52 protein-coding genes are annotated in these 54,869 nt (G+C 46.2%); 36 read left to right on the forward strand and 16 right to left on the reverse strand.

Annotated elements, in window-relative coordinates; translation table 11 throughout:
- Positions 1-696: 696 nt before the first annotated feature.
- The gene (queG, locus tag R7Q38_RS20740) at positions 697-1,824 is read right to left on the reverse strand and encodes a tRNA epoxyqueuosine(34) reductase QueG (RefSeq protein ID WP_017633726.1); all 1,128 of its coding nucleotides are present in this window, start codon (positions 1,822-1,824) and stop codon (positions 697-699) included.
- A gap of 276 nt (positions 1,825-2,100) precedes the next feature.
- Between queG and tsaE the strand changes: the two genes are divergently transcribed.
- The 8 genes from tsaE (at position 2,101) to hflC (ending at position 11,247) form a co-directional block, all read left to right on the forward strand.
- The gene (gene tsaE, locus R7Q38_RS20745; protein WP_005381372.1) at positions 2,101-2,565 is read left to right on the forward strand and encodes a tRNA (adenosine(37)-N6)-threonylcarbamoyltransferase complex ATPase subunit type 1 TsaE; all 465 of its coding nucleotides are present in this window, start codon (positions 2,101-2,103) and stop codon (positions 2,563-2,565) included.
- Positions 2,559-4,268: an N-acetylmuramoyl-L-alanine amidase gene (locus tag R7Q38_RS20750; RefSeq protein ID WP_005381374.1), complete on the forward strand. Its 1,710-nt coding sequence runs from the start codon at positions 2,559-2,561 to the stop codon at positions 4,266-4,268. The genes tsaE and R7Q38_RS20750 overlap by 7 nt, the downstream gene beginning before the upstream one ends.
- Before the next feature lie 18 nt (positions 4,269-4,286).
- Entirely contained in the window at positions 4,287-6,299 is a 2,013-nt protein-coding gene (mutL, locus tag R7Q38_RS20755; RefSeq protein ID WP_213874975.1) for a DNA mismatch repair endonuclease MutL, read from the forward strand.
- Positions 6,296-7,228 (forward strand): tRNA (adenosine(37)-N6)-dimethylallyltransferase MiaA, encoded by a 933-nt coding sequence (gene miaA / locus R7Q38_RS20760; protein ID WP_005381378.1) that lies wholly within the window; start codon positions 6,296-6,298, stop codon positions 7,226-7,228. Before mutL ends, miaA begins: the two co-directional genes overlap by 4 nt.
- 193 nt (positions 7,229-7,421) lie before the next feature.
- Positions 7,422-7,685 (forward strand): RNA chaperone Hfq, encoded by a 264-nt coding sequence (hfq, locus tag R7Q38_RS20765; protein ID WP_005381379.1) that lies wholly within the window; start codon positions 7,422-7,424, stop codon positions 7,683-7,685.
- A gap of 38 nt (positions 7,686-7,723) precedes the next feature.
- Positions 7,724-9,013 (forward strand): ribosome rescue GTPase HflX, encoded by a 1,290-nt coding sequence (gene hflX, locus R7Q38_RS20770; RefSeq protein WP_005381380.1) that lies wholly within the window; start codon positions 7,724-7,726, stop codon positions 9,011-9,013.
- 45 nt (positions 9,014-9,058) lie between these two features.
- On the forward strand, positions 9,059-10,264 hold the full coding sequence (hflK, locus tag R7Q38_RS20775; RefSeq protein ID WP_017633728.1) for an FtsH protease activity modulator HflK: 1,206 nt from the start codon (positions 9,059-9,061) through the stop codon (positions 10,262-10,264).
- Positions 10,265-10,266: 2 nt separating this feature from the next.
- Complete coding sequence (hflC, locus tag R7Q38_RS20780) at positions 10,267-11,247, forward strand: protease modulator HflC (RefSeq protein ID WP_005381382.1); 981 nt, start codon at positions 10,267-10,269, stop codon at positions 11,245-11,247.
- Between the two features lie 63 nt (positions 11,248-11,310).
- Here the strand turns inward: hflC and R7Q38_RS20785 are convergent, their stop codons facing one another.
- The gene (locus R7Q38_RS20785; RefSeq protein ID WP_213969934.1) at positions 11,311-11,496 is read right to left on the reverse strand and encodes a DUF2065 domain-containing protein; all 186 of its coding nucleotides are present in this window, start codon (positions 11,494-11,496) and stop codon (positions 11,311-11,313) included.
- Between the two features lie 172 nt (positions 11,497-11,668).
- On the opposite strand from R7Q38_RS20785, the gene R7Q38_RS20790 reads away from it, so the two are divergent.
- Together R7Q38_RS20790 and motX are read left to right on the forward strand one after the other, a co-directional pair.
- Positions 11,669-12,985, forward strand: coding sequence for an adenylosuccinate synthase (locus tag R7Q38_RS20790; protein WP_005381385.1), 1,317 nt, complete (start codon positions 11,669-11,671; stop codon positions 12,983-12,985).
- Positions 12,986-13,201: 216 nt separating this feature from the next.
- Entirely contained in the window at positions 13,202-13,837 is a 636-nt protein-coding gene (gene motX, locus R7Q38_RS20795; protein ID WP_054575294.1) for a flagellar protein MotX, read from the forward strand.
- Positions 13,838-13,917: 80 nt separating this feature from the next.
- Here the strand turns inward: motX and hmpA are convergent, their stop codons facing one another.
- A complete protein-coding gene (gene hmpA / locus R7Q38_RS20800; RefSeq protein WP_239938450.1) occupies positions 13,918-15,102 on the reverse strand; it encodes an NO-inducible flavohemoprotein in 1,185 nt (394 codons plus the stop codon).
- Between the two features lie 157 nt (positions 15,103-15,259).
- Here hmpA and nsrR point away from each other — a divergent pair, with 157 nt between their 5' ends.
- The 5 genes from nsrR (at position 15,260) to trpS (ending at position 21,061) form a co-directional block, all read left to right on the forward strand.
- Positions 15,260-15,685 carry a nitric oxide-sensing transcriptional repressor NsrR gene (gene nsrR / locus R7Q38_RS20805; protein WP_005381392.1) on the forward strand — a complete coding sequence of 142 codons (426 nt, stop codon included), beginning with the start codon at positions 15,260-15,262 and terminating at the stop codon, positions 15,683-15,685.
- Positions 15,686-15,800: 115 nt separating this feature from the next.
- Positions 15,801-18,308 carry a ribonuclease R gene (gene rnr, locus R7Q38_RS20810; protein ID WP_017821742.1) on the forward strand — a complete coding sequence of 836 codons (2,508 nt, stop codon included), beginning with the start codon at positions 15,801-15,803 and terminating at the stop codon, positions 18,306-18,308.
- A gap of 67 nt (positions 18,309-18,375) precedes the next feature.
- Positions 18,376-19,119 carry a 23S rRNA (guanosine(2251)-2'-O)-methyltransferase RlmB gene (gene rlmB, locus R7Q38_RS20815; RefSeq protein WP_017633733.1) on the forward strand — a complete coding sequence of 248 codons (744 nt, stop codon included), beginning with the start codon at positions 18,376-18,378 and terminating at the stop codon, positions 19,117-19,119.
- Positions 19,120-19,241: 122 nt separating this feature from the next.
- Positions 19,242-19,928 (forward strand): phosphoglycolate phosphatase, encoded by a 687-nt coding sequence (locus tag R7Q38_RS20820; RefSeq protein WP_005382834.1) that lies wholly within the window; start codon positions 19,242-19,244, stop codon positions 19,926-19,928.
- Between the two features lie 116 nt (positions 19,929-20,044).
- A complete protein-coding gene (trpS, locus tag R7Q38_RS20825) occupies positions 20,045-21,061 on the forward strand; it encodes a tryptophan--tRNA ligase (protein WP_005381398.1) in 1,017 nt (338 codons plus the stop codon).
- A 57-nt stretch (positions 21,062-21,118) separates the two neighbouring features.
- On the opposite strand, the gene R7Q38_RS20830 is transcribed toward trpS, so the two are convergent.
- Positions 21,119-21,493, reverse strand: coding sequence for a hypothetical protein (locus R7Q38_RS20830; protein ID WP_005381401.1), 375 nt, complete (start codon positions 21,491-21,493; stop codon positions 21,119-21,121).
- Between the two features lie 543 nt (positions 21,494-22,036).
- Here R7Q38_RS20830 and R7Q38_RS20835 point away from each other — a divergent pair.
- Together R7Q38_RS20835 and R7Q38_RS20840 are read left to right on the forward strand one after the other, a co-directional pair.
- Complete coding sequence (locus tag R7Q38_RS20835) at positions 22,037-24,991, forward strand: ExeM/NucH family extracellular endonuclease (protein ID WP_239938449.1); 2,955 nt, start codon at positions 22,037-22,039, stop codon at positions 24,989-24,991.
- Between the two features lie 167 nt (positions 24,992-25,158).
- Positions 25,159-26,073 carry a LysR family transcriptional regulator gene (locus R7Q38_RS20840; protein WP_033907171.1) on the forward strand — a complete coding sequence of 305 codons (915 nt, stop codon included), beginning with the start codon at positions 25,159-25,161 and terminating at the stop codon, positions 26,071-26,073.
- 6 nt (positions 26,074-26,079) lie between these two features.
- Here the strand turns inward: R7Q38_RS20840 and R7Q38_RS20845 are convergent, their stop codons facing one another.
- The 4 genes from R7Q38_RS20845 to R7Q38_RS20860 all read right to left on the reverse strand — a co-directional run bounded on the left by R7Q38_RS20845 (position 26,080) and on the right by R7Q38_RS20860 (position 30,469).
- Entirely contained in the window at positions 26,080-27,591 is a 1,512-nt protein-coding gene (locus tag R7Q38_RS20845) for an AbgT family transporter (protein ID WP_213894178.1), read from the reverse strand.
- A gap of 52 nt (positions 27,592-27,643) precedes the next feature.
- Positions 27,644-28,816 (reverse strand): M20 aminoacylase family protein, encoded by a 1,173-nt coding sequence (locus R7Q38_RS20850; protein WP_149192263.1) that lies wholly within the window; start codon positions 28,814-28,816, stop codon positions 27,644-27,646.
- 147 nt (positions 28,817-28,963) lie between these two features.
- Positions 28,964-29,557 (reverse strand): NADPH-dependent FMN reductase, encoded by a 594-nt coding sequence (locus tag R7Q38_RS20855; RefSeq protein WP_033907167.1) that lies wholly within the window; start codon positions 29,555-29,557, stop codon positions 28,964-28,966.
- A 39-nt stretch (positions 29,558-29,596) separates the two neighbouring features.
- A complete protein-coding gene (locus tag R7Q38_RS20860; protein WP_033907166.1) occupies positions 29,597-30,469 on the reverse strand; it encodes an EamA family transporter in 873 nt (290 codons plus the stop codon).
- 122 nt (positions 30,470-30,591) lie between these two features.
- Here R7Q38_RS20860 and R7Q38_RS20865 point away from each other — a divergent pair, with 122 nt between their 5' ends.
- The 6 genes from R7Q38_RS20865 to R7Q38_RS20890 all read left to right on the forward strand — a co-directional run bounded on the left by R7Q38_RS20865 (position 30,592) and on the right by R7Q38_RS20890 (position 36,956).
- Positions 30,592-31,071, forward strand: a complete 480-nt coding sequence (locus R7Q38_RS20865; protein ID WP_130545400.1) for a MarR family winged helix-turn-helix transcriptional regulator — start codon at positions 30,592-30,594, stop codon at positions 31,069-31,071.
- Between the two features lie 69 nt (positions 31,072-31,140).
- Positions 31,141-31,728, forward strand: a complete 588-nt coding sequence (locus R7Q38_RS20870) for an aminodeoxychorismate/anthranilate synthase component II (protein ID WP_239938448.1) — start codon at positions 31,141-31,143, stop codon at positions 31,726-31,728.
- 361 nt (positions 31,729-32,089) lie between these two features.
- Positions 32,090-33,301, forward strand: a complete 1,212-nt coding sequence (locus R7Q38_RS20875; protein ID WP_005381420.1) for an aspartate aminotransferase family protein — start codon at positions 32,090-32,092, stop codon at positions 33,299-33,301.
- A 109-nt stretch (positions 33,302-33,410) separates the two neighbouring features.
- Positions 33,411-34,430, forward strand: a complete 1,020-nt coding sequence (gene astA, locus R7Q38_RS20880; protein ID WP_005381422.1) for an arginine N-succinyltransferase — start codon at positions 33,411-33,413, stop codon at positions 34,428-34,430.
- Between the two features lie 28 nt (positions 34,431-34,458).
- Entirely contained in the window at positions 34,459-35,916 is a 1,458-nt protein-coding gene (gene astD / locus R7Q38_RS20885; protein ID WP_239938447.1) for a succinylglutamate-semialdehyde dehydrogenase, read from the forward strand.
- 248 nt (positions 35,917-36,164) lie between these two features.
- A complete protein-coding gene (locus tag R7Q38_RS20890) occupies positions 36,165-36,956 on the forward strand; it encodes a DUF1338 domain-containing protein (protein WP_239938446.1) in 792 nt (263 codons plus the stop codon).
- A gap of 136 nt (positions 36,957-37,092) precedes the next feature.
- Here the strand turns inward: R7Q38_RS20890 and crp are convergent, their stop codons facing one another.
- The 6 genes from crp to R7Q38_RS20920 all read right to left on the reverse strand — a co-directional run bounded on the left by crp (position 37,093) and on the right by R7Q38_RS20920 (position 42,706).
- Positions 37,093-37,725, reverse strand: a complete 633-nt coding sequence (crp, locus tag R7Q38_RS20895; RefSeq protein WP_005381432.1) for a cAMP-activated global transcriptional regulator CRP — start codon at positions 37,723-37,725, stop codon at positions 37,093-37,095.
- A 240-nt stretch (positions 37,726-37,965) separates the two neighbouring features.
- Positions 37,966-38,835: a phosphoribulokinase gene (locus R7Q38_RS20900; RefSeq protein ID WP_005381434.1), complete on the reverse strand. Its 870-nt coding sequence runs from the start codon at positions 38,833-38,835 to the stop codon at positions 37,966-37,968.
- Between the two features lie 125 nt (positions 38,836-38,960).
- Positions 38,961-39,173, reverse strand: a complete 213-nt coding sequence (locus R7Q38_RS20905) for a YheU family protein (protein WP_005382815.1) — start codon at positions 39,171-39,173, stop codon at positions 38,961-38,963.
- Positions 39,174-39,206: 33 nt separating this feature from the next.
- On the reverse strand, positions 39,207-40,214 hold the full coding sequence (locus R7Q38_RS20910) for a hydrolase (protein ID WP_033907159.1): 1,008 nt from the start codon (positions 40,212-40,214) through the stop codon (positions 39,207-39,209).
- An 87-nt stretch (positions 40,215-40,301) separates the two neighbouring features.
- A complete protein-coding gene (locus R7Q38_RS20915; RefSeq protein WP_033907158.1) occupies positions 40,302-40,790 on the reverse strand; it encodes a TIGR02444 family protein in 489 nt (162 codons plus the stop codon).
- Entirely contained in the window at positions 40,787-42,706 is a 1,920-nt protein-coding gene (locus R7Q38_RS20920) for an ABC transporter ATP-binding protein (RefSeq protein WP_054579314.1), read from the reverse strand. Before R7Q38_RS20920 ends, R7Q38_RS20915 begins: the two co-directional genes overlap by 4 nt.
- A gap of 209 nt (positions 42,707-42,915) precedes the next feature.
- On the opposite strand from R7Q38_RS20920, the gene kefG reads away from it, so the two are divergent.
- The 5 genes from kefG to R7Q38_RS20945 all read left to right on the forward strand — a co-directional run bounded on the left by kefG (position 42,916) and on the right by R7Q38_RS20945 (position 47,240).
- Complete coding sequence (gene kefG / locus R7Q38_RS20925) at positions 42,916-43,509, forward strand: glutathione-regulated potassium-efflux system ancillary protein KefG (RefSeq protein ID WP_017821749.1); 594 nt, start codon at positions 42,916-42,918, stop codon at positions 43,507-43,509.
- Positions 43,493-45,289, forward strand: coding sequence for a glutathione-regulated potassium-efflux system protein KefB (gene kefB / locus R7Q38_RS20930; protein ID WP_017633740.1), 1,797 nt, complete (start codon positions 43,493-43,495; stop codon positions 45,287-45,289). Before kefG ends, kefB begins: the two co-directional genes overlap by 17 nt.
- 33 nt (positions 45,290-45,322) lie before the next feature.
- Complete coding sequence (locus R7Q38_RS20935; protein WP_005381449.1) at positions 45,323-45,523, forward strand: YheV family putative zinc ribbon protein; 201 nt, start codon at positions 45,323-45,325, stop codon at positions 45,521-45,523.
- Positions 45,524-45,615: 92 nt separating this feature from the next.
- Complete coding sequence (gene slyD / locus R7Q38_RS20940; protein ID WP_005381451.1) at positions 45,616-46,167, forward strand: peptidylprolyl isomerase; 552 nt, start codon at positions 45,616-45,618, stop codon at positions 46,165-46,167.
- Between the two features lie 131 nt (positions 46,168-46,298).
- Complete coding sequence (locus tag R7Q38_RS20945; protein ID WP_031812779.1) at positions 46,299-47,240, forward strand: isoaspartyl peptidase/L-asparaginase family protein; 942 nt, start codon at positions 46,299-46,301, stop codon at positions 47,238-47,240.
- Positions 47,241-47,323: 83 nt separating this feature from the next.
- Here R7Q38_RS20945 and R7Q38_RS20950 read toward each other — a convergent pair whose 3' ends face one another.
- Positions 47,324-47,551: a SlyX family protein gene (locus R7Q38_RS20950; RefSeq protein WP_005381455.1), complete on the reverse strand. Its 228-nt coding sequence runs from the start codon at positions 47,549-47,551 to the stop codon at positions 47,324-47,326.
- Positions 47,548-48,534, reverse strand: a complete 987-nt coding sequence (locus R7Q38_RS20955) for a WD40 repeat domain-containing protein (RefSeq protein WP_017633742.1) — start codon at positions 48,532-48,534, stop codon at positions 47,548-47,550. The genes R7Q38_RS20950 and R7Q38_RS20955 overlap by 4 nt, the downstream gene beginning before the upstream one ends.
- Positions 48,535-48,662: 128 nt before the next feature.
- Here R7Q38_RS20955 and fkpA point away from each other — a divergent pair, with 128 nt between their 5' ends.
- From fkpA to fusA, 8 genes are all read left to right on the forward strand, one after another.
- Complete coding sequence (gene fkpA, locus R7Q38_RS20960; RefSeq protein ID WP_017821751.1) at positions 48,663-49,445, forward strand: FKBP-type peptidyl-prolyl cis-trans isomerase; 783 nt, start codon at positions 48,663-48,665, stop codon at positions 49,443-49,445.
- Between the two features lie 143 nt (positions 49,446-49,588).
- The gene (locus R7Q38_RS20965) at positions 49,589-50,311 is read left to right on the forward strand and encodes a transcriptional regulator (protein WP_239938445.1); all 723 of its coding nucleotides are present in this window, start codon (positions 49,589-49,591) and stop codon (positions 50,309-50,311) included.
- Positions 50,308-50,703: a sulfurtransferase complex subunit TusD gene (gene tusD, locus R7Q38_RS20970; RefSeq protein WP_017633744.1), complete on the forward strand. Its 396-nt coding sequence runs from the start codon at positions 50,308-50,310 to the stop codon at positions 50,701-50,703. Before R7Q38_RS20965 ends, tusD begins: the two co-directional genes overlap by 4 nt.
- A complete protein-coding gene (gene tusC / locus R7Q38_RS20975) occupies positions 50,700-51,056 on the forward strand; it encodes a sulfurtransferase complex subunit TusC (RefSeq protein ID WP_005382801.1) in 357 nt (118 codons plus the stop codon). The genes tusD and tusC overlap by 4 nt, the downstream gene beginning before the upstream one ends.
- A 7-nt stretch (positions 51,057-51,063) precedes the next feature.
- On the forward strand, positions 51,064-51,339 hold the full coding sequence (gene tusB / locus R7Q38_RS20980; RefSeq protein ID WP_005382799.1) for a sulfurtransferase complex subunit TusB: 276 nt from the start codon (positions 51,064-51,066) through the stop codon (positions 51,337-51,339).
- 177 nt (positions 51,340-51,516) lie between these two features.
- On the forward strand, positions 51,517-51,891 hold the full coding sequence (gene rpsL, locus R7Q38_RS20985; RefSeq protein WP_004399892.1) for a 30S ribosomal protein S12: 375 nt from the start codon (positions 51,517-51,519) through the stop codon (positions 51,889-51,891).
- Positions 51,892-51,992: 101 nt separating this feature from the next.
- Positions 51,993-52,463 (forward strand): 30S ribosomal protein S7, encoded by a 471-nt coding sequence (rpsG, locus tag R7Q38_RS20990; protein WP_005382796.1) that lies wholly within the window; start codon positions 51,993-51,995, stop codon positions 52,461-52,463.
- Between the two features lie 75 nt (positions 52,464-52,538).
- Positions 52,539-54,638: an elongation factor G gene (gene fusA / locus R7Q38_RS20995; RefSeq protein WP_005382794.1), complete on the forward strand. Its 2,100-nt coding sequence runs from the start codon at positions 52,539-52,541 to the stop codon at positions 54,636-54,638.
- Positions 54,639-54,869: the final 231 nt, after the last annotated feature.

The raw sequence follows: 54,869 nt of genomic DNA on the forward strand, positions 1-54,869 counted from the left end.
GCGGGGTGGAGCAGCTTGGTAGCTCGTCGGGCTCATAACCCGAAGGTCGTCGGTTCAAATCCGGCCCCCGCAACCAAATACAAGACGATAGATTGAGTACTTATTTAGTATACAATTGTTAAGTCGTCTACGGATGCGCCGCTTGATTCAACGCCTGCTTCTCGCAACCAATCACATCGCTCTTTTCATAATGCTGCGAAGCATGAATCCCCAAAAGCTAAACTTTTATCCGCATCATATGATGTCGGACGATTTCGTTTGTGTTTAAAACACGATATGAATCGGCTGACGTACAAGTATGATGAGGCTTCGCGTGTTTTATCTACTTTAATTAACAGAGTTATCCACATACGTCGTTCTGTGGATAAGTTGGTTGATAAAGTGTTTTTAGCTTGACTTTTTATGATGGGGAAGAAAGATCTTTTCTCTAAAGTGAAGTGGAAACAACAAAGAAATATAAATTAACTCTTTGTTATATAAGGGAAAAATAAGTTTTTTGTCGGATCGAGTACGTTAAAATACGATCATTAACTGGTATTTTTTTGATCCTAGTCATTTCTCCGAGCTGTGTTTAACTTTTTTCTGCTAGCTTGTTTTTCTTGAATCTCAAATTTTTTTCCACATTACAAAATTGAGAACAAGGTCATGAATTGAACATGCAAAAGTACTTTCAATCTCTTGCATATAGACTACGCTCTATGCGTCTCTCGGCAGTCCCTTCTCGACTATCCTTATTAAGCGTTGCTTTTTCGTCTCTATAGATGAATTACTCTCAGTGGGGAGTTGATTCAGTTGCTCTGTCAAAGCCCATTTAATGTGCTCATCAAGTAATTTATTTTCACCTTGCCGACTTTCCAGCGCATCTATGATTCGCTGACTATATTCTGCATTACCAAGTGCGACAGCGATGTTACGTAGCCACTGTATATGACCAATACGGCGGATAGCGGAGCCTTCCATATTTTTTAGAAAAGTCGCTTCATCCCAGTTAAACATGTCGACGAGGTCAGGGTTTTTGAAACTGTCACGACGGTGGAAATCATCTTGTTCCGTTATGTCGGCGTAGCGGTTCCATGGGCAAACCAATTGACAGTCGTCACAACCATAAATGCGGTTACCCATTGGCTTTCGAAACTCTTCAGGAATCACGCCATCGAACTCGATGGTGAGATAAGAGATACAACGCCGGGCATCGACAACTTTGTCTTCAATGATGGCTTGTGTTGGGCATGATGTAATGCATGCTTTGCATTTACCGCACTGATCAACGCTTGGCTCATCAACGGGTAGTGGTAAGTCGATAAGTAGTTCACCTAAAAAGAACCACGATCCACAGTCTTGATCTAAAATCAGGGAATGTTTCCCGGTCCAACCTAAGCCCGCTTTTTGGGCGAGAGGTCGCTCTAATATTGGTGCGGAATCAACGAAAGGTCGGTAACCATATTGACCAACCTCTTGTTCAATAAGTTTGCCGAGCTTATTTAGCTGCTTTCTGACGAGCTTGTGATAATCGCGCCCTAGTGCGTAGCGGCTAATATAGGCATGACTTTTATTCGCGAGGTTCGAAGCGAATTGAGCCTCTGGTGGCAGATAGTCCATCCGGACGCTGATAACACGAACGGTTCCCGGGAGTAGCTCATGGGGTCTAGCACGCATCATACCGTGACGAGCCATCCAATCCATTGAGCCGTGATAGCCTGCATCAAGCCATTTTTGTAGTGCTGCTTCATGTTCACTCAGATCAACGTCGCAGATCCCAACTTTTTGGAAGCCGAGTTCTTTTCCCCAAACTTTGATTTGTTGTGCGAGTTGTTCGTAGTTCATATTAACCACCGGAATAAAGGGGGGCGGATCTTAACGGATCTCTGGCTTTGGTGCTACCCAGTTAGGTACGTTTTTGATGTTGTGAATACTGCTTATTGAAGTCATTTGCATATATTCTAAATCTAGGTCGATACTAAGATGATTAAGATACCGTTTATTGGATACTTTTTTCGCACATATGACATTTGAAAGCTTGTCTCTCAAAACCAACACGGTTTACTATTCCTGTTCTTTTGATTTTTATATAGTCAACGATCATTAGTTAGAGAAGCATCAATGAGCACGAAACAATTCAATTTAAAAGATGAGCATGAAACGGTTGCACTAGGCACCGCTTTGGCTCAGCTTTGTTCCCAGCAAACCACAATTTATCTGCATGGTGATTTGGGTGCAGGTAAAACAACCTTTAGTCGTGGTTTTGTCCGTGCTCTTGGTCACCAAGGTAACGTGAAAAGTCCAACTTATACTCTAGTCGAACCGTACCAGTTGGATCAGTGGCAAGTATATCACTTCGACCTTTATCGTCTTGCGGATCCTGAAGAGCTTGAGTTTATGGGGATTCGAGACTATTTCACAGACGATGCGATTTGCTTGGTTGAATGGCCTGAAAAAGGGCATGGCTTACTGCCACAACCGGATCTTGATGTAAACATTCGCTACCAAGGTGAGCAACGTGTAGCCGAACTAACAGCTAATAATGATTATGGTGTGCAGTTACTCAGTCGATTGGAGTTATGTTGAGTTTTTCTAATTTTAGAGTAGTGGCGACGTTTGTCGCCACTTTTCTCCTTCTCATCCCCAATTTAGCATTTGCTAACGTCGTTAAGAGTTTTCGAGTTTGGCCTTCACCTGATGAAACACGTGTTGTCATCGATTTAGGCTCGGAAGCTGACTATTCCTATTTCTCTTTATCAGGGCCGGATCGCCTTGTCGTGGATTTAAAAAGCACGACGATGCAGGCCAAACTGCCTGTTACTGTTACGGATAGCCCTGTTTTAAAACTGGTACGAAAAAGCTCGCCTCCAGAGAAGGGCACTTATCGTTTGGTGTTTGAACTAAAAAAGAGCGTTCAAGCGGAATTATTTAAATTAAGCCCAACACCAGGTGGGCAGTATGGTCACCGCTTGGTGATTGATTTACCGCACGGTAAGAAGGCATCGACCTCTAAACCGAGTAAGCCAGCGGCGGCCAGCAAAGACATGAGTTCAGTTCAACGAGCTCAAGAAGTGTTAATTGTTATCGACCCTGGTCACGGTGGGGAAGACCCTGGCTCTATTGGCCCTTCACGTCGTAAGTACGAGAAAGATGCGGTATTGAGTATCTCAAGAAAAATTGCTGCTCAGCTCGATGCGACTCCTGGTATTAAAACGCGCATGACTCGTACGGGAGATTACTTTGTAAACTTAAACCGTCGTGTCGCGATTGCTCGTGAAAATGATGCACACTTACTGATCTCCATTCACGCTGATGCGTTTACCTCACCGAAGCCTCGCGGTGGTTCGGTCTTCGTACTAAATACTCGTCGTGCAAATACCGAAATTGCTCGTTGGGTCGAGAACCATGAGAAACAGTCTGAGTTATTGGGCGGCTCGGGTAATGCGTTCTTCACGAAGACAAAAGATCGTAACGTGAACCAAACTTTGTTGGACTTGCAGTTTAGTCATTCACAAAAAGAAGGCTATAAACTGGCAACAGAAATCCTAGGTGAGATGGGACGTGTTGCGCACCTGCATAACACCAAACCGATCAACACCAGCCTTGCGGTTTTACGCTCTCCACAGATTCCGTCTGTGCTAGTGGAAACGGGCTTTATTTCTAACCCAACAGAAGAGCGTTTACTGTTTCAACGAGCGCACCAAGATAAGTTAGCTCAGGCTATCACTAAGGCGGTCGTCAAGTACTTAAAAGATAACCCACCAGAGGGTACGGTGTTCTCGCCTTCAGCGAAGCCAATGGTACATATTGTAAAGCGTGGCGAGTCATTATCGGTGATCGCGAACAAATATGGGCTTAGCTCTAAAGCGCTGATGTCGGCAAACAACTTGAAGTCGACAGGCTTGGCAATTGGTCAGAAGCTCAACATTCCTTCTGCTGGTACGATTAAAGTGCCAAGTAAACCGATTACTGTTGAGACAGAAACCATTACGCACAAGGTTAAGTCTGGTGAGTTCTTAGGTAAGATTGCGAATCACTATAAAGTGAAGGTTTCAGATATCCGCCGAGAGAATAACTTGAAGTCAGATACCTTGTGGGTAGGGCAAAAGTTGAAGATAACGGTCGCGGTAAAAGATAAACCGATTCGTAAGCACAAGGTTTCTCGGGGTGAGTTCCTTGGCAAAATAGCGTCCAAATACGGCGTTAGCGTATCGAGCATTCGTAAAGCGAATAACTTACGCTCTGATCAGCTAGCGGTTGGGCAAGTCCTGATCATTCCAAACAAGTAGGTGAGCTTCTAACTCATTATGACGATTAAAATTTTGCCAGCCAGACTTGCAAACCAAATCGCCGCAGGGGAAGTGGTCGAAAGACCTGCTTCTGTGATTAAAGAGCTGGTTGAAAATAGTCTTGATTCTGGCGCAACTCGAATCGATATCGATATCGAGAAAGGAGGCGCAAAGCTGATTCGTGTTCGTGATAACGGAAAAGGTATCGCGAAAGATGAACTCGGCTTAGCGCTCAGTCGTCATGCGACATCTAAGATACATACCTTAGATGATCTCGAAGCCATTATGAGTCTAGGTTTTCGCGGTGAAGCGTTAGCCAGTATTAGCTCAGTCTCGCGTTTGACGCTCACGTCGCGTCCTGCGGCACAAGAAGAAGCCTGGAGTGCCTACTCCGAAGGGCGTGATATGCAGGTGAAGCTTAAGCCAGCAGCGCACCCGATTGGCACTACCGTTGAGGTGTTGGACTTATTTTTTAATACTCCAGCGCGTCGCAAGTTTCTTCGTACGGAGAAAACCGAATTTGCTCATATTGATGAGTTATTGAAACGCATTGCGTTAAGCCGCTTTGATGTCACCATCAATGTGCGTCATAACGGCAAGATCATCCGTCAATATCGCGCGGCGAAAAATCAGCTTCAAACCGAAAAGCGTATTGCTGCTGTCTGCGGTAATGCGTTTGTGCGGCATATGCTCAGAATCGAGCTTGAGCATCAAGGGTTAAAGTTACATGGGTGGATTACCACACCAGAGGGAGCAAGGCAGCAAAGCGATTTACAATATTGCTATGTGAATGGCCGAATGATGCGTGACAAATTAATCAATCACGCGATTCGTCAAAGCTATGAAATGAGCTTAAAGCCAGATCAGTTTGCTGCGTATGTGCTCTTTATTGAGCTAGATCCGCACCAAGTAGATGTGAATGTTCACCCTGCTAAGCATGAAGTGCGTTTCCACCAAGCTCGTTTGGTGCATGATTTCATCTATCAAGCTTTGACGGATGCACTTTCACAAAGCGCCGTGATTGATAAACCACAGGTGAATGAATCGGCATTTCATCGCGTGGAACCGACTGAGTCTGAAGAGATTGAGCATTCGCCAGAGCCTGAAAAAGTACAAGAGCCAGCATCTTCACCAGTACCAGAACGGGTTTATCAAGCGATAGAGAGTACACCGGCTTATCCTGGACGCAGTGATTATGAAGTGAAGCCTCGTAATAGCGGTCCTAGTGAAACCTCCGTGCGAGAGGCGCGCGTAGTGGAGTCATTCAAACGTAATGATTGGGTGGAATCCAAACCTGCACCAAAGCCAAGTCACAGTAAAGAGCGCCACGTAGAACCAGCGCCAACTAAACAAGAAGTACGCGCTTATCACGAGCTGTTGAAAACGCCAGAGTTTGAGGCTCAGGCAGTCACTCCAATAGCGCCCCAAACGATAACTTCGCACACATCAATGCCATCGATTACTGCATTAGGCAAAGCGCTGATGGTGGTCGATGAACAATTTGTTTTGATGAGCAGTGACAGTGGGGCGGCGTTAGTCTCGTTACCTAGAGCAGAATTTTATCGTGTAAAAGGCCAGCTTTCTCCAAGCGATGGTGCACTCAAGGCACAACCTCTGCTTGTTCCTCTATCTATTAAGTTAGAGGCCGAATTAGTGAGACTGGCCCAAGATTATCAACAAGATTTGGCATTGCTTGGTATTCAATTGAAAGCGAGAAACGAGCACGCCTTAATGGTGATGGGCGTCCCAGCTCCGCTGCGTCAACAAAACTTACAAAATTTAGTACCAGATCTGTTATCTTACGCGCAATCTTGTGTGAACGAAGGTATAGCAGCGGCTCAGATGCTGTCTGAGTTGATAGATTGGCTCGCATTACAGGTCACGACAGTGAAGAGTCACTATACTTTTTCTGAAGCCATTCAAATTATTGCGGAACTTGAACAGCTAAGACATGGTCAATTGCCATTAGAAGATACAAAATTCGTATCCGCTGTTGATTTCTCTGCCACGATAGCCAAATTAAAACCATGACAGATAAACTACCTTTGGCGCTATTTTTAATGGGGCCAACTGCATCAGGCAAAACTGAGCTGGCGATTCGTCTTCGTCAAAAATTTCCGATTGAGATCATCAGTGTTGATTCTGCTTTGATCTACAAAGGGATGGATATCGGTACGGCGAAACCGGATGAAAAAGAGTTAAGTTTGGCGCCTCATCGCTTGATAGATATTTTGGATCCAAGTGAATCTTACTCTGTCGCCGACTTTCGTCGAGATGCATTGAAAGCGATGGATGATATTGTTGCAGAAGGAAAAATTCCACTTCTTGTGGGTGGAACAATGCTGTATTACAAGGCGTTACTTGAAGGTTTATCACCACTTCCTGCTGCAAATCCTGAAATTCGTCAGCAAATTGAACAAGAGGCATTGACTAAAGGTTGGTCAGTGTTGCACGATGAACTCAAAGAGGTTGATCCTGTGTCAGCCGCGAGAATCCATCCCAATGATCCCCAACGTTTATCTCGGGCATTGGAAGTTTTTCGCATTTCAGGTAAAACTTTGACTGAATTGACTCAAACGAAAGGTGAAAGCCTACCATACCGAGTCAAGCAGTTTGCAATAGCTCCCAAGGATAGGGCAGAACTTCACCGTCGGATTGAACTCCGTTTCGAGAAGATGATGGAAGCGGGCTTTGAAGAAGAAATGAAAGCGTTACATTCGCGAAAAGATCTTCACCCCGATCTTCCTTCCATACGATGCGTCGGTTACCGACAGATGTGGGAGTATTTAGATGGGGAGTGTACACGTGACGAAGCGGTATTTCGTGGCGTATGCGCGACTCGTCAATTGGCCAAGCGTCAAATCACCTGGTTACGCAGCTGGGATGATTTAACTTGGTTGGATAGCGAGAACATTGAACAGGCATTAGAAACGATGTCGGAAGCAATAGCATCTGATTGACATAGCTGTGTATAATGTGATCGTTTTTGCGTGAACGCACTCTCAAAGGATCTGTTGTTGGCGGTTTTTATACTATGCTGCTAATTACTTAGAGTGCATTTTTGATTCGTTTAGCTCAGATGCAAAAGCCGTATCTTTTGCATTGCACCACTAGCTAAATAATTACAACTACAAATTAAATAAGGAAAATAAAATGGCTAAGGGGCAATCTCTACAAGACCCATTTCTAAACGCGCTACGTCGTGAGCGTATCCCGGTATCTATCTACCTTGTGAATGGTATTAAGCTACAAGGTCAGATCGAATCATTCGATCAATTTGTGATCCTGCTGAAGAATACTGTTAACCAAATGGTGTACAAGCACGCGATCTCAACAGTTGTGCCGGCTCGTCCAGTGAGCCATCACAGCGGTGAACGTCCACAAGGTGAGCGTCCACAAGAGAAATCAGAAGATTAATTCTTCATCGAGTATTTTTAAAATAAGGAGTTGATTGCTTGTTTGACCGTTATGAATCCGGTGAGCGAGCCGTACTTGTTCATATCAACTTCACGCAAGAAGGTGAATGGGAAGATCTGGCTGAGTTCGAAATGCTGGTTTCTTCTGCTGGGGTAGAGGCGCTACAAGTGGTAACTGGTAGTCGTCAATCCCCACACCCGAAATACTATGTCGGAGAGGGTAAGGCCCAAGAGATTGCTACAGCGGTACAATCAACGGGTGCCGAAATTGTGATTTTTAATCACGCCCTCTCTCCTGCCCAAGAACGTAACCTCGAAGCACTGTGCCAATGTCGAGTTCTCGACCGCACTGGTCTTATTCTCGATATCTTTGCTCAACGAGCTCGAACACACGAAGGTAAGCTACAGGTAGAGCTGGCTCAACTTCGTCATATCTCTACTCGTTTGATTCGTGGTTGGACGCACCTTGAAAGGCAGAAAGGTGGTATCGGTTTACGTGGCCCGGGTGAAACCCAGCTGGAAACCGACCGTCGCTTATTGCGTGACAGAATCAAAGCCATCCTGCGACGCTTAGACAAAGTAGCGAAGCAGCGTGAACAAGGGCGCCGCGCCCGAAATCGAGCTGAAATCCCAACGGTTTCACTTGTGGGTTACACCAACGCGGGTAAGTCGACACTCTTCAACCGTATTACAGAAGCTGGCGTGTACGCGGCTGATCAATTATTTGCTACTTTGGACCCGACTTTACGTAAGATAGAGTTAGCAGATGTTGGTCCTGCCATCTTGGCAGACACGGTTGGTTTTATTCGACATTTGCCACACGACTTGGTTGCGGCCTTCAAGGCAACCTTGCAGGAAACGCAAGAAGCTGACATTTTGTTACATGTTGTTGATGCCAGTGATGAGCGTTTTCGTGAGAATATTCAAGCTGTTCATGAAGTACTAGAAGAGATCGACGCGCATGAAGTGCCGACTCTGGTTGTCATGAACAAAATCGACAATCTAGATTCGCAGAAACCACGTATAGAACGAGACGAGGAAGGCGTACCTCGCGCAGTTTGGGTTTCAGCAATGGATGGGTTGGGCATTGATGTCCTGTTTGAGGCGCTGACGGAACGTCTGGCGTCACAAATGGTCGAGCATCAGTTGCGAATTCCTCCACAGTATCAAGGACGATTCCGTAGTACCTTCTTCCAAATGAAGTGTATTCAACGTGAGGAATATGACCAGGATGGTAACTTGTTGATCGATATTCGAATGCAGCAAGTAGATTGGTCTAGACTTGAAAAAAGAGAAGGGGCAGTTTTGACTGGCTTTATAGTCACTTAAAGGACTGCTACAGTATAACGTCATATCAAATGATGGAGCTTTCTAATGGCGTGGAATGAGCCTGGAAATAACAACGGCAACAATGGCCGCGATAATGACCCTTGGGGTAATAATAATCGTGGTGGCCAGCGTCCTGGTGGCCGAGATCAAGGTCCGCCAGATTTAGATGAAGTGTTCAACAAACTGAGTCAAAAGCTGGGCGGCAAGTTTGGTAAAAAAGGCGGCGGTGGTTCTCCAATCGGCGGCGGTGGTGGTAGTGCAATTGGCTTTGGCGTGATTGCTCTGATTGCTGTTGCAGTTTGGTTCTTCGCTGGTTTTTACACCATCGGTGAAGCAGAGCGTGGTGTTGTACTGCGTTTAGGTAAATACGATCGTATCGTAGACCCAGGTCTTAACTGGCGTCCTCGCTTTATTGATGAGTACGAAGCGGTAAACGTACAAGCGATTCGTTCACTACGTGCATCTGGTCTAATGCTGACCAAAGATGAAAACGTTGTAACAGTTGCGATGGATGTTCAGTACCGAGTGACTGACCCATACAAATACTTGTACCGTGTAACCAATGCAGACGACAGCTTGCGTCAAGCAACGGATTCTGCACTACGTGCAGTAATTGGTGACTCATTGATGGATAGCATTCTAACCAGTGGTCGTCAGCAAATTCGTCAAACTACGCAAGAAACACTGAACCAAATCATTGATAGCTATGATATGGGTCTGGTACTTGTTGATGTGAACTTCCAGTCTGCTCGTCCACCAGAGCAAGTGAAAGATGCGTTTGATGATGCAATCGCAGCACGTGAGGATGAAGAGCGTTTCATTCGTGAAGCTGAAGCATACAAGAACGAAATCTTGCCTAAGGCAACGGGTCGTGCAGAGCGTTTGAAGAAAGAAGCACAAGGTTACAATGAGCGTGTCACTAACGAGGCTCTTGGTCAGGTAGCACAGTTCGAAAAACTACTACCAGAATACCAAGCAGCGCCTGGTGTAACGCGTGATCGTCTGTACATTGACGCAATGGAAGAGGTGTACTCAAGCACTTCGAAAGTGTTGATTGACTCGGAATCAAGCGGCAATCTTCTTTACCTTCCAATCGATAAGTTGGCGGGACAAGAGGGCAAAGCAGATACCAAACGTAAATCGAAGTCATCTTCAACTTATGATCAAATTCAACTTGAGTCTGATCGTACACAAGAAGACACTTCGAACACGCAGTCTCGTTCAACAGGTTCACGTCAAGGGAGATACTAAGAATGCGTAAGTTAATGATCCCTGTACTGGTAATCGCACTGGCATTAATGTTGATGTCTTTGTTTGTGATTCCTGAAGGTGAGCGCGGTATAGTGGTTCGATTTGGTCGTGTCTTGAAAGACAATAACGACATCACTCGAATTTACGAGCCTGGTCTGCATTTCAAGATGCCTTTGTTTGACCGTGTGAAACAACTTGATGCACGTATCCAAACAATGGATGGTCGTGCAGACCGTTTCGTAACGTCTGAGAAAAAAGACGTTATCATTGATACCTACGTGAAGTGGCGTATTGAAGATTTTGGTCGCTACTACCTCGCGACAGGCGGTGGTAACTCGCTAACGGCAGAGGCACTACTTGAGCGTAAAGTGACGGACGTGCTTCGTTCTGAAATCGGTGCTCGTGAAATCAAACAGATCGTATCTGGTCCACGTAACGATGATGTGCTACCAGAAGACGCAAGTGCCGATGTTGTCGCAACTGAAGCGGCTCGTGAGGCGCTTGAGATTGATGGTGAACGCGACCTAATCATGTCTGAAGTATTGAAAGACACGCGTGAAAGCGCAATGAAAGACTTGGGTGTTCGTGTCGTTGATTTCCGAATGAAGAAAATCAACCTGCCTGATGAAATCAGTGAGTCTATCTACCGTCGTATGCGTGCGGAGCGTGAGTCCGTTGCTCGTAAGCACCGTTCTCAAGGTCGTGAAAAGGCGGAAGTTATTCGTGCTCAAGCAGAACTAGAAGTAGCAACTATTCTAGCTGAAGCTGATAAAACTGCGCGTGTGACACGAGGTGAAGCGGATGCTGAGGCTGCGAAGATTTATGCTGAAGCGTACAACAAAGACCCTGAGTTCTTTAGCTTCCTACGCTCGCTACGTGCGTATGAGAAGTCCTTCAGCTCTAAGAGCGATATTCTGGTGCTTGATCCGAAGAGTGAGTTCTTCCAATACATGAACCAGTCGAAGGGCAGCATGGAGAAATAATCTCCGCGTCTCATTGAAATAAAAGGCTCCTTAGGGAGCCTTTTTTGTATCTGATGCTAAGTGCTAGCTCATCATGATAGCGATTACGGCTCCAGCAACTACTAGGCAGCCACCGATGCGTCGTAGCTGATTGTTGGGTTGTTCACTTAATTGAGCCACCATATTCCGCCAACCGTTAGGAGCAATCAGTGGCCCAATGCCTTCCACGATCAAGACGAACCCAATCGCCAACCATATGGATTCAGACATAGCGCTTTCCAGTCGAATAGAGAAAGCTAAATACTATCAGTGATATGCTGATTTCAAAATGAACAAAGCGGCAAGATGACATTCTGGTAGCAACTCTGTGAACAAAAAATGACTGCAAGAAGCGTGATTCGGTGCTAGAATCCATTTTTAACTAGCAATCAGACTTGGAAAGATGGGAAATAACGTAGTCGTTCTAGGCACCCAATGGGGTGACGAAGGTAAAGGTAAAATCGTAGACCTTTTAACTGAAGATGCAAAATACGTGGTACGCTACCAAGGCGGTCACAACGCAGGTCACACTCTCGTAATTGACGGTGAAAAAACCGTTCTTCACTTAATTCCATCAGGTATCCTTCGCGATAACGTAAAATGTGTTATCGGTAACGGTGTTGTACTATCACCTGAAGCTCTACTTAAAGAAATGAAGCCTCTTGAAGAGCGCGGTATTCCAGTACGCGAGCGTCTTTTCATTTCTGAAGCATGTCCGCTAATTCTTCCTTACCACGTTGCAATGGACCAAGCTCGCGAAATCGCTCGCGGTAAAAAAGCTATCGGTACTACTGGTCGTGGTATCGGTCCAGCATACGAAGATAAAGTTGCTCGTCGCGGTCTACGCGTTGGCGACCTATTCGATATGGCGACTTTCGCAGAGAAGCTAAAAGAAGTCATGGAGTTCCATAACTTCCAACTAGTTAACTTCTACAAAGCGGAACCAGTAAGCTACGAAGAAGTACTTGAGCAAGCTAAAGGCTACGCTGAACTACTAACGTCAATGGTTATCGACGTAACTGACGAACTAGACGCAGCACGTAAGCGCGGCGACAAGATCATGTTCGAAGGTGCACAAGGTACACTACTTGATATCGACCACGGTACTTACCCGTACGTAACGTCTTCTAACACGACTGCTGGTGGTGTTGCTGCAGGTTCTGGTTTTGGTCCTCGTCACATCGGTTACATCTTGGGTATCGCAAAAGCGTACTGTACTCGCGTTGGTGCTGGTCCATTCCCGACTGAACTATACGACGGTTTAGATAAGCAAGATCCAATTGGTAAGCACTTAGGTGAAGTTGGCCACGAGTTCGGTGCGACAACTGGTCGTCTACGTCGTACAGGTTGGTTCGATGCTGTTGCTATGCGTCGTGCAATCCAAATCAACTCTGTATCTGGTTTCTGTCTAACTAAACTAGACGTACTAGATGGTCTAGAAGAGCTAAAAATCTGTACTGGTTACAAGATGGAAGATGGCTCTGTGCTAGAAGTTTCTCCGATGGCTGCTGAAGCATTCGAAAAAGCAACGCCAATCTACGAAACAATGCCAGGTTGGTCTGAGAATACATTTGGTGCTAAGTCACTAGATGCTCTACCACAAGCCGCCCTTGACTACATCAAGCGTATTGAAGAGCTAACTGGCGTTCCAGTAGACATCATCTCTACAGGTCCTGACCGTAACGAAACTATCATCAAAGTTCACCCATTCGAAGCTTAATTGATAGCCGTTAAAGATTGCAAAAGCCGACCTTATGGTCGGCTTTTTTGTATCTGAACAAAAACAGCGTGACTCTCATATGGCAAGCTTTTGCCGCTGAGCCTAAATCAGAGGCAAAAATTGTCTAAAGCTTAGCTGTTTTTTGCCGATAAGGTTATCAAGCAGAGGAGATCCTTCACCGATCTTTGGTTTCTTAGATACCTTAAGGGTACGTTTATGAAGTTACGAACAGTGGCTGCTTCACTGTTGTTGACCTTGGTTGCTACCACAGGGAAAGCCAATGTTGCTGATGTGGGGGCACCAGTTCCGATCTATACCGAAGCAGAGCTGATAAAGCTTATTGAGCAAAATAAGCACTTACAACGTGTGCGCGCTGATAACTGCCAGCTGGTGGAGGATATCGTAGCTCGTGCGACTCGAATTAACTTACCCGCTTATGAATTTCTGTACGGAGATATGTTGGCTTGGGGGGTGTGTGTCGAGCAAGATGTCGAACTGGGTCTTTACTACATCGAAAATGCAGCGCATCAGGGGTTACCAGCTGCACTAGAGCAGATTGGCCGATACTATTCGCGTGGCACTTTAGTACAGCAAGATAAAGAACGTGCAATTCCATATTTGCGAGAAGCTGCGTCAATGGGAAACCTAAACGCGCGTATTCATCTGGCCGAGTTGCTTTTACGTGATTATGGCAGTCCACTCGATTACGAAGATGCGTATCGTTGGTTATATAACTCTGTCACAGCAGATAAGCGGCAGCATAAGCGCATAACTGTATTGAGAAACGGCCTTGAACAGCGCATGCCACAAAACGTTATTGCTCGAGCTAAACGGCGAGACACCTTTTGGTAACGCTTCAATATTGCAAACAACTTCATACAACAAAGCCCACGTCACGTGGGCTTTGTTGTTTTCCCGATAGTTGGTAGCGCTTAAACCACTTTGTGTGGACCGAAGCATTCGTAATGGAATTGCTCTTCTGGTACGCCAAGTTCTAATAGCTGTTTCGCTACGTGCTGCATAAATCCTACAGGACCACAGAAGTATACCTGCACGTTATCTTGCTTTAATGCAGCTTCAATTTCATACAGATTGACAAAGCCCGTGAAGTGGAAGTCTTCGCCTAGCTTGTCTTCTGCCGTTGGTTGGTTATACCAAACGAGCGCGTTCATATTTTCTTTTTCTGCAACGAGTTGGTTTACGTGTTGCTTGAAAGCATGCTGTTGGCCATTTTCTGTTGCATGAACCCAAGTTACAGGTGCTTGATGTGCTGAGAGACTTTCTAGCATTGACAGCGTTGGAGTAAGTCCCACACCAGCAGAAATTAGAACAACGGGTGTTTGTGGTTCGGCATCCATAAAGAAATCACCGGCAGGGGCCGCAAGCTGCACTTTTTCGCCAATGTTCAGGCTATCGTGCAGGTAGTTCGACACTTTTCCGCCTTCTTCACGTTTTACTGAGATACGGTAGGTGTTCTCTTGGACCGCAGAAGACAGGCTATATTGGCGAATTTCTTGGTTTTCTAACTGGTCACTGTTGATGTAGATGCCAAGGTATTGTCCCGGTTTATACGGCGCCACTTTTTGGCCATCGGTTGGCTTGAACACAAAGCTGCAAATGTGTTCGCTCTCAATCTTTTTATCGACTAATTCAAATTCGCGTAGACCGCGCCAGCCGCCTTCCAAAGCTTCATTTTGTTGGTAAATTTGTTCTTCGCGCTGAATAAATACATTCGCAAGTACGCCGTAAGCCTCAGCCCAAGCATCCAACACTTCTTGACCTGGATTAAAAAGCTCATCGATTGTCGCAAGTAAATGCTTACCAACGATTTGGTACTGATCTTCTGTGATCAAAAAGCTCGTGTGCTTATGCGCAATTTTCTCTACTGTGCCAAGCAGAGCTGGCAAATTTTCAATATTGGCAGCATAGGCACAGATAGCGTTGAATAATGCTTCACGCTGATCGCCGTTACGCTGGTTACTCATGTTAAAAATATCTTTCAACTCAGGGTTATGAGTAAACATACGCTCGTAAAAGTGCGCGGTCAGTTTTGGTCCTGTTTCGGCGATGAGTGGTGCGGTCGCTTTGACGATCTCGATAGTTTGATTGCTGAGCATAAGGGCTTCCTACTTTAAGTTGTATTTATAATGCATGTTTAAAGTTGTATCTCAAATGTATCTTTCGATCAAGAAAAGATTTACACTTTTATCGATAGCTCAAGTTTGGGGTTTTAGCATCACCAGCGGGTTATTGAGTCGCACTTTGGGAGAGAATATGCAGTTAACTAGTTTCACTGATTATGCGTTGAGAACCTTAATTTTCTTGGCTTCGTTGCCGGAAGATGAGTTAACCAGCATTACCGAAGTGACGGATTTATTTGGTGTGTCGCGCAACCATATGGTTAAAGTTATCAATCGGTTAGGACAGTTGGGTTATGTCCATACCGTGCGCGGAAAAAACGGTGGTATCCGGCTGATGAAGCCAGCATCTGAAATCACAGTCGGTGGTGTTGTGCGCGATTTAGAGCCGTTAGATTTAGTCAACTGTGGTGTGGATTTTTGCCATATTACCCCTGCTTGCCGCCTCAAAGATAAATTGGCGAAAGCAAAAAGTGCCTTTCTGGCGGAGTTGGATGATTGCACGATTGAATCCTTGCTCAGTGACAATTCTGAACTTTTGATCTTGCTGGCTCGTCCTTAACTCATTTGCATGCCTAGAGTCGATCTCGATCATTCTTTTTTCAAAGCAATTCTGTAGCTTATCGAGAGACTCAGATATACTAGCCATATACCTTCCTTGCTAGATAGGCGTGCCTATGTCAGACAATATTCCAAACGATCCTTTTGCAGATCGTGAATCCAAAAATTACGAAAATCCAATTCCAAGCCGAGAGTTTATCATCGAGTTTCTAGAGCAAGCGGGCGTTCCAATGAATCGTAACGACTTGTTTGAGGCACTAAAGCTTGAGGGCGAAGAGCAATACGAAGGGTTGCGTCGTCGGCTACGTGCGATGGAGCGAGATGGCCAACTGGTGTTTACCCGCCGTCAGTGCTATGCATTGCCTGAAAAACTTGAAATGGTGAAAGGTTACGTGATTGGTCATCGTGATGGCCATGGTTGGGTACGTCCAGAAGGCAGCGTCGGCAAGGATGATGATATTCTGTTACCGCACCATCAGATGAAGAACATCATCCACGGTGATTTTGTCTTAGTGCAACCGACAGACAACAGCAAGCGCGGCCGCCGTGAAGGACGTTTGGTGCGTGTGCTAGAGGAGCGCAATGATCAAATCGTTGGTCGTTTCTTCCTTGAATATGGATACTCCTATGTTGTCCCAGATGACTCGCGTATCAGCCAAGATATCCTGATCCCAAATGAGCACAAAGCGGGTGCACGCATGGGTAACGTAGTCGTAATTGAAATTACTGATCGTGGCTCACGCTCACGCGGCATGATGGGTAAAGTGGTTGAAGTCCTTGGTGAAAATATGGCACCAGGTATGGAAACACAAATTGCGATTCGTACACACCAAATTCCTCACGAGTGGCCAGAAGCCGTCGATAAACAAATCGAAAACTTGGGCGAAGAAGTACCAGAAGAAGCCAAAGTTGGTCGTGTGGATCTACGTGATTTGCCACTAGTGACCATTGACGGCGAAGACGCACGAGACTTTGATGATGCCGTTTACTGTGAAAAGAACAAAGAAGGTGGTTGGCGTTTATGGGTAGCGATTGCTGACGTCAGTTACTACGTTCGTCCTGACTCTGCGTTGGACAAAGAAGCGATCAATCGTGGTAACTCAGTATATTTCCCGTCGCAAGTTGTGCCGATGTTGCCAGAAGTACTATCGAACGGCCTATGTTCGCTTAACCCGCAAGTAGATCGCTTGTGTATGGTGTGCGAAATGACCATTTCCGATACAGGTAAGCTGTCTGGTTACAAGCATTACGAGGCGGTGATGAACTCGCACGCTCGTCTCACATATAGCAAAGTGAGCGCGATTCTAGAAGGGGATGAAGAACTACGTGAGCGCTACCAGCCGCTTGTTTCTCATCTAGAAGAGTTGCACAAGATGTACAAAGTGCTGAAAGAAGCACGAGATCAACGCGGTGCAATCGAATTTGAAACCGTTGAAACCAAATTTATTTTCAATGCGGAACGTAAAATCGAAAGTATTGAGCCAGTAATTCGTAATGACGCGCATAAGATCATCGAAGAATGTATGATTTTAGCCAACATTGCTTCGGCATCGCTGGTAGAAAAAGCGAAAGAGCCCGCGCTTTATCGTATCCACGAATCTCCAGGTGAATTACGCCTGCAAGGTTTCCGTGACTTCTTAAGTGAACTTGGTCTTGAGCTAAAAGGTGGTTTAGAGCCTTCACCAACGGACTATGCTGATCTCGCACGTCAAATCTCCGGGCGTCAAGATCAAGAGTTGATTCAGACCATGCTGCTACGCTCAATGAAGCAAGCGGTATACAACGCAGATAACGCGGGGCACTTTGGGTTGGCATTGAAACGCTATGCGCACTTTACGTCGCCAATTCGTCGTTACCCTGACTTGTTACTTCACCGTGCAATCAAGTATCTGATTGCTAAAGAAGAAGGTCGTAATCAAGATCGCTGGACACCAACAGGTGGCTATCATTACTCGTTTGACGACATGGATTTTTACGGCGAACAATGTTCGATGACAGAGCGCCGTGCTGATGATGCAACACGTGATGTTGCGGATTGGCTGAAGTGTGAATATATGCAAGACCACGTCGGTGACGAACTAGACGGTGTTATTGCTAATGTCACTAGCTTTGGCTTCTTTGTACGTTTAACGGATTTGCACATCGATGGTTTGGTACATATTTCTACCCTTGCGAACGACTACTATCAATTTGACCCGATTGGTCAACGACTTATTGGTGAAAGTTTCGGTAACATCTACCGCTTAGGTGATGCAGTAAAAGTAAAAGTACTGGCTGTTAACCTCGATGATAAGCAAATTGACTTTGAATTGGTCGAAACAAGTCGTAAGCTACGCGGCGAAGGTAAGACTGCGAAGAAACGCGCAGCGGAAGCAAAACGCAAAGCGAAAGATAAAAAACGCGCTGCGACTCGCTCTTCATCGAAAGAAGGTGGCGCGGCTCGTGCAGTTCCTGCGATAGAGCCAACTAAACGCCCAGAAGAAACGGGTGCAACGAGTAAGCGTAATGGCCCAAAACGTGGTGACGCCGAAGGCAACGAGAAGCCTAAAGTGAAAAAAGCACGTAAAAAGAAGCCGCACAGTAAGCCGAAGAAAACCAAGCGCACTAAAAAAGAAGCGCAGTAGGTTGAAGCGCCAACTTAGTTCAAACTCGGTTGGCGCAGGCAATACGACCAGAACAACAGGTTAAACAATGAGTAACGAATTTATCTACGGCATTCACGCAGTGAAGGCGGTATTGGAGCGCGAACCAGAGCGTTTTATCGAGGCGTACGTTTTAAAAGGTCGTCAAGATGATCGCCTAATGCCAATCCTAAATGATCTTCAGGTTTGTGGCGTTTCTATTCAGCAGATGACACGTAAAACCTTGGATGACAAAGCGCGCGGTGCAAATCACCAAGGCATCATCGCTCGTGTGAAACCAGCGAAGCAGCTGAATGAGAACGATATAGATGACATCCTGGCGCAGCACGAATCACCACTGCTATTAGTGTTAGACGGCGTGACCGATCCACACAATCTTGGTGCGTGTTTACGTAACGCAGATGCGGCAGGTGCTGCGGCGATCATCGTACCGAAAGATCGTTCTGCACCGATGAACGCAACCGTAAGCAAAGTGGCTTGTGGTGCAGCTGAAGTCGTGCCATTGATCCGAGTGACTAACTTGGCTCGTACTATGCGTACACTGCAAGAGCAAGGTATCTGGTTTGTTGGTACGGCGGGCGAAGCAACGCACGACATCTACCAAGCAAAACTGACTGGACCCCTTGCTATCGTAATGGGGGCAGAAGGTGACGGTATGCGTCGTCTGACTCGTGAAACCTGCGACGATTTGATTAAGATCCCAATGGCTGGTAGCGTTTCAAGCTTGAACGTATCTGTGGCATCCGGCATCTGTTTGTTTGAGGCAGTTCGTCAGCGTATTGCTGCAAAGTAATTGCTAAACAAGTTAATAAACAAACAGTTACTGCAAAGTCAGACATAATGATAAAAACAAAGGATGGGGTGCCATCCTTTGTCGTTTTCACCGATTTATAAATAAAAATCCTCAGGGAAGTTATGACTCAACAAGACATTAAATTCATCGCCTTCGATCTAGATGGCACTTTGCTTGATAGCGTGCCAGATCTAGCTGTCGCGGCAGACCAAGCAGTACAGGCGCTTGGCTTTCCATCGGTTTCAGAAGAACAAGTTCGTGATTACGTGGGTAACGGCGCAGACGTGCTTATTGGTCGCTCATTAAGCCAAAGCCTGACCATCAACCCAGAGCTGAGTGAAGAGCTTCGTGCTAAAGCGCGTGTATTGTTTGATGATTACTACGAGCAAAGCGGTCACAAGCTAAGTCATCTTTACCCAACGGTAAAAGAGACACTAGCAGAGCTGCACAAAGCGGGCTTTGTTATGGCGCTGGTGACCAACAAACCTTCAAAGTTTGTGCCTGACGTTTTGGAAAAGCACGACATCGCAAAATACTTCGTTGATGTCCTTGGCGGTGATGCATTCCCAGAGAAAAAACCAAACCCAGTAGCATTGAACTGGCTAATGGAAAAGCACCAAATCCAACCAAGTGAAATGCTGATGGTTGGCGACTCGAAAAACGACATTCTCGCAGCAAAGAATGCAGGCTGTGCCTCATTTGGTCTGACATATGGTTACAACCACGGTGAACCTATTTCAGCATCAAATCCAGATTTCGTCGCTGACAGTTTGGCAGAATTATTGGACGTTGTAGCGGTTTCTGCATAACGGCTACAAAAGAGCTTCCAAAATACTCGTTAATGAGTACACTGAGTAAACCGTGCACCTATTACTGCACGGTTTTTTTCATTTAATTAGATTAAGAAGTCAAAGGAATCATTCTAATGAGCAAACCCATTGTATTGAGTGGTGTTCAACCTTCAGGTGAACTAAGTATCGGTAACTACTTGGGTGCTCTACGTCAATGGCAGCAGATGCAAGACGATTATGATTGCCAATATTGTGTGGTAGACCTTCACGCGATTACGGTTCGTCAGGACCCTAAAGCGCTGCATGAAGCAACTCTAGACGCACTGGCAATTTGTCTGGCAGTTGGTGTTGACCCGAAGAAGAGCACGCTATTTGTTCAGTCACATGTACCAGAGCATGCTCAATTAGGTTGGCTTCTTAACTGCTACACTCAAATGGGTGAGCTGAGCCGTATGACTCAGTTTAAAGACAAATCGGCACGTTACGCGAATGACGTAAACGTCGGTCTATTTGACTACCCGGTGTTGATGGCGGCTGACATTTTGCTTTACGGTGCACACCAAGTACCTGTAGGCAGTGACCAGAAGCAACATCTAGAATTAGCGCGCGATATCGCAACGCGTTTCAACAATATTTACTCGCCAGAGCAGCCAATCTTCCAAGTTCCAGAGCCTTACATTCCGACAGTAAATGCGCGTGTAATGAGCCTTCAAGACGCAACGAAGAAGATGTCTAAATCTGATGACAACCGTAAGAACGTGATTACGCTGCTAGAAGAGCCTAAGTCGATCCTTAAGAAGATCAACAAAGCGCAAACCGATACCGAAACGCCACCAAGTATCCGCCATGATATCGAGAACAAGGCGGGCATTGCTAACCTAATGGGTCTGTACTCTGCGGCGACAGGCATGAGCTTCGAAGAGATTGAAGCGAAGTACCAAGGCGTAGAAATGTATGGCCCATTTAAGAAAGATGTTGGTGAGGCAGTTGTAGCAATGCTTGAGCCAATTCAAGCAGAATATCACCGTATTCGCGCTGATCGTGCTTACATGGACGAGGTAATGCAGCAAGGTGCTGAGAAAGCCTCGGCACGAGCGGCTGAAACGCTTAAGAAAGCATACGAAGCAGTAGGTTTTGTAGCTCGCCCATAGTCGCTAAGAACGAATACGAAAAAGCTCCACTTTGGTGGAGCTTTTTTTATGCCTGTATTACTGAAATGGCGTGTCTTTCATACAGCGTTCCATGTCGTAATATTCAACACGTCCTCGAGCCCCTAGAAAGGCAGACTTCACAACCATGCCTCTATCAATGAAGTAACTAAGCTGTACGCATGATATATCGTAGCTGAGTTCTTTAATTCTCGCTGGAATCCAGTAGGTTCCTGGCGTTCTTAGACGCTGAGTAAAGGTAATAACACCCTCGTCACTGACTTCTAGCTCTTCAATACCATCCAGTTCATTTTTGGCTGATTCGATGATGTCTTGATTCGCCGTAGGTTGAAGTGGCTCACTGGCGGTCAACTGACACCCCGCTATCAAGCCAAGTAGGGAGAGAGCTAGCACACTGCGTTGAATTTTTTTCATTTGTCGTTCCTGGGTTTACAGCTAATGAGATCTTATTGTCTCGCGCAGGTGTTATATCTTTTGTGTATGTTTTTGGCTAGTGAGTAATGAAAAGTTATTGAATAAATCATGAAAACTTTGAAGTATGAGGGGCCTATATAAGAGAGAACGAAGCGAGTAATAGATTCTTGGGCTTGAACAGTGATACAAGTGAAAATTAAAGCATTCTAAATTAGTGACTAATTATATTTTTATTTGTAACAGGAACGGTTGGATTAATAAGCAACTCAACAAGTGATGTATTTTCTACTCCTTAACATGAAGTGAAAAAGTAAACTGAGTAATCAATCTAAATTCTGACTTGTTTATCAATAGCGCTCTGTATTTATTACAAAAAATGTTTGAATGGGATGCTCTGGCATATTTTCTTATATTCACATGTGATTCATTTCACGGCTTTAATTACTCATTCTTATTTATTTCATAAATAAACCTGATAGTAGACGCAAATGGCAGGCTCTAACCAGAGCTAAGTTTGCATTTACATAAATATCAGGTATGACAATGGACACGTTAATCAAACCCTCAATACTCGCATTAACCATCGCCAGTGCACTTAGTGCAAACGCGAACGCAGAGATTATTATTTCCCAATACATAGAAGGCGGCGCTTATAATAAAGCGGTAGAGATCGCTAATACGGGTGATACTGCGGTGACACTCACTGGCTACGAGTTGGCGAAATCATCAAACGGTGGTGGTACTTGGGGTAGCACATTCGACCTTAGCCAAGTGACGCTACAAGCTAACCAAGTGTATGTACTGGCGCATGGTGACGCGAGCGATACCATCAAAGCTGTCTCGGATATCACAGATAAAAGCGTTGCGAACTTTAACGGTGACGACCCGATCGCACTGCTGAAAGATGGTGAAGTGCACGACATCATCGGTGTGATGGGTGACGTAGATTTTGGTAAAGACACCACATTAGTTCGTAACAGTGATGCACTAACCCCTTCTGCTACTTATGATGCATCTCAGTGGACGGCATTTGAGAAAGACAACATTGACGGCCTTGGTGAGCTAAATGCGACTGAGCCACCAGCACCATTCGCTTGTGAAGTCGACGGTCAGCAACCTAACTTCACTACCATCCAAGATATTCAAGGTGAAGGCGATACGTCTCCATTCATTGATGGTTACCCATACATTACTAACGAAGATCATTTCGTAACGGGTGTCGTGACTGCTGTTACCACTGGCCTAACCAAAGGTTTCTACCTACAAGCATTAGAAAGCGACAACAACGACAAGACCTCAGAAGGCTTGTTCATTCATACTGACGCGGCAGACACGGCGCTGAAAGCTGGTGACGTTGTTTGTGTGAAAGGTAAAGTTCAAGAGTATTACAGCAATACTCAGCTTGCTTCTGATGCTAACAGCTATGTGAAAACAGGCACCTCTGAAACCTCTCGAGTTACCGATCTTGTTATCAAAGAAGGTGAGACACTACGTGATGCGCTTGAGCGTCATGAAGGGATGCAAGTTGAGTTAACCTCGGCAAGTGACTTGTTTGTAACTCGAAACTTCTCTTACGACTACGATTCACGTCGTAACAATATGATGCTCTCTCATGAAGCGCCATTGTTAAAGCCGACTCAATTACACGCAGCAGAGAGCGATGCGGCCGTTGAGCTAGCAAAAGACAACGCAGCAAACCGCGTATACCTAGAATCAGATGGCAAAGCACCAAACGGCCAAATTCCTTACTACCCTGATTTTGCTAAAGATGCAGACCAAGATGGCTCTTCTGAGCAGCACATTCGTCTTGGTTCGCGAGTAGAAGGTCTGCAGGGCGTCGTGGCTTACAGCTACAACGAATACCGCCTGATTGCGACCAATGAAGTTGATAACACCAACTTCGTGACTTCAGGTGAAGGCTTCGACGTGGCTCGTAAAGATGCCCCAGCGATTGCGGACTCAGATTTGCGTATTGCAAGCTTCAACGTACTGAACTACTTCAACTCCGTGGCTGACAGTGGTCATGAAAACCCAACCGGACAAAACCGTGGTGCGACTAATCTAGACGAATTCCTGATCCAGCAAGCGAAAATCGTTGCGGCGATGAACAAGATGGACGCTGACATCATTGGTTTGATGGAAGTCGAGAACAATGGCTTTGGTGATGGCAGTGCTATCCAAAACTTAGTTGATGCCCTAAATGCTGAGATTGATGACGCTGAAGATCATTACACGTATGTCGAAATCGAAGAGCAAGACAAATACCAAGACGAATACTTTGGCAGTGATGCGATCATGGTGGCGATTTTATATCGTGCTAACGCAGTAACGCCAAAAGACGCTGCAAAAGTGATCATCACGCCAGAGCAGCACATTGCAGAAAACACAATTACTCGTAAAGAGGGCACAGAAAGTAACCCTGCTTACGATAAGTACCAACGACACAGTCTACTTCAGACCTTTACGGTGAAAGAGACGGGTGAAGATTTGTCTATTGTCGTAAACCACTTTAAGTCGAAAGGCTCTGAGTGTATTGAAGAGTGGATTGCTGGTGTAGAAGATTCTGAGCCAGCGGATCTGCAAGGCAACTGTAACAACTTCCGCGTTTCTGCTGCGCACGCAGTGGGTGAAGCGTTGAAAGAGGTGAAAGGCGATGTATTGCTCATGGGCGATCTCAATGCTTATGGCATGGAAGACCCACTTCTGACACTGACTGATTACTCGAAAGAGAAATACGGCCGTGACATTTATACTGCTGCTTACACAACCATTGGTGATGGTGAACTTCAAGTAGAGAAGACCAAAATTGAAAAAGGTTACGGTCTGCACAACTTAAACACGTTGCTGCACGGCGCTGATACGTTTTCTTACACCTATTCGGGCGAGCTGGGTAATTTGGACCACGCATTGGCAAGCAGTAGCCTAGCGCAAAAAGTGGTAGCAATTGAAGATTGGCACATCAACTCACTAGAGAGTAACTTGTTCGAATACAGCAGCAAGTACACAGGTGATATGCCGAAGTACAAAGATGCGTTCTCTGCCTCTGACCACGATCCAGTGATCATCGCGATTGATTTACCAGATGATGACATCGATTTACCGAAAGCAGGTGACAACTTAGCCGTCGATGTCCGTTTACCACCAACGGCGGTTGTGGGCGATATTGTTACGGTGAACTTAACGCCATCCACACAAGCGGCTGCGGCAAGCAGCGATACGAAAGCTTACTCGGCTAGCCAAACTTTAGTTCAAGCTGATATTGATGCGCGTAGCGTGAATATTGAGTTTGAACAAACGCCAGAGCAAGGTAATTATCAGTTAGAAGAGAAAGTGACTGACTCGACAGGTAATATCGTGAAGTTTAGCTCTGTTCGTGATGTTTCAATGACGCAAACTGAAGCTGGAACAGAAGTGTCGAAGGATTCAGATGGTGGTTCGTTTGGTTTTGGCGCGCTATTTGCGCTGCTAGGTCTCGGCTTATTCCGTCGTCGCCGCTAAGCGAATTTACTTCCTGACAAACAGTTCCTAAATAGCTGTAAAGACCAAAGGCCAGCCTATGCTGGCCTTTATGTTCAGAAAAAATATAGAAATGGATAATCATATTGACGTATTAGTTACCAAGTTTGGGTATACTTTTTCAGCAGAGCAAAGGGTGAGACTACTAAATGGACATTAGCTATCGTCAGCTCAAAGCTTTTATCGCCTTGGCTGAGGAACAAAATTTTACTTATGCCGCTGAAAAGGTGCACATCACCCAGTCTGCGTTGAGCCAGATGATGAAAAAGCTGACCCAGCAACTTGCCAGCGAACTCTATCAGCGCCAAGGCAGGAAAATCATCCTCACCGAAGCGGGCGAGCAGTTGTATCAGGAAGCGCGATTTATCGTTAATCGCTTGGATAAACTAGTTCAGCAAAACAAAGACCGCCAGCACGGCTACAACAAGTCGCTGGTGGTTTCGTCGCTATATACGTTGTGTGCATCCTTAGCGCCGAAAACCCTCAATGACCTGAAAAAGCGCTATCCAGATTTTACTTTTCGCTTAATTGAAGAACGGGTTGATGACATTACCCATTCAGTACTACAAGGGCAGGCAGACATCGGCATCAACACCAATCCGAATCACCCAGAATTGAACTTTGATTTACTGTTTCGCGATTACCTGTGCTTTGTTTGCCGGCAAGACCATCCGCTCGCCGAGCATAAGCAAGTCAGTTGGGAACAAGCGCATCAATACGCGTCGATTGGTGTCAGCCCCGGGAACAGTTTACGCACACTTGCCGACGAAGCGTTTCAACGCATTGGTTTAACCTATGATCCGGAGTTGAGCGCTTCGCATACCTCAACACTATTAGGGATGATTTCCAGCGGACTAGGTTCGACGATTCTGTCTTCCACTATCGGTGAGTTGAGCAACAACGTGGAAGTTCGCTTTATTCCGATTGTTCAACCGGTTCAGTACCGCTCAGTAGGGCTCATTACACGTAAAGAAACTCATCGAGAGTTAGTCGATGAGTTCAGTTTGATTTTGAAAAAGCATGTCAGCGACTGGGGCTTTGCTGAGTTTATCCCCAGTCGTTAAGCGACGTTACATTGGCCCGACGGGTAAACCTGTCAGCATGTAAATCAGGAATAGCCCGCCCCAAACACTAAATAGCACCAGAGCGTATGGCACCATCATCGCGAGGAAAGTACCAAATTTCACTTGCGGGTTATATTTGGCGATCAGCGCCAGTACCATCGGAATATATGGATTGGTCGGTGAAATGATGTTGGTGGTGGAGTCGGCAATACGGTAGCCCATTTGCGTAATTTGCGGGTCTACGCCAAGTAACATAAAGAGTGGGATAAATACCGGGGCCATGATCGCCCATTGCGCCGAACCACTAAACACAATCATGTTCATCACGCCAGCAAGCATCATAAACAGCGCCATCATCGCCAGCTTTGGCATCTCGACAGACGAAATCCATTCCGCACCATTCACCGCAATAAAGATAGCTAAATTAGACCACTTAAACCAAGCAATGAACTGGGCAATCACAAATACCAAGACAATGTAGCCGCCAACGCCCTTGAGCGCTTTGGACATCAAGTCAGGAATATCACTGGCTTGTTTGATCGTACCCGCTTTGACGCCGTAAACCACCGCATTCATAAAGAAGAATGCCATGATGATCGGGATAATCCCTTTTAGGAAAGGTGAAGGTACCAAATCGCCGTCTGCATTACGCAGAGGTGAATCGGCTGGCAGCAGGGCGGCCAAAAGCAAAGCGATAAACACCAAAGACGCTGCTCCAGCCCATTTCAACGCACTCTTTTGCTTAGTGGTAATTTCAAAAGACGGTTCACTATCGGCGTGGTTGGTTGTCATTTTATGCGCGAATTTAGGCTCGATGTATTTGTCGGTGATGAGCGTCCCTGTGACGACTAAAATCGGAACGGAAAGCAACATAAAGTACCAGTTTGCTGCCGGGCTAACTTCGACGTGTTCAACGATGGCAGACGCTTCGGTTGAAATACCGGAAAGTAATACATCGGTGCCAGCAATAAATAGGTTGGCGGTAAACCCAGCCGCGACCGCGACAAAACCTGCGGCGATGCCGACAATTGGGTTGCGGTTGGTTGCCGAAAAAATCAGACCTGCGAGAGGGGGAACCAAAATGAACGCAGCGTCTGAGGCGAGGTTACCGATGATACCAGTGACGAAAATCGACGCGGTGACAAACTGACGCGGCGCGTTGAGCAATGATTGCTTGATTGCACTGTCGGCCAAGCCCACTTCTTGCAATAGCCCCACCGCTAGCATCATACATAAGACCAATCCGAGTGGTTTGAACGAGACGAAGTTATTCACCGTCGATTGCAGGATGTAAACCAGACCTTCACCACTGATTAGGCTCTTAACGTGCACTACTTCACCCGTAGATGGATGGGTCACGCCGCCGCCAATAAACGAGAATAGGCAAGAGAGCAGCATGACGCTGAGGCACAGGAAGATAAACAGATAGAAGGGATGAGGGACTTTATCGCCCAGTCGCTCAATGCGGTCGATCATTGACGCGCCTGAACTCGATTTTTGCGTAATTGCAGTCGACATTGTTAGAACACTCCTTTGTGTAAAAAGGGGAGTCATTTCCCCTCATTTGTTGTTATTGCTGTTCAATCAAATTGATAAAGTAAGCGGCGCCAATCGGCAGCAGCCGGTCGTTAAAGTCGTAGGCTTTGTTGTGCAGGCCAACGCTGCATCCTTGCTCCTCAGTGCCGTTGCCGATAAAGCCGTAGCAACCCGGTACTTTGTTGAGGAAAAAGGCGAAGTCTTCGCTGGTTAGCATAGCTTCACAGCTTGGGTTAACGCGCTCAGCTCCAACGGTTTGAGCCGCTGCGTCGATCGCTCGCCGAGTTTCGTTTTCGGTGTTAACCGTCGGTGGGTGAGAAATTGGTCCGAGTTTAAATTCTGCTTGCATCCCGTGCGCCTTGGCGCTGTGAGCTACTAGTTGCTCGAGTCGTTCAACCAAGCTATCTCGTGTTTGTTGAGACAAAGTACGGAACGTACCGCTCATATGAGCTTGGTCGGCGATGGCGTTGGTTGTTTCTCCACAATGCAGTTGTGTGACCGAAACCACTAGTGGATCAAACGGGTCGTAGTTGCGGCTGACCATGCCTTGAATACCTTGGTAAATATGGGTCGCGACAAGTAATGGATCTTGGGTTGTGTGTGGTAAGCCAGCATGACCACTTTTTCCGTCGACAGTGACAAACAGACGGTCAGAGCTCGCCATTATTGGCCCCGTCTTAAATGCGAAATGCCCTTCAGGAATGCCCGGCATATTGTGCAGAGCGTAGCATTCGTCGATCGGGAAGCGCTCTAACACGCCGTCGGTGATCATGGTCTCGGCGCCACCGCGACCTTCTTCTGCCGGTTGGAATATCAGCACCGCTTTGCCTGCAAAGTTACGCGACTGGGCCAAGTAGCGCGCAGCGAGTAGCAACATAGTAGTGTGACCGTCATGGCCACAAGCGTGCATTTTACCGTCGTGGCACGAACGGTGGGCAAATGTGTTGGCTTCATGGATGGGTAGAGCGTCCATGTCGGCGCGAAGACCGATGCTCTTTCCGTCCCCGAGCGAGCCGTGAATCACACCCACCACGCCCGTTTTGGCGAAATCAGTACAGATTTCATCGACGCCGTACTTTTCGAGCTCGGCAACCACTAACGCTTGAGTGTTATTTTCTTCAAAACCTAATTCTGGTTGTTTATGAATGGCATGACGGATACTAATCGCGTCGGCTAACCAAGGTTCTAAGACTTCAATAATGTTCATACATCTCCCCTTTAATTGAGAATGATTTAACACTATTGAAACAATTCAAACAAACCGGATTACTACTGAAACTATTAGCGTTGCTAATAGTTGCTTGGAGAGAGGTTAAACTAAAAGCCGCCCAATACTGAGCGGCTTGAATGACGATTACATCCCATAGGTAAATGGTTTACCGATCGGCAGCATGTCCTGATGCACTGGTGCTAATGCGCTCGCGTAGCAGCTGAGCAGTTTCAAGGTGTATTGAGTGCGAGCAACAAAATCACTGTCATCGCTATTCGCATCTTGATCGATGAGTTTATCGCTGTTGCGCACAATGAGGTGGTCAGGCAAAAAGCACACGTGGTTATTTTTGCTGCCGGTCATGCGCAATTCGCTGATCGGGTAAACACCGTTGATACTCACGCTGACACTCACCAATAGTGCTGGTTTATGTGCCAGTTCGTTTGCGGTCGTCAGTAATAGGAAGTTTTTCAGCGCTGGGGTTGCCATCCCGTGCCATTCCGGTGTGATAAAGACAAACGCGTCAGACTCTTTCAGTTTTTGCGCGATTGGTGTCCAAACATCCCACTCTTGGCTACCTTGCCAAACGCCTTCATTCCAAAATGGCAGGTTCAGCTCATGCAGATCGAGGATCTCCACTTGGTCGAATTCTTGCAAACCGTGCTGTTTGAGAAAACGAGCCACTTTGAGACTTTGTGAATTTACCCTTTGGCTGCCAGATACAATCGTTAGTTTCATAATCATTTCCTTTTTAATTTAATATCTTGTTTATTGGTGTTATGCATTTGCAGTTTTAGGACTATGGGAGGCCAAAAAGATCGAAATCAGTATTGCTCCTGCACCTAACAATTGCAGTGGTGTGAGTATTTCATCTAAAAATATGTAGCCCAACACGCTCGCCGAGACGCTACTCAGAAATCCTAGAAACGCGACGTTTGTTGCAGGAAGACGCTCGATTCCTTTAAACCACAGTGCGTAAGCGAGTACGGCGCCCACTATGGTTAGGTAGCTGTATCCGGCCAAGTTTTTCAGTGAAATGGTGTCTGGTAGACCTTCAAACCATAGCGCTGCAGGTAATAAAAGGATGCCTCCGACAAGGAGTTGCCAGCCAGTGAACGCCAATGTCGACATATTCTCCGGACGTCCCCAGTATTTGGTGAGCACCACGCCACTTGCCATGCTTAATGTACCTAGTACCGCCAGAACAATTCCTTGCGCGCTGATCTGCACCGTTTCGTTGATGACGATAAGCGCTACACCAAGCACCCCGAAGATTGCTGCGATGCAGTGGCTCAAAGCGATCTTACTTTTTAATACCAGCCCACTGAGCAGCATCACTATGATCGGCTGGCTCGACATGACCAGTGCCGCGGTTCCTCCAGGTAGGTAACTTGCAGCAAAAAACAGGCAGTAAAAGAACAGTCCGATGTTGAGCACTCCAAGGCATGCGAGTTTTCCCCACCATTGCTGGTTCGGAAAGCACCGCGTATAAGCGATGAGTAATAATCCCGCCGGAAGTGCGCGTATCGCAGACGCGAGTAGGGGACTATCTGCGGGTAGCAACTCAGTAGTGACGATGTAGGTGCTGCCCCAAACGATGGGAGCAATCGCGGTGAGCAGTATTGCTTGAATCCTTTCTGCGTTGGTCATGATACCTCCTGCAAAAGTATCTTTTGTGAAAGATTGTTTTTTAAAAGTAATGGCGTTTTTTCTTTTGGTCAAGTATCTTTTTGAAAAGATTTTTAGTTAGTGATGATAATGGGGATGATGTAATGGACGGTGTAGATAAGATTCTTCAGCAGTGGCAGCAAGCACGACCTGACTTAGATTGTTCTTCGATGGGCGTGGTTGGGCGCATTCGTCGCGCGGCAAACTTCTGGGAACAGGTCCATGGCCAAGTGTGCGGTGATGCTGGGATCAGCGCGATTGAGTTCGATATTCTGGCGACGTTAAGACGTAGCGTCGAACCCGTCACTCCGACAACGTTGTACAAAACGTTGATGATTTCGTCTGGTGCGGTAAGTACCCGATTAGAAGGCTTGGTACAAAAAGGTTGGGTGCACCGTGTAGCGAGCGAAAGCGACCGCAGAAGTAATCGAGTGACATTGACGGAAGACGGTGTTGCCTTTTTAGATCAGGTGCTTGAAGCGCATGTCGCGAGCATGGAACAGCACTTAACTTGTCTCGACTCTGAAGAAAGAAATGCGTTGGAAAGCCTGCTGAGTAAGTTCCTGCAAGCCGAGGTGGAATAACTGATCGTACTTGCGTTTAGATAAAAAGGCGGCACAATACTCGCTTTCAGGTTTCCACGATGTAGTCCCATGCTGTTAATTATCGATAATTATGATTCGTTTACCTACAACCTTTACCAATACTTCTGCGAGCTTGGTGCAGACGTAAAGGTGGTGCGTAACGATGAAATCGATATCCAAGGCATTGAGGCGATCAACCCAACTCATTTGGTGATCTCGCCAGGGCCATGTACGCCGAACGAAGCAGGTATTTCACTGAAAGCGATAGAACACTTCGCTGGTAAGCTTCCAATATTGGGTGTTTGCCTTGGCCATCAAGCGATAGCGCAAGTGTTTGGGGGCGAAGTGGTACGTGCACGACAAGTGATGCACGGTAAGACCTCACCGATTCGTCATAACGGTCGTAGTGTGTTTAAATATCTGAATAACCCACTCACGGTAACCCGTTATCACTCTCTTGTGGTGAAAAACGGTACTTTACCCGACGTGTTTGAACTGACTGCATGGACAGAACTGCCTGACGGAAGCATGGATGAAATAATGGGTTACCAACATAAAACCTTGCCAATTGATGCGGTGCAGTTCCACCCAGAATCAATCAAAACTGAGCAAGGTCACGAGTTGCTTGCGAACTTTTTAGCGCGCAAAGCGATCTGATCGCGATCACTTTTCTTAACAAATCATTCATCTTTTTGCTGAGGTGAGCGGATTGCAAAACTATGCGGTTCTCTCGAGTCTCTTTGTCTATTCATGTCTTTTTAAACCTTCTACCCCCTGTATTACATAACATTTATAAAAAATCACTTCTCTATTTTACTTTCTTGATGCATAAATAGTCATAAGCAGTGATTAATGGAAGTTGCTTTCGAGAACGAAAAGAATAAATCACTATTGAAATGGTTAATTAAATGTAAATACAATGCCGCAATAGCTTAAATGCAAAACATTATTTGCTGGCAAAGAGAGCCGGTTAAATTCGCTTATCTGCTACGCATGCGGTATCAAGAAGGAATGTGCAATGACAACGGAAATTAAAGTAGAGCGCGGTTTATTCGATGAGGTAATGGTACCTTGCTATAACCCGATGGAAATGATCCCTGTTAAAGGTGAAGGTTCACGTGTTTGGGATCAGGAAGGTAATGAATACATCGACTTTGCTGGTGGTATTGCAGTGAGCTGTCTTGGCCATTGTCATCCAGTAATGGTAAACGCACTAACAGAGCAAGCTAACAAGCTTTGGCACTTAAGTAACGTTATGACGAACGAACCAGCCCTTCGTCTGGCGAAAAAGCTAACAGAAGTGAGTTTTGCTGAGCGAGTGTTCTTTGCTAACTCTGGCGCAGAAGCAAACGAAGCCGCTTTGAAGCTGGCACGTCGTTATGCAGCAGACGTTCATGGCACTGAGAAATCTGAAATCATTGCATTCAAACAAGGTTTCCACGGTCGTACATTCTTTACCGTAACGGTTGGTGGCCAAGCGGCATACTCTGACGGCTTCGGTCCTAAGCCAGGCGACGTGACACACCTTCCTTACAACGATATCGAAGCTTTACAAGCACACATGTCTGATCGTACTTGTGCGGTCATGATGGAGCCACTACAAGGTGAAGGCGGCATCGTGCCACCAACGCCTGAGTTCGCTCAAGCGGTTCGCGAGCTGTGTGACAAACACAACGCCTTACTGATCTTCGATGAAGTGCAAACTGGTAATGGCCGTACAGGTAACTTCTACGCTTACCAAGGTTTAGGTATCACGCCAGATATTCTAAGTACTGCGAAATCACTTGGTGGCGGTTTCCCGATCGGTGCAATGCTAACGACAGCAAAATTGGCAGAGCACATGAAAGTGGGCACTCACGGTTCTACATATGGCGGTAACCCACTAGCGTGTGCGGTTGCAGAAGCGGTTGTAAATGAAGTTACTAAGCCAGAGGTGTTGGCTGGTGTGCTAGAACGCGAAGCAATGTTCCGTGAAGGTCTAGAGAAGATCAACGCGAAGTACAACATCTTCTCAGAAGTGCGCGGTCAAGGCCTATTACTTGGCGCTGCACTAAATGAAGAATGGCAAGGCCGTGCGCGTGACGTGCTGGTTGCTGCAGGTAAACAAGGTCTCATGGTATTGGTTGCGGGTGCCAATGTCGTACGTTTCACACCATCACTCGTTATCACACAACAAGAAATTGAAGAAGGCTTGGCGAAACTGGATAAAGCGATCGCGACTTTAGTTTAAGCGCGATATCAGTTTAAACGTCAACGCAGACACCCCCGTCAAGGATCTCTGATGGGGGAATTGTTCCTACAATATAGTTAGGATCTTCTTGCATCTGGAGGGAGTATTGATGCTAGTAGTTCGCCCTATCGCGATGTCGGATTACGACGCACTGCACACTTGTGCGGTGGAGTCTGGTCACGGATTTACATCTCTACCGGTTAACGAAGAACTGTTAACCAATCGAATCAAACATTCAGAGTACAGCTTTGGTAAGCCAGATGTGGCAGAACCAGGCGATGAAGGCTACCTGATGGTTGGCTTTGACTCTGAAACGGGTGAGGTTGCGGGTACCACCGGAATCGAAGCATCTATCGGCTGGGATGTCCCATTTTACTCATATCACATTAGTAAAGTTGTGCACTCGTCGCCAAAGCTTGGCGTTAACAACGTCGTTAAACTGCTTACTTTTGGTAATAACTACACGGGTAACAGCGAAATTTGTACCTTGTTCTTGCGTGAGAAATTCCGCCAAGGTCTGAATGGTCGTCTAATGTCGAAGTGTCGTTTCCTAATGATGGCAGAGCACCCAGAGCGCTTCTCTGAAACGATCTTTGCGGAGATGCGTGGCGTTTCAGACGACGAGGGTAATTCACCATTCTGGCAATGGCTTCAAGAGCATTTCTTCTCTATCGATTTCACTCTTGCAGATTACCTGACAGGTATCGGCAAGAAAGGCTTTATCGCCGACTTGATGCCGAAACTGCCTATTTACATCAATCTGCTCAGCCCAGAAGCGCAAGCCGTGATTGGTCAAGTACATGACAACACGCGTCCAGCGCTGAAGCTGCTTGAGCGTGAAGGTTTTACCAACCGAGGCTACGTCGACATCTTCGACGGTGGCCCAACGGTTGAGTGTGATCTGCGTAATATTGAGTCGGTACGTCATTCATTCCGTGCGCAAGTCAAAATCTCTGAACATTCCAGCACACAAGACTTCTTGATGTGTAATTCATCTTTCGAGAACTTCCGTGCGACAGTCACTAAGGCGGCGTATGACGCAGAGACACAGAGCGTAATGATCGCACCAGACGTTGCGGATGCACTTTCGGTTGAAGAAGGGGATTTCGTTCGCCTTCTTCCGCAGTAACAGACGACAGAATTTAAGGATAGAAACAATGACACATTGGATTGCAGGTGAATGGGTACAAGGTCAGGGTGAAGCATTTACGTCTCTGTCGCCGTACAACCAAGAAGTGATCTGGCAAGGCAAAGGTGCAACGGCAGAGCAGGTGAACCAGGCGGTATCTGCAGCGCGTGAAGCGTTTATTGACTGGAAAAAGCGTCCATTTTCAGAGCGTGAGGCAATCGTGTTGGCTTTTGCGGAGAAAGTAAAAGAGAACAGCGAAAAAATCGCCGAAGTGATTGCCAAAGAAACCGGTAAGCCGATTTGGGAAACGCGCACTGAAGCAGCAGCCATGGCAGGTAAAATTGCCATTTCGATTCGCGCTTATCATGACCGCACTGGTGAGGCGAGCCGTGAAGCAGCAGGCAACCAAATCGTATTGCGCCACCGCCCATTGGGCGTGATGGCGGTGTTTGGTCCTTACAACTTCCCAGGCCACCTACCAAATGGTCACATTGTGCCTGCGCTACTGGCTGGTAACACGGTAGTCTTCAAACCGTCTGAGCAAACGCCATGGACGGGTGAATTGGCAATGAAGCTATGGGAAGAAGCCGGTCTGCCGAAAGGCGTGATTAACCTTGTTCAAGGCGCGAAAGAAACTGGTATCGCCCTAGCTGACGCAAAAGGCATTGATGGCGTACTGTTTACGGGTAGCGCGAATACGGGGCATGTATTACACCGTCAATTTGCGGGTCAACCGGGCAAGATGCTCGCACTAGAAATGGGTGGTAATAACCCTATGGTGATCTCTGATAAATATGGTGATTTGGATGCCACGGTTTACACCATCATCCAGTCAGCGTTTATCAGTGCTGGGCAGCGTTGTACGTGTGCTCGTCGTTTGTATGTGCCATTAGGTGAAAAAGGCGATGTGCTTATCACCAAGCTCGTTGAAGCGACACGCAATATTCGCGTAGACCAACCATTTGCAGAACCTGCGCCATTTATGGGACCGCAAATTTCGGTCGTGGCAGCCAAGTTTATTCTTGATGCACAAGCTAATCTACAGTCTCTTGGCGGTGAAAGCTTGATTGAAGCGAAAGCAGGAGAGGCGGCGTTTGTTTCTCCTGGAATCATTGATGTAACGAACATTGCTGAGTTACCAGATGAAGAATACTTCGGCCCACTTCTGCAAGTGGTGCGTTACGAAGGGTTAGACAAAGCCGTGGCGCTAGCAAACGATACGCGCTTTGGCTTATCTGCTGGTTTGGTCTCAACCGACGACCAAGAATGGGAATACTTCGTTGACCACATTCGTGCAGGTATCGTGAACCGTAACCGCCAGCTCACTGGTGCAAGCGGTGATGCGCCATTTGGTGGTCCGGGGGCGTCGGGTAACTTGCGTCCAAGCGCTTACTACGCAGCAGATTACTGCGCGTACCCAATGGCATCAATGGAAGGTCAAGAAACTGTCTTGCCTGCAACATTGAGTCCAGGTGTCGCGCTATAAGTTTTAATAATAGAGTCGCAACTATGCATTGCGGCTCACCTTGCCGGCGCATCATTTAGGTATGGGTTGTAGTGATCGTTGGCAGAACACGAAAAGTGAGCAAAGACTCGGAAAAGCGTGTTGACTGACTGGCATTTACCGTCACAGGTTGATGGTTGCTCGTTCATTATTCTGGACAACTTTTGTTGTGAACGAGCAGCCAACTTCCGCTTACCTTTAAACTCTACATCTCGTAACAAGGAGTCGTTATGACGCCCGATGTGTTATTTGAATCGCTATGGCAAGATTACATTCAACGTCTTTGCCCTTCGGCTGCTAAAGTGCATCAGCTGCTTCAAGAAGATGAGTCTCTGATTAATGATCATATAGCTTTACGTACCTTCAATATCGCGCCTCTTGGTATTGAAACTCTAGCTAAGCCATTTGTAGCTATTGGTTACAAGGCGTGTGGTGATTACGTTTTCGAAAGCAAAAAGCTAGTTGCTAAGCACTATGAGCACCCAGATCCGAAGCAACCTAAAGTATTTATTAGTGAGCTAAAAGTTGAAGAGTGCTCGCCTGAGCTACAAGAGATTGTGAAAAATTTGGTGGCACAAGTCGATGCTGACAAGCTGAACGATAGCGCATTCTTACATGGTGGACGCTTGTGGGATTTAAGCTTTGCTGATTACCAAACGTTGGCTAAAGAAAGTGAGTACGCATCTTGGCTTGCGGCGCATGGTTACGGAGCAAACCACTTCACGGTGAGCGTTAACCAGCTCAATGAATATGAAGAAGTGAAGCAGGTAAACGATCATCTGCGTACCGCTGGGTTTACCATTAATGAAAATGGTGGTGAAGTGAAGGGCACTCCTGAGGTGTTGCTAGAGCAGTCATCGACCATGGCAGATAAAGTAGCGGTTCGTTTTAGCGAAGGCACTGAAATTATCCCTGGCGGGTTTTATGAATTTGCTAAGCGCTATCCGATGGAAAATGGTGATTTGTACCCAGGTTTCGTGGCCGCTTCAGCTGACAAAATCTTTGAAAGTACGAATGGCTAAGTTTTAGGGTTAACCTGTTAAGCTTACTCATTAGTGTTCGCTGCACCCTATCTCATTTGGTCATGAGCAAATAAAAAGCCACCAATGTTGCCATTGGTGGCTTTTATAATTTTGTTCGTGTCACTCTAGTTCGAGATTAACGAGTACCGTAAACCACGATGGTTTTACCGTGAGCAGAGATTAGGTTCTGCTCTTCTAGCATCTTCAAGATACGACCTACTGTCTCACGAGAACAGCCAACAATTTGACCGATTTCTTGACGAGTGATCTTGATTTGCATGCCGTCTGGGTGAGTCATTGCGTCTGGTTGTTTTGCAAGGTTCAGAAGCGTCTGAGCGATACGACCAGTTACGTCTAGGAACGCCAGGTCACCCACTTTTTGGCTAGTTACTTGAAGACGACGAGCCATCTGCGCAGAAAGACGCATTAGGATGTCTGGGTTTACTTGGATAAGCTGACGGAACTTCTTGAAAGAAATTTCAGCAACTTCACAAGGAGATTTAGCACGAACCCAAGCTGTGCGCTCTTGGTCTTCCTCGAATAGACCAAGTTCACCAATAAAGTCTCCTTGGTTTAGGTAAGAAAGGATCATCTCCTTACCTTCTTCGTCTTTGATAAGAACCGCAACAGAACCTTTAACGATGTAGTACAAAGTTTCTGCCTTTTCGCCCGCGTGAATTAGCGTGCTCTTTGAAGGGTACTTATGAATATGACAGTGTGAAAGAAACCACTCTAATGTTGGGTCGGTTTGAGGTTTACCTAGAACCATAATATCTCACTTCCTCTGCAGGGTACGCTTGCGCTATCCATATTTTAGCTAAGCCTGAATTAGGCCTACTAGAATAAGAGCACTTTTTATATGCTGCAAGCTCTCTTGTGTTTCGGTAAGAAATAGTATCCTTTTTCGAAAACGATTTCTTGATTTTAATCGTGCCATGATTGAGATTTTGTAAGCAAAACTGTGCACATGATCACGGTATGAAAAGTAAACATCTTCGCAGGCAGGTTTTTAGCCAATTTTCCCTGTTTCGATGAGCTGTTGTAGGATAGGCCGAACTATGAGCTCCATTGCAAAGCTCATCTTACCGCCGGGTACGACAATCGTGTTGTGGCGTGACATGAATGAGCCATCAATCATGGCCAGCAGATATGGGAAGTCGACATTCTTGATACCGCGTAGGCGAATCACCACAAAACTCTCATCCAAACTAGGGATGCCTTTTGCATTAAGTGGGTTGGAAGTATCAACGGTCGGTACGCGCTGGAAGTTGATGTGAGTACGAGAAAACTGCGGAGTGATATAGTTGAGGTAATCGTCCATGGATCGCACGATTGAGTCCATTACCGCTTCACGCGAATGGCCGCGATCGCGAGTGTCACGTACGAATTTTTGGATCCACTCTAAGTTCACAATCGGCACCATGCCAATTAAGAAATCCACATGTTGAGCAACATTAACATCGCCATCGACAACGCCACCATGTAACCCTTCATAAAACAGCACGTCGCTGTTTTCGGGTAAGTCTTGCCAAGGTGTAAACGTGCCTGGCATTTGATTGTAGGGAACCGCTTCGTCAAACGTGTGCAGATAACGGCGCACGCTGCCAGTGCCGTCATGCCCGAACTTACGGAAAAACTCTTCTAATCCCGGGAAGTCATTAGCTTGTGGGCCAAAGTAGCTAATGTGTCGACCTTGCTCGCGGGCTTTGCGAATTTCGATGTCCATTTCTGGGCGAGTAAAGCGATGGAAGCTATCGCCTTCAACCCATGCGGGTTTAACGTTCATCATATTGAACATTTTACGGAAGGCTTCAGATGTAGTGGTCGTGCCGGCACCGGACGAACCAGTAACCGCAATAATTGGGTGTTTAGCTGACATGACAAACCTTGTCGAAAATTACTTACCTGTAATGTGCAGTAGAGTTACTACTGCACGGTCGATACCCCACTATAGCACGTAACAATACCTTGTCATCGAGTGGGATACGGTAAAATGTGAAGGGTCTAAAATTTTGTTTTATGTTGAATATCGACGGTTTCGTGTAGCTCAGAGAACACGATAACCGCTTCACCTTTTTCCAATTGAGCTTTAACTTGATCAATTTTGTCTTGCAAAGAAACCTCGACGGTTCCGTAATCCGTTCCTTCGCGTAAGACGAATTCACGAATTAAGTTTTCCAATGTTTCCGGCGCAATGTCTTGCCATGGAATGATCATAAATACCTCTAACTTTTATGATGAGCGGCTAGTTTACTGCGTTCGTTGTTTGGATACAGCAGAAAGGTAATCTGCGGCGATACTTTCGTAATACGCAGGCAGCGCTTCCTCCAACCAAAACTTAGGTTTTAACGCCGTTCCTGTCAGGAAGCCAACATGGCCACCGTGTTCAAAGAGACGGTAATCAATGTTATCTGGCAGAACAAACTTCGGGATCACATCGTCGGTCATGAACGGATCGTCTTTGGCGTGAATGATCAGTGTCGGTAGCGTGATCTGTTGTAATTTACTTAAGCCAGAACATTGATCGTAATAATCTTGTGCGTCTTTAAAACCGTGCAGTGGTGCCGTGATCAAATCATCGAATTCATACAGCCGTGTGACACGTTTTATTGAGTTGTAGGACAGCGCAAGCTCACCATGCAGTAGATGATGCTTTTGTAACGCGTTACGTTTCAGTGAAGAAAGCAGGTAACGGCGATACACTTTTGAAAAGCCTTGTTCTATACGGTTCGCACACGCCGCTAGGTCTAAAGGCGCTGAGATAATAGTCGCTGCATTCAAAATAGGGTGGTCTTTATATTGGGCTAAATAATTCGCCAACATGTTACCGCCAAGAGAAATACCAACTGCAACTTTGGGATTATCAGGAAAACGTTGTTCAAGGTGCTCTAGGAAGTAACGAGCATCCGTCACTTCTCCCGAGTGATAAGCTCGTGCTTTTTTGTTTGGTTTACCGCTGCAGCCACGAAAATGCATCATCACCGACAGCCATCCAGATTGAGCAAATGCATTCATTAGCCCATTGGCATAAGGGCTATAGAAGCACCCCTCTAACCCATGAAATAAAACAAAAATCGGCTTTTTTTGTGCAGGCTCTTGGGTTGGGTCCTCGCTCCACGCGAGATCGAGAAAGTCGCCATCGGATGTATCGAGGGTTTGCCAAATCGGCGTAAATAACGCTTTTTTGCGAATAAAACGCGGCAAAAGCGTTTGGAGATGCGGGTTTTTGATCCCGGCGGCTGCGAAAAATTGTGTCATACCTAACTGCTCTTATGCGGTCCTTCGGTGTCCGTTGAAGAACTTATTAATATAATCCTTTATAAAGATTATAGGTATTCTACAGATTTATGGGCGTTTTGGTGGTTGAATGTTTGGCACCGGAATAGCAAAGGCCTGTTGCAAATGCTCCCCACCGAGTTGACGACAGTATCTCAACGTCAGTGGGTCACCATCATTTTTGAGTAGTGCAAGTGAGTTAATGCAGTCCACCAAATCCGCTTGTTGCTGCTTTTCTAGTTGCAGCTCAAACTGCAAGGTCTCACGATACAAAGCGTCATTGACTTGAGACTTAAGATGGCGACGAAGGTCGCGAAAGGAGTGAAGTAAAGTTTCGCTTCTACCTAGACAGTCTTGCACCAAGGGCCAGTCTTTTTCTTGGAAAATGAGTTGCTGCTCATCGAGCCATCTGAGCAGCAGGAGTAGGTTCACGTTACCGTGGTAGTTGTTTTGCAATGATAAGCACGCCTCTTTCACTTCTCGCACACCATAAAATTGCAGACTGAACTGCCAAAGGTGTTCTAGGGTGAGTGTGTATTCAGCGTGTTGATTACTCATTGATTAAACTCTAGCTCCATCTGCTCCAATGTTTCTTGAGCAGACATCCATTCCATTTCAATTTCTTCGAGCTCAGCCTTACTAGAAGCTTGAAGTGCCAGCACTTGGTTAAGTTTAGCTTTATTTTCGGCCGCATACAGTGAGTTGTCCGCCAATTGTTCTTCAGCTTCGGCCAGTGCAGCACCTAACTTATCCATTTTATTTTCTAGTTGTGTCAGCGTTTTGCGAATTGGCGCTGTCTGTTTTCGAAACTCTGCATCGCGACGTTTTTGCTCTTTTTTCGCTGCCGCGCTGTTGGCGCTATCTTTGGCTGGCTGTGCGGCTTGTGCTTCTTTGCGTTCCGCTCTTTGTTGTTCGGTTAACCATTTATAATAGTCATTTAAATCACCGTCGAACGGAGCAACTTGTCGATCATGCACTAAATACAAGTCATCGGTCGTAGCACGCAATAGGTAACGGTCGTGCGAAACAATCACCATCGCACCTTCGAATGTTTGCAGTGCCATCGTCAATGCCTGACGCATGTCCAAATCCAAGTGGTTGGTCGGTTCATCAAGTAGCAACAGGTTTGGCTTTTGCCACACAATTAAAGCCAATACCAAACGGGCTTTTTCGCCACCAGAAAACGGCGCAACTCTTTCTAGTGCTTTGTCACCTTGGAAGCCAAAGCTACCTAGGTAATCACGTAGCTGCTGTTCGGTTTGATCGGGTGCGATTTGCATCATGTGTTGCAGCGGCGTTTCTTCAGGATGAAGCGTTTCTAACTGGTGCTGAGCGAAGTAACCAATTTTCACGCCTTGTGAGTAAGTTAGGTCACCACCTTGCGCGTTAAGTTCACCAGAGAGCAGCTTGATTAAGGTCGATTTACCCGCACCATTACGGCCGAGTAGACCAATACGACTGCCAGGAACCAAGTTCAAGCGGATCTTCTCTAAGATGAGGTTGTCACCGTAACCTGCAGATACTTCATCCATCATCATGATTGGGTTTGGCAGCGCAGCTGGCTCACGGAATTGAAAGCTAAATGGGTTATCGAATTGAGCTGGCAGTACTTTTTCCATGCGCTCCAAAGCTTTGATACGGCTTTGGGCTTGGCGCGCTTTTGATGCTTTGTAACGGAAGCGGTCGATGTAGCTTTGCATGTGCGACATCTGCTTCTGTTGCTTTTCAAACATCGCTTGTTGTAACACCATTTTTTGCGCACGTTGGTTTTCGAATGACGAGTAGTTACCCGTGTATTCGTTCAGCTGCTGATTCTCGATGTGAATGATGCGACCAACAATTGGATCAAGGAAGTCTCGGTCGTGCGAGATCAGAATCAGCGTGCCAGGGTAGTTTTGTAGCCAACGCTCTAACCACATTACCGCATCCAAATCCAAGTGGTTGGTTGGTTCGTCGAGTAGCAGTAGATCAGAACGACACAATAGCGCTTGAGCCAAGTTAAGACGCATACGCCAACCACCCGAGAATTGGGTCAAACTCCAACTCATTTGCTCTTGGCTGAACCCTAAACCATCGAGCAGTTCTGCCGCGCGAGCGCGAATGCTGTAACCACCAATGGTTTCAATTTTACCGTGTATCTCGGCAACTAGGGTTCCGTTGTCTTGTGTTTCTGCTTCAGCTAACTGCTTTTCGAGAGCGCGGTATTCGCGATCACCATCAATGACGTATTCCAGTGCAGTGCGCTCTAGCGCAGGCGTTTCCTGTGCGACCCAGGCCAACTCCCAATGTTGAGGTTGGCTAAATGAGCCTGCATCAATTGACAGTTCATCTTTCAGTAGGGCAAACAGCGTTGATTTACCGCAGCCGTTTTTGCCCACAAGACCGACTTTATCGCCAGGGTGAATAGTCGCAGAAGCTTGGTCTAAAAGAGGTTTACCGCCACGCAGTAACTGAATATCAGAGAAGGTAATCATAAAGTTTTCATTCACTTTGCGCAGTGCGCGTTGCTTGGTTACATAGCGAAGTGGTTTCAATCGTTTTTAAAGCCACTTGGGTATATATCTAGCGGTGAATAGTAGGGGTATTGACCGGAAAAGTCGATTGATTCGCTTTAATTGCATTATGCTGTACAAAAAAGTATAACAATTTGATAACGGATAAAAATAACCACAAGGACGACCATTTGGCTGTTGCACCGTCTATTCTCCCAAAAGTTCTGGTCATTTATGCTCATCCAGAGCCACATAACTCGATTGCCAATCAAGTGATGATAAAAAAAGCTCAGTCGCTTGATCACGTCACTGTGCACGATCTTTACGGTGTTTACCCCGATTTCTTTATTGATGTGAATTACGAACATGAGTTGTTGCTCGCTCACGATGTGATTGTATTTCACCACCCACTTTATATGTATTCATGTCCAGCCCTATTAAAAGAGTGGCTAGACCGAGTGTTAGGTAAAGGCTTTGCGTTTGGCGGAGGTGCGGCGCTAGAAGGAAAATACTGGCGCAGTGTCATTACAACAGGTGGTAAAGAAGAAGCCTTCAGCGCGAAGGGGTACAACAAATACCCACTTGAGCAAATCTTGCAACCGTTTGAACTGACGGCAGCCCTATGTCAAATGCACTGGATTGAACCACTGGTGTTGTATTGGTCAAGAAATGTTTCAGATATTGAACGCTACGAACATGCCGAGTTATACCGTGGATGGCTGAGTAACCCACTTGAAAACTGGCAAGCGGCAGAGCGAGGAGGTCAGTATGGCGATCACCAGTGAGTTTCTTCAAAGCAGTGTGGTCTTTCTTTCGGCTGCGGTTATTGCGGTGCCGATTGCTCAGCGCCTTGGGCTTGGCTCGGTTTTAGGTTATTTACTCGCTGGTGTGTTGATTGGCCCATGGGGGCTTGGCTTAATTAGCGACGTTGATGCCATTTTGCATTTTGCCGAGCTTGGGGTTGTGTTGTTACTGTTTTTGATAGGGCTGGAATTAAACCCTAAAAAATTGTGGCAGATGCGAGGGCCGATTTTAGGTTTAGGCGGTGCGCAGGTTGTGGTCACGACCGCCGTGATTGGTAGTGTCGTCAGTATGTTTGGCGTAAGCATGCAAGTGAGTTTGGTGATCGGGATGGGGTTGGCGCTGTCCTCGACGGCGATTGCGCTTAAAGTCATTGAAGAGCAAGGGCTTAATGGTACCGAAACGGGGCAATCTGGTTTTGCGGTGCTGCTCTTTCAAGATATTGCAGTGATCCCGATGCTGGCGATGTTGCCCTTGCTAGCAGGCGGGCATAGTGGTGGAAGTTGGTTGGATGTCTTCACTATTTTAGGCAGTGTGGTAGCACTGTTGATTGGAGGTCACTTTTTACTACGTCCGCTATTTCGTTTTGTCGTGATGAGCGGCGTTCGTGAGCTCTTTACCGTTGCTGCACTTTTAGTCGTGCTTGGCATTTCGGTCGTGATGCAAAAGCTCGGCCTTTCGATGGCATTGGGGACTTTTTTAGCAGGCGTTTTGCTGGCAGAGAGTGAGTATCGCCATGAGTTGGAAATCGCTATCGAGCCATTTAAAGGTCTGTTGTTGGGGTTATTCTTTATTGCGGTGGGCATGGCGGTAAACTTGGGGTTATTGGCATTACATCCTTTAGAGATTCTCGGTGCGGTGGTGGCTTTGGTCGTGGTTAAGGGTTTGGTTTTGTATGCATTGGCGAGAGCTGCCCGTGTCGGAGCCAAAGCGAGAAGCCGTATGGCTGCAATTTTGAGCCAAGGCGGTGAGTTTGCCTTTGTCATATTTACCGCGGCGAGCCAAGAGGGCATTTTGTCCAAAGAGCAAGTGGCGTTTCTGTTGGTGGTGGTCAGTCTATCCATGGTGACGACTCCTCTTTTGCTGATGGGACAAAAGAAGTGGTTTGCTCATACCCTGAATCAAGAAGAAGAGGGCATGACCACGAAAGTCGTGGATCGCCGACCACGCGTTATCATTGCAGGCTTTGGACGTTTCGGTCAGATCGTCGGACGTTTAATGTATGCCAATAAAATCAAAGTGACAGTATTAGAAAGTGATGCCAGCCAAATCCACCTATTACGTAAGTATGGTTACAAAGTGTTTTATGGCGATGCTACACAAATTGACCTATTGAGGGCTGCTGGCGCTGATAAAGCGGAAGCATTGATTATTTGTACTGATTCACCTGATGAGGTGATGGCCATCGTGGACATTTGTCGCGTGCACTTCCCGAAACTTAAGTTGTTAGCCCGAGCAAGAAGCCGTGTCGAGGCTTACCAGTTAATGAGTCATGGTGTAGAGAATTACTCTCGTGAAACATTTTTAGGGGCGCTAGATCTCGGTCGCCAAGCGCTCGTAGAACTGGGTATGCATCCTTATCAAGCAAAGCGGGCAGAAGCACATTTTCGCAAGTTAGATAATGCTATGCTTAAGGACTTATTGCCTCAACACAATGAAGATAAGAAATTAGCTCAAAGAGCGAAAGAGGCCCGCAAAGAGCTAGAAGAAATATTTGGTCGTGAAATGGAGAGCGACCATCAGTCACCTAATCATTGGAAGTAGTACTTGAGCCAAGACTCAAGCTAAGGAAATAGCGTGAAAATCAAGAAACGTTTTATTGCCGGCGCTAGCTGCCCAAATTGCAGCCAGCAAGATACCCTGCGCTGGTGGATTGAAAATAACATCGAATTAGTTGAGTGTGTCGAGTGTGAGTTTACAGAGCAGCGTAAACCACAATCTGTAGAGAAAAATAAACACTCAGATCAGGAAATGATCGGAATTTTTAAGCCGGAGTAATTGAACTTCGATAATTGATCCCCATAATACACCCAGATATCTCAGTACTTAACCCCATTCAGGTTAAGTCAATTAATCTCCCTGGAGTTAGTATGAAAATTGAAAAGAACGTTGTTGCAAGCCTTGCATACAAAGTAATGATGGAAGACGGTGTCGTTGTTGATCAATCAACAGCAGAAGCACCTCTAGATTACCTTCACGGTCACAACAACCTAATCACAGGTCTTGAAAAAGAACTTGAAGGTAAAGTGGCTGGCGACAAGTTCTCAGTAACGGTAGCTCCTGAAGAAGCTTACGGTGAGCACAACGATGCGCTAGTACAGCGCGTTCCTGCGGACGTGTTCCAAGGCGTTGAGCAAATCGAAGTGGGCATGCGCTTCCTAGCTGACACTGACCAAGGTCCAATCCCTGTTGAAGTAACAGAAGTTGACGGCAACGAAGTGGTTGTTGACGGTAACCATATGTTAGCTGGTCAAACACTAACTTTCGAAGTAGAAGTTATGTCTACACGTGAAGCAACAGCAGAAGAGATCGAACACGGTCACATCCACCAAGGTGGTGGCTGTTGTGGTGGTCACGATCATGACCACGATCACGAAGAAGAAGGCGGCTGCTGTGGCGGCGGTAGCTGTGGTTCTCACTAATCATAAGCTCCTTCACTAGATAATCTTATCTAGCAAAGCTTTGAAAAGCGCAAGTTGAGTTTTCAACTTGCGCTTTTTGTTTATCTAAGGTGTAGTGCCAACCATACAAGGAATAACAGTTGGACAAAGTGATGACGAAACCTTTCTCGATTGCCATTCATGGTGGTGCGGGCACCATCTTGCGTGAACAGATGAGCGATGAGCTGCAACAATCCATCTTGGCGGATTTAGAAGCTGCGGTAAAAGCGGGACATCAAATTCTAGACACGGGCGGTGAAGCCTTAGATGCCGTCGTAGCGGCAGTGAAAGTATTGGAAGACTCTCCTAACTTTAATGCGGGTAAAGGCTCAGTGCTGACCAACAACGAAATGGTTGAAATGGACGCTTCTGTGATGGATGGGCGAAACCTTGCAGCAGGCGCGGTCGCTGGGGTTCGTCATATCAGAAACCCAATTGAGCTCGCTCGTGACGTGATGCGAAACAGCAATCATGTGCTGTTGGTGGGTGAGGGCGCAGAGAAGTTTGCTTTTGAGCAAGGCCATGAGTATACCGAGCAAGATTACTTCTTTACTGATCGCCGTTATGAGCAGTTGCTGTCTATGCGTGAGAAAGGACTGTTTGCTTTGTCGGAATCTCGTTACCCAGATGACCGTAAGCACGGTACGGTTGGTGCGGTAGCGTTAGATCAACAAGGCAACTTAGCCGCTGCCACCAGTACGGGTGGCGTGACGAATAAGAAATACAACCGAGTCGGAGATTCGGCTCTTATTGGTTGTGGTACGGTGGCCGAAAATGGCGTCGTGGCAGTTTCCACTACGGGTGTCGGCGAGTTCTTTATTCGTAAACGTGTTGCGGAAGACGTTGCAGCACGTATGCGTTACTTACAAGAAGATATTCATACGGCTTGTGAACACATTATCCAAGGTGATCTCAAACAGATGGGCGGAGAGGGCGGTTTGATTGCCATTGATGCTAAAGGTGAGATGCACTTTGCGATGAACAGTTCTGGCATGTACCGAGCAGGCATTAATACGCAAGGCGAGCTGAGCGTTAAAATCTACGCCGACGAATAGCTTCCTCTTGAGTACCTTCTTAAGTAATTAATACAACAAAGCCCAGAACATGTTCTGGGCTTTATGCTATTTGAGCCTGCATTTTAATAATGCGGTGGTGGGGTTTCTTCTGACGGATCGGCTAAATTCGACGAGTCCATATTTTTTACTTTACCTACCACATATTTCATCTGATCGAGCATCTTGGTAATTTGCAGTTGTTGCTGCGATAAAGCGCCGTTCAGATCTTCAATAGTCTGTTCTTGGAACGCAAGCTGACATTCTAAGTCATTAATGCGTGCTTCCAATTGCTGAATGATTTTTTCTGTCATGATCCGTTCTCTAACTGCCAAGCTTGGGCAATACCTGCTGAAGTAGCAGTAATTACGCGTTGTTTTGAATCAAAGGCTGCATCATACACGACCGCACGGGGAGGGCGAGTGTCTTTTTTGGGCTCCACTTCAAATCCACTCATTCGTTTTCCGGTTTGAGTATCCCATATCGACACACGGCCAGAAGGGCTTCCTGTGACTAGTTGAGTCCCGTCGTCAGAAAATCGTGCGGTAGAGAAAATTAATTGGCGTGACCAACTGCTCAACTGTGTGACTTCTTGTCCAGTTTTTAAATTCCAAACAATCGCTTGGTTTCCGCCATCAGATGTCATTGCTAATTTTCCATCTCTTTGCAGGGCCACGCGAACAATTCGTTGTTCATGTTCGAAGGTTCGTAGTACTTGTCCGGTTTCGGTATCCCACAGATACGCTTTATAGTCATTACCTCCGGTTAGGGCGAAGCGCCCATTAGGAGAAATGGCCACGGAATTGACTTTTTCACGATGCGCAAGGAACTCCATGCGACGCCCGGTGACTAAGTTGACATAAATTGCTTTACCGTTGGATAACCCAAGCAGAACTTGTTCACCATTACTGGTGATATCAACGTCGCGAATGAGCGCATCAGAAATAGACCAAAGGCCTTCGGATTGCGTCCAGCCTAGGTCCCAAACTGCGAAGTTCATTTGGCTTGCTGTAATTGCGTAGCGACCATTGTCAGATATGCGGATATGGGAAACCACATTGGCATCGGCATCGAGTTCACCCAGGTTGGCTAGTTGTTCATTTTGCTCTAGGTCCCACAACATCAAATGACGTTGTTGAGAATAGAGCAGAGCAAACCGTCCATCTCTGCTAAGTGCGAAGCTCGTCGCACCTTGAGGTTCTATCGGCCAACGCTGCACTTCACGCTCGGCGAAAAAGCAACCATTTAACGTGGTGATGACAATTAAATATAGGAATAAATGAAAAATTCTTTGCATCACATCTAATAATCCGGTTTGTGTCTTAAGACATATAGCTAGTATATTGGTATAACGATTGTCTTCACTAGTCTCATAGAAGATTTGTGCACAACAACCAATGGCAGAGCCATTATTGGGAGAATTTAATGAAATCAGTTTTAAAAGTGTCGCTACTTGCTGCAACAGTTATGCTAGCGGTAGGTTGTCAGAAAGAAGAAACTAAAACAGAAACCGCACCTCAAGCAGAACAAGTTCAAGCAGAAACCGGTAAAGCGGTTCACTTTAAAACCGACGACGACAAAGCGGCATACGCAATCGGTGTTTCATTTGCTAACTACCTAAGCACAAGCATCGACAAGCCAAGCGAAATCGGCATTAATCTTAACAAAGATTTGGTACTAAAAGGTATCGAAGACGTCTTCAAAGGCAATGCTGAATTGAATGAAGAAGAAACACGTGCAGCACTAGAATCTCTAGACAAGCGTGTTGCAGAAAAGATGCAAGCACAAGCGGCTGAGAAAGCAGCTGAAGCGAAAAAAGCTGGCGATGATTTCCGTGCTGAGTTTGAGAAGCAAGAAGGCGTAGTGAAGACAGATACAGGTCTTCTATACCAAGTAATGACACCAGCTGAAGGTGAGAAGCCAAAAGACACTGATACGGTTCAAGTACACTACAAAGGTACTCTGATCGACGGTACTCAGTTCGACAGCTCATACGATCGTGGTGAACCTGCAACGTTCCCACTTAACCGTGTAATCCCAGGTTGGACAGAGGGTGTTCAGCTAATGCCTGTGGGTTCTAAATTCAAATTCGTTATCCCGCCAGAGCTAGCATACGGTGACCAAGACACACCAAGCATTCCTGCTAACTCAACGCTAGTATTTGAAGTTGAGCTGCTAAAAGTTGAGAACGACAACGCAGAGCAATAACAATAAGCTGCGATAAGTTATTGAAAAAGGTCCGTTTAACGGGCCTTTTTTGTTCTAGGTCACTAGTTGGTGAGTTTGCTAGGTTGCTTTTCAAATTTTCTGATAAACTTACACCAATTTGTTGATTTTTCGCTCGAAGGCTTATGACAATTACAGAAACAATAAACGCGGAGATGTTGCTCGAAATGGAATCCGTTAACGTGATGCCGTTTACCGAGCACGACAAAATCATTTTAAGATCTTATGAGGCGGTCGTGGATGGTATCGCCAGCCTGATAGGTCCATTTTGTGAAATCGTTCTTCACTCTCTAGAAGACTTAAATACCTCTGCAATTAAAATCGCTAACGGTGAAAACACGGGGCGCCAAGTCGGCTCACCAATCACTGATTTAGCGCTTAAGATGCTAAAAGACATCGAAGGCTCGGAGCGCAACTTCTCACGTTCGTACTTTACCCGTGCAAAAGGTGGCGTGTTGATGAAGTCGATTACTGTCGCTATTCGTAATGGCGAAAATCGCGTGATTGGTTTGTTGTGTATCAACGTCAACTTGGATGCGCCTTTCTCGCAAGTCCTTCAGTCTTTCATGCCGACGCAAGAAGCGAAAGAAGCGGCTTCCTCGGTCAACTTTGCTAGTGACGTAGAAGAGCTGGTGGACCAAACTGTTGAACGCACCATCGAAGAGATCAATGCGGATAAATCCGTGTCTAACAACACCAAAAATCGCCAGATCGTGATGGAGTTGTACGACAAAGGTATCTTCGATATTAAAGATGCCATCAACCGTGTCGCGGATCGCCTTAATATTTCAAAACACACCGTTTACTTGTACATTCGTCAACGTAAAACCGAGGATGATGAAAGGTGAGTAAACTGACTTACACGTTAGTGGTGAATGGTCCCGTTTATGGCAGTCAGTCAGCGCGCAGTGCTTATCAGTTCGCCAAAGCGTTGATAGAGCAAGGCCATCAGCTAGTGAGCGTCTTCTTTTATCAAGATGGTGTGACTAATGGTACTGCTTTGAGTGTGCCAGCTAACGATGAATTTGATCTCAATAAGGCGTGGCAGTCTTTGGCTAAAGAGCATGGTGTTCGCCTAGAAACTTGTGTCGCGGCCGCTTTGCGTCGCGGCATTGTAAGTGAAGAAGAAGCGAATCAACATGGTTTGGTACAGAACAATCTAGCCGATGGTTTTGAACAAGCAGGCTTAGGTAGCCTAGCTGAAGCGATGTTAACCCAAGACAGAGTGGTACAGTTTTGAGTCAGTTAACTTATCTATTTCGTAGCGCGCCACATGGCAGTGCAGCTGGTCGTGAAGGTGTGGATGCACTGTTAGCCGCGTCGGCTTACTGTGAAGATATCAGCGTCATTTTCATGGGTGACGGGGTATACCAGCTTCTACTCGGGCAAGACCCCAACAATATTTTGAGTAAAGATTACGCGCCGATGTTAAAGCTTTTCGATTTATACGACATCGAACAAGTCTTTGTGTGTTCAGAGTCGTTAACCCAGCGAGGTTTAGCGCAAGCGGATTTAGTCATTGAAGCCCAAGCGTTAAGCTCAGAACAGCTCAAAGATAAGTTACAACACGCTGGCAAGCTACTGTCTTTTTGAGGAAGTTATGTTACACATCATAAAAACAGTCTCTGCTCTAGAAGACGCCATGCCCTTATGCAGTGAACAGGATGACATCTTACTTATAGAAGATGCAGTGTACGCTGCTAACTCGCAACATAAAGCATTTTCCCATCTAAAAAACCGCAGCGTATTTGTGTTAGAGAGCGATGCGCAAGCTCGCGGTATTGCAAATCGTATCAGTCCATCGCTGACGATTGTGAATTACTCAGGCTTCGTTGAACTAACAGCAAAACAGGATAAATCCCTAACTTGGGATTGAACAAGATTTGCTGTCGACAAAGCTTTACGGATGAATTGTTCTAATTGAACAAAAAAGATCCGTATATTTCTTGACACACCTCTCACTGCTGCATAGAATTTTGCGTCCCTAACTGCATTGGCAGTTGGGGATAGATTTTTCACAAAGCTTACTTTCAAGTAAATCAGGAGCTAGTTAATGGCAACTATTAACCAGTTGGTACGTAAGCCACGTGCAAAGCAAGTTGTTAAAAGCAACGTGCCTGCACTAGAAGCGTGCCCACAAAAACGTGGTGTATGTACTCGTGTTTACACTACTACACCTAAAAAACCTAACTCAGCACTTCGTAAAGTTTGTCGTGTACGTCTGACAAACGGCTTCGAAGTTACATCGTACATCGGCGGTGAAGGTCACAACCTTCAAGAGCACTCAGTTGTTCTAATCCGTGGTGGTCGTGTTAAAGACCTTCCAGGTGTGCGTTACCACACTGTTCGCGGCGCACTAGACTGTGCTGGCGTAAATGACCGTAAACAAGGTCGTTCTAAGTACGGTGTGAAGCGTCCTAAGTCTTAATGGATTCCGTTAAGTAAGGCCAAACACTAAATTATTTTTAATTTTTTGAAAAAACTGAAAAGTTTTGGATAAAACCTGAAGAAGACAACGGAGATAAATCCATGCCACGTCGTCGCGTCATTGGTCAGCGTAAGATCCTTCCAGATCCAAAATTCAAATCTGAATTGCTGGCAAAATTCGTTAACATCCTAATGGTTGACGGTAAAAAATCTACTGCAGAGAAAATCGTTTACACTGCACTAGATGCTATGGCTGAAAAGTCTGGTAAAGACCACTTAGCTATTTTTGAAGAAGCTCTTGAAAACGTTCGCCCAGCGGTAGAGGTTAAATCTCGCCGTGTTGGTGGTTCAACTTACCAAGTACCTGTAGAAGTACGTCCGGTTCGCCGTAACGCACTTGCTATGCGTTGGTTGGTTGAAGCTGCGCGCAAGCGTGGTGAAAAATCTATGGCTCAACGCCTAGCTGCTGAAATGCTAGACGCGTCTGAGAACAAAGGTACTGCGGTTAAGAAACGTGAAGACGTTCACCGCATGGCTGACGCAAACAAAGCGTTCGCTCATTACCGTTGGTAATGCCTTCTGTGCTGCGAGGTTCTCTCGCAGCACTTTTCTATACTCTAAGGTACACCTTAGTAAGAGGATACAATCGTGGCTCGTAAAACTCCTATTGAGCTATACCGTAATATCGGTATCTGTGCTCACGTAGATGCAGGAAAAACAACCACAACTGAGCGTATTCTGTTCTACACTGGCCTTTCTCACAAAATCGGCGAAGTTCACGATGGTGCAGCAACCATGGACTGGATGGAGCAGGAGCAGGAGCGTGGTATCACTATCACATCCGCTGCGACTACTACATTCTGGCGTGGTATGGAAGCACAGTTCCCTGAGCATCGCGTAAACATCATTGATACCCCTGGACACGTTGACTTTACTATCGAAGTAGAGCGTTCTCTTCGTGTACTTGATGGTGCTGTGGTTGTGTTCTGTGGCTCATCTGGTGTTGAACCTCAGTCTGAAACTGTATGGCGTCAAGCAGACAAATACCACGTTCCACGTTTGGTATTTGTAAACAAGATGGACCGTGCGGGCGCAGACTTCCTACGCGTTGTGAACCAAATTAAGAATCGTCTTGGTGCGACTCCTGTTCCAATCCAGCTGAACGTTGGTGCGGAAGATGAGTTCAGAGGTGTCATCGACCTTATCAAGATGAAAATGATCAACTGGAATGATGCCGATCAAGGCACTTCGTTTACTTACGAAGACATCCCAGCTGACATGATTGAACTTGCTGAAGAGTGGCGCAACCACATGGTTGAATCCGCTGCTGAAGCTAGCGAAGAGCTGATGGACAAGTACCTTGAAGAAGGTGAATTGACTGAAGCTGAGCTCAAACAAGCTCTACGTACTCGCACACTAAATAACGAAATCGTACTGGCTACTTGTGGTAGTGCGTTTAAGAACAAAGGTGTTCAAGCGGTACTGGATGCAGTCGTTGAGTTCTTGCCATCGCCTGTTGACGTACCTGCAATTAAAGGTGTCGACGAAAGAGAAAATGAAGTTGAGCGTCATGCTGACGACAACGAACCTTTCTCAGCGCTAGCGTTTAAGATTGCGACTGACCCATTCGTGGGCACGCTAACTTTCATGCGTGTTTACTCCGGTGTTGTAAACTCGGGTGACGCTGTTTACAACTCAGTAAAAGAGAAGAAAGAGCGTTTCGGTCGTATCGTTCAGATGCATGCGAATAAGCGTGAAGAAGTGAAAGAAGTTCGCGCTGGTGATATTGCAGCTGCTATCGGTCTGAAAGACGTAACAACAGGTGACACACTGTGTGATCAGAACCACAAAGTGATTCTAGAACGCATGGAGTTCCCTGAACCAGTTATTCAGATTGCTGTAGAGCCTCGTTCTAAGGCAGACCAAGAGAAAATGGCTATCGCGCTAGGTAAACTAGCCGCGGAAGATCCATCATTCCGCGTGGAAACGGATGACGAATCAGGTCAGACTCTGATCTCAGGTATGGGTGAACTTCACCTAGACATTATCGTTGATCGTATGAAGCGTGAATTCAGCGTTGATTGTAACGTTGGTAAACCTCAGGTTGCTTATCGTGAAACCATTCGTGGTAAAGCGGAAGTTGAAGGTAAGTTTGTTCGTCAATCAGGTGGTCGTGGTCAATACGGTCATGTTTGGGTCAAACTTGAGCCTTCTGAGCCTGGTGAAGGTTTCGTATTCGTAGACGAAATCGTGGGCGGTGTGATTCCTAAGGAATACATCAGTTCGGTATCGAAAGGTATCGAAGAGCAAATGAATAGTGGTGTTCTAGCGGGTTACCCTGTACTAGATATTAAAGCTACACTATTTGATGGTTCTTACCACGATGTAGACTCAAGCGAGATGGCGTTTAAGATCGCTGGCTCGATGGCATTCAAGAAAGGTGCACTAGAAGCACAACCTGTGATTCTAGAACCTATGATGAATGTCGAAGTAACCACTCCGGAAGACTGGATGGGTGACGTTGTTGGTGACCTAAACCGTCGTCGCGGTATCATTGAAGGCATGGACGAAGGTGTGGCTGGTCTTAAGATCATCCGTGCTCAAGTACCACTATCCGAAATGTTCGGTTACGCAACTGATCTACGTTCTGCAACTCAAGGCCGTGCGTCTTACTCTATGGAGTTTCACGAGTACGCTGAAGTGCCGAAAAACTTCGCAGATAAAATTATTGCAGAGCGTGGTTACTAATTGACGATTGAACTGCAAAAAGTTTACGACTTTTTGCGAGATCAGGGCGTCCAAATATTGCGCTAACGGGCGTTGGCGCATAAAATAACAATTTCTGGCGCGTCGTCGATCAATAATGATCACGACGAATCATAACTAGGAAGGAACACGATCGTGTCTAAAGAAAAATTTGAACGTACGAAACCGCACGTTAACGTTGGTACTATCGGCCACGTTGACCACGGTAAAACA

It is taken from the genome of Vibrio sp. Vb0598 (assembly GCF_033338935.1).
Taxonomy (GTDB): Bacteria; Pseudomonadota; Gammaproteobacteria; order Enterobacterales; family Vibrionaceae; genus Vibrio; species Vibrio alginolyticus.

What these genes read in the sequence shown, in the direction of transcription:
- hflC (WP_005381382.1), top strand. Translation starts at nt 10,267, where the DNA reads ATGCGTAAGTTAATGATCCCTGTACTGGTAATCGCACTGGCATTAATG.
- hfq (WP_005381379.1), top strand. Translation starts at nt 7,422, where the DNA reads ATGGCTAAGGGGCAATCTCTACAAGACCCATTTCTAAACGCGCTACGT.
- queG (WP_017633726.1), bottom strand. Translation starts at nt 1,824, where the DNA reads ATGAACTACGAACAACTCGCACAACAAATCAAAGTTTGGGGAAAAGAA.
- R7Q38_RS20920 (WP_054579314.1), bottom strand. Translation starts at nt 42,706, where the DNA reads ATGATTACCTTCTCTGATATTCAGTTACTGCGTGGCGGTAAACCTCTT.
- R7Q38_RS20870 (WP_239938448.1), top strand. Translation starts at nt 31,141, where the DNA reads ATGCTGTTAATTATCGATAATTATGATTCGTTTACCTACAACCTTTAC.
- R7Q38_RS20840 (WP_033907171.1), top strand. Translation starts at nt 25,159, where the DNA reads ATGGACATTAGCTATCGTCAGCTCAAAGCTTTTATCGCCTTGGCTGAG.
- astD (WP_239938447.1), top strand. Translation starts at nt 34,459, where the DNA reads ATGACACATTGGATTGCAGGTGAATGGGTACAAGGTCAGGGTGAAGCA.
- R7Q38_RS20750 (WP_005381374.1), top strand. Translation starts at nt 2,559, where the DNA reads ATGTTGAGTTTTTCTAATTTTAGAGTAGTGGCGACGTTTGTCGCCACT.
- kefB (WP_017633740.1), top strand. Translation starts at nt 43,493, where the DNA reads ATGGCGATCACCAGTGAGTTTCTTCAAAGCAGTGTGGTCTTTCTTTCG.
- R7Q38_RS20955 (WP_017633742.1), bottom strand. Translation starts at nt 48,534, where the DNA reads ATGCAAAGAATTTTTCATTTATTCCTATATTTAATTGTCATCACCACG.
- R7Q38_RS20875 (WP_005381420.1), top strand. Translation starts at nt 32,090, where the DNA reads ATGACAACGGAAATTAAAGTAGAGCGCGGTTTATTCGATGAGGTAATG.
- R7Q38_RS20905 (WP_005382815.1), bottom strand. Translation starts at nt 39,173, where the DNA reads ATGATCATTCCATGGCAAGACATTGCGCCGGAAACATTGGAAAACTTA.
- rpsL (WP_004399892.1), top strand. Translation starts at nt 51,517, where the DNA reads ATGGCAACTATTAACCAGTTGGTACGTAAGCCACGTGCAAAGCAAGTT.
- R7Q38_RS20860 (WP_033907166.1), bottom strand. Translation starts at nt 30,469, where the DNA reads ATGACCAACGCAGAAAGGATTCAAGCAATACTGCTCACCGCGATTGCT.
- rlmB (WP_017633733.1), top strand. Translation starts at nt 18,376, where the DNA reads ATGAGTAACGAATTTATCTACGGCATTCACGCAGTGAAGGCGGTATTG.
- R7Q38_RS20855 (WP_033907167.1), bottom strand. Translation starts at nt 29,557, where the DNA reads ATGAAACTAACGATTGTATCTGGCAGCCAAAGGGTAAATTCACAAAGT.
- nsrR (WP_005381392.1), top strand. Translation starts at nt 15,260, where the DNA reads ATGCAGTTAACTAGTTTCACTGATTATGCGTTGAGAACCTTAATTTTC.
- R7Q38_RS20915 (WP_033907158.1), bottom strand. Translation starts at nt 40,790, where the DNA reads ATGAGTAATCAACACGCTGAATACACACTCACCCTAGAACACCTTTGG.
- R7Q38_RS20945 (WP_031812779.1), top strand. Translation starts at nt 46,299, where the DNA reads ATGACGAAACCTTTCTCGATTGCCATTCATGGTGGTGCGGGCACCATC.
- slyD (WP_005381451.1), top strand. Translation starts at nt 45,616, where the DNA reads ATGAAAATTGAAAAGAACGTTGTTGCAAGCCTTGCATACAAAGTAATG.
- R7Q38_RS20830 (WP_005381401.1), bottom strand. Translation starts at nt 21,493, where the DNA reads ATGAAAAAAATTCAACGCAGTGTGCTAGCTCTCTCCCTACTTGGCTTG.
- rnr (WP_017821742.1), top strand. Translation starts at nt 15,801, where the DNA reads ATGTCAGACAATATTCCAAACGATCCTTTTGCAGATCGTGAATCCAAA.
- fkpA (WP_017821751.1), top strand. Translation starts at nt 48,663, where the DNA reads ATGAAATCAGTTTTAAAAGTGTCGCTACTTGCTGCAACAGTTATGCTA.
- R7Q38_RS20900 (WP_005381434.1), bottom strand. Translation starts at nt 38,835, where the DNA reads ATGTCAGCTAAACACCCAATTATTGCGGTTACTGGTTCGTCCGGTGCC.
- R7Q38_RS20820 (WP_005382834.1), top strand. Translation starts at nt 19,242, where the DNA reads ATGACTCAACAAGACATTAAATTCATCGCCTTCGATCTAGATGGCACT.
- tsaE (WP_005381372.1), top strand. Translation starts at nt 2,101, where the DNA reads ATGAGCACGAAACAATTCAATTTAAAAGATGAGCATGAAACGGTTGCA.
- R7Q38_RS20965 (WP_239938445.1), top strand. Translation starts at nt 49,589, where the DNA reads ATGACAATTACAGAAACAATAAACGCGGAGATGTTGCTCGAAATGGAA.
- rpsG (WP_005382796.1), top strand. Translation starts at nt 51,993, where the DNA reads ATGCCACGTCGTCGCGTCATTGGTCAGCGTAAGATCCTTCCAGATCCA.
- R7Q38_RS20835 (WP_239938449.1), top strand. Translation starts at nt 22,037, where the DNA reads ATGGACACGTTAATCAAACCCTCAATACTCGCATTAACCATCGCCAGT.
- tusB (WP_005382799.1), top strand. Translation starts at nt 51,064, where the DNA reads ATGTTACACATCATAAAAACAGTCTCTGCTCTAGAAGACGCCATGCCC.
- R7Q38_RS20950 (WP_005381455.1), bottom strand. Translation starts at nt 47,551, where the DNA reads ATGACAGAAAAAATCATTCAGCAATTGGAAGCACGCATTAATGACTTA.
- astA (WP_005381422.1), top strand. Translation starts at nt 33,411, where the DNA reads ATGCTAGTAGTTCGCCCTATCGCGATGTCGGATTACGACGCACTGCAC.
- R7Q38_RS20785 (WP_213969934.1), bottom strand. Translation starts at nt 11,496, where the DNA reads ATGTCTGAATCCATATGGTTGGCGATTGGGTTCGTCTTGATCGTGGAA.
- crp (WP_005381432.1), bottom strand. Translation starts at nt 37,725, where the DNA reads ATGGTTCTAGGTAAACCTCAAACCGACCCAACATTAGAGTGGTTTCTT.
- hflK (WP_017633728.1), top strand. Translation starts at nt 9,059, where the DNA reads ATGGCGTGGAATGAGCCTGGAAATAACAACGGCAACAATGGCCGCGAT.
- R7Q38_RS20890 (WP_239938446.1), top strand. Translation starts at nt 36,165, where the DNA reads ATGACGCCCGATGTGTTATTTGAATCGCTATGGCAAGATTACATTCAA.
- trpS (WP_005381398.1), top strand. Translation starts at nt 20,045, where the DNA reads ATGAGCAAACCCATTGTATTGAGTGGTGTTCAACCTTCAGGTGAACTA.
- R7Q38_RS20850 (WP_149192263.1), bottom strand. Translation starts at nt 28,816, where the DNA reads ATGAACATTATTGAAGTCTTAGAACCTTGGTTAGCCGACGCGATTAGT.
- R7Q38_RS20845 (WP_213894178.1), bottom strand. Translation starts at nt 27,591, where the DNA reads ATGTCGACTGCAATTACGCAAAAATCGAGTTCAGGCGCGTCAATGATC.
- R7Q38_RS20790 (WP_005381385.1), top strand. Translation starts at nt 11,669, where the DNA reads ATGGGAAATAACGTAGTCGTTCTAGGCACCCAATGGGGTGACGAAGGT.
- R7Q38_RS20865 (WP_130545400.1), top strand. Translation starts at nt 30,592, where the DNA reads ATGGACGGTGTAGATAAGATTCTTCAGCAGTGGCAGCAAGCACGACCT.
- hmpA (WP_239938450.1), bottom strand. Translation starts at nt 15,102, where the DNA reads ATGCTCAGCAATCAAACTATCGAGATCGTCAAAGCGACCGCACCACTC.
- miaA (WP_005381378.1), top strand. Translation starts at nt 6,296, where the DNA reads ATGACAGATAAACTACCTTTGGCGCTATTTTTAATGGGGCCAACTGCA.
- mutL (WP_213874975.1), top strand. Translation starts at nt 4,287, where the DNA reads ATGACGATTAAAATTTTGCCAGCCAGACTTGCAAACCAAATCGCCGCA.
- R7Q38_RS20910 (WP_033907159.1), bottom strand. Translation starts at nt 40,214, where the DNA reads ATGACACAATTTTTCGCAGCCGCCGGGATCAAAAACCCGCATCTCCAA.
- motX (WP_054575294.1), top strand. Translation starts at nt 13,202, where the DNA reads ATGAAGTTACGAACAGTGGCTGCTTCACTGTTGTTGACCTTGGTTGCT.